55 protein-coding genes (1 of these 55 only partly in view) are annotated in these 54,672 nt (G+C 72.6%); 29 read left to right on the forward strand and 26 right to left on the reverse strand.

All coding sequences use genetic code 11. From position 1 onward, the window contains the following. Nucleotides 1–81: 81 nt before the first annotated feature. From ACFV9J_RS09705 to ACFV9J_RS09725, 5 genes are all read right to left on the reverse strand, one after another. On the reverse strand, nucleotides 82–549 hold the full coding sequence (locus tag ACFV9J_RS09705) for an ester cyclase (protein ID WP_385352242.1): 468 nt from the start codon (nucleotides 547–549) through the stop codon (nucleotides 82–84). A 27-nt stretch (nucleotides 550–576) separates the two neighbouring features. Further along, nucleotides 577–1,122, reverse strand: a complete 546-nt coding sequence (locus ACFV9J_RS09710) for a nuclear transport factor 2 family protein (protein WP_385352244.1) — start codon at nucleotides 1,120–1,122, stop codon at nucleotides 577–579. Next, nucleotides 1,119–1,490: a dehydrogenase gene (locus ACFV9J_RS09715; protein WP_243860133.1), complete on the reverse strand. Its 372-nt coding sequence runs from the start codon at nucleotides 1,488–1,490 to the stop codon at nucleotides 1,119–1,121. The genes ACFV9J_RS09710 and ACFV9J_RS09715 overlap by 4 nt, the downstream gene beginning before the upstream one ends. Before the next feature lie 359 nt (nucleotides 1,491–1,849). Beyond that, nucleotides 1,850–2,056: a hypothetical protein gene (locus tag ACFV9J_RS09720; protein ID WP_385352247.1), complete on the reverse strand. Its 207-nt coding sequence runs from the start codon at nucleotides 2,054–2,056 to the stop codon at nucleotides 1,850–1,852. Further along, a complete protein-coding gene (locus tag ACFV9J_RS09725; protein ID WP_385352249.1) occupies nucleotides 2,053–2,688 on the reverse strand; it encodes an OvmZ protein in 636 nt (211 codons plus the stop codon). Before ACFV9J_RS09725 ends, ACFV9J_RS09720 begins: the two co-directional genes overlap by 4 nt. A 391-nt stretch (nucleotides 2,689–3,079) precedes the next feature. On the opposite strand from ACFV9J_RS09725, the gene ACFV9J_RS09730 reads away from it, so the two are divergent. Then, entirely contained in the window at nucleotides 3,080–3,667 is a 588-nt protein-coding gene (locus ACFV9J_RS09730; protein WP_385352251.1) for a TetR family transcriptional regulator, read from the forward strand. Between the two features lie 48 nt (nucleotides 3,668–3,715). Here ACFV9J_RS09730 and ACFV9J_RS09735 read toward each other — a convergent pair whose 3' ends face one another. Continuing rightward, nucleotides 3,716–4,324, reverse strand: coding sequence for a ScbR family autoregulator-binding transcription factor (locus ACFV9J_RS09735; protein ID WP_385352253.1), 609 nt, complete (start codon nucleotides 4,322–4,324; stop codon nucleotides 3,716–3,718). A gap of 58 nt (nucleotides 4,325–4,382) precedes the next feature. Then, entirely contained in the window at nucleotides 4,383–5,132 is a 750-nt protein-coding gene (locus ACFV9J_RS09740) for a response regulator transcription factor (RefSeq protein ID WP_385352254.1), read from the reverse strand. 464 nt (nucleotides 5,133–5,596) lie between these two features. On the opposite strand from ACFV9J_RS09740, the gene ACFV9J_RS09745 reads away from it, so the two are divergent. Together ACFV9J_RS09745 and ACFV9J_RS09750 are read left to right on the forward strand one after the other, a co-directional pair. Beyond that, nucleotides 5,597–6,550, forward strand: coding sequence for a ScbA/BarX family gamma-butyrolactone biosynthesis protein (locus tag ACFV9J_RS09745; protein ID WP_385352255.1), 954 nt, complete (start codon nucleotides 5,597–5,599; stop codon nucleotides 6,548–6,550). Between the two features lie 28 nt (nucleotides 6,551–6,578). Further along, nucleotides 6,579–7,511, forward strand: a complete 933-nt coding sequence (locus ACFV9J_RS09750; protein WP_385352257.1) for an NAD-dependent epimerase/dehydratase family protein — start codon at nucleotides 6,579–6,581, stop codon at nucleotides 7,509–7,511. 81 nt (nucleotides 7,512–7,592) lie between these two features. On the opposite strand, the gene ACFV9J_RS09755 is transcribed toward ACFV9J_RS09750, so the two are convergent. After that, entirely contained in the window at nucleotides 7,593–8,477 is an 885-nt protein-coding gene (locus ACFV9J_RS09755; protein ID WP_385352259.1) for a carbohydrate-binding protein, read from the reverse strand. A gap of 412 nt (nucleotides 8,478–8,889) precedes the next feature. On the opposite strand from ACFV9J_RS09755, the gene ACFV9J_RS09760 reads away from it, so the two are divergent. The 6 genes from ACFV9J_RS09760 (at nucleotide 8,890) to ACFV9J_RS09785 (ending at nucleotide 15,243) form a co-directional block, all read left to right on the forward strand. After that, nucleotides 8,890–10,428, forward strand: a complete 1,539-nt coding sequence (locus ACFV9J_RS09760) for a DUF2252 domain-containing protein (RefSeq protein WP_385352261.1) — start codon at nucleotides 8,890–8,892, stop codon at nucleotides 10,426–10,428. 91 nt (nucleotides 10,429–10,519) lie between these two features. Continuing rightward, nucleotides 10,520–11,335 carry a hypothetical protein gene (locus ACFV9J_RS09765; RefSeq protein WP_385352263.1) on the forward strand — a complete coding sequence of 272 codons (816 nt, stop codon included), beginning with the start codon at nucleotides 10,520–10,522 and terminating at the stop codon, nucleotides 11,333–11,335. Nucleotides 11,336–11,385: 50 nt separating this feature from the next. Next, nucleotides 11,386–11,715, forward strand: a complete 330-nt coding sequence (locus ACFV9J_RS09770; protein WP_385352896.1) for a rhodanese-like domain-containing protein — start codon at nucleotides 11,386–11,388, stop codon at nucleotides 11,713–11,715. A 683-nt stretch (nucleotides 11,716–12,398) separates the two neighbouring features. Next, nucleotides 12,399–13,133, forward strand: a complete 735-nt coding sequence (locus ACFV9J_RS09775; RefSeq protein ID WP_385352265.1) for a DUF5819 family protein — start codon at nucleotides 12,399–12,401, stop codon at nucleotides 13,131–13,133. Continuing rightward, nucleotides 13,130–14,449 carry an HTTM domain-containing protein gene (locus ACFV9J_RS09780; RefSeq protein WP_385352267.1) on the forward strand — a complete coding sequence of 440 codons (1,320 nt, stop codon included), beginning with the start codon at nucleotides 13,130–13,132 and terminating at the stop codon, nucleotides 14,447–14,449. Before ACFV9J_RS09775 ends, ACFV9J_RS09780 begins: the two co-directional genes overlap by 4 nt. Then, entirely contained in the window at nucleotides 14,446–15,243 is a 798-nt protein-coding gene (locus tag ACFV9J_RS09785) for a TrmH family RNA methyltransferase (protein WP_385352269.1), read from the forward strand. The genes ACFV9J_RS09780 and ACFV9J_RS09785 overlap by 4 nt, the downstream gene beginning before the upstream one ends. Nucleotides 15,244–15,255: 12 nt before the next feature. Here ACFV9J_RS09785 and paaN read toward each other — a convergent pair whose 3' ends face one another. After that, nucleotides 15,256–16,947, reverse strand: a complete 1,692-nt coding sequence (gene paaN / locus ACFV9J_RS09790) for a phenylacetic acid degradation protein PaaN (protein WP_385352271.1) — start codon at nucleotides 16,945–16,947, stop codon at nucleotides 15,256–15,258. 159 nt (nucleotides 16,948–17,106) lie between these two features. Between paaN and ACFV9J_RS09795 the strand changes: the two genes are divergently transcribed. Both ACFV9J_RS09795 and ACFV9J_RS09800 read left to right on the forward strand, forming a co-directional pair. Then, nucleotides 17,107–18,621, forward strand: coding sequence for a 3-hydroxyacyl-CoA dehydrogenase (locus ACFV9J_RS09795; RefSeq protein WP_385352273.1), 1,515 nt, complete (start codon nucleotides 17,107–17,109; stop codon nucleotides 18,619–18,621). Further along, complete coding sequence (locus ACFV9J_RS09800; RefSeq protein ID WP_385352275.1) at nucleotides 18,618–19,238, forward strand: TetR/AcrR family transcriptional regulator; 621 nt, start codon at nucleotides 18,618–18,620, stop codon at nucleotides 19,236–19,238. Before ACFV9J_RS09795 ends, ACFV9J_RS09800 begins: the two co-directional genes overlap by 4 nt. 23 nt (nucleotides 19,239–19,261) lie before the next feature. Here the strand turns inward: ACFV9J_RS09800 and ACFV9J_RS09805 are convergent, their stop codons facing one another. Continuing rightward, complete coding sequence (locus ACFV9J_RS09805) at nucleotides 19,262–19,774, reverse strand: Lrp/AsnC family transcriptional regulator (RefSeq protein ID WP_385352898.1); 513 nt, start codon at nucleotides 19,772–19,774, stop codon at nucleotides 19,262–19,264. 190 nt (nucleotides 19,775–19,964) lie between these two features. Between ACFV9J_RS09805 and pdhA (ACFV9J_RS09810) the strand changes: the two genes are divergently transcribed. From pdhA (ACFV9J_RS09810) to ACFV9J_RS09835, 6 genes are all read left to right on the forward strand, one after another. Then, a complete protein-coding gene (pdhA, locus tag ACFV9J_RS09810; protein ID WP_385352277.1) occupies nucleotides 19,965–21,134 on the forward strand; it encodes a pyruvate dehydrogenase (acetyl-transferring) E1 component subunit alpha in 1,170 nt (389 codons plus the stop codon). Next, nucleotides 21,131–22,135, forward strand: coding sequence for an alpha-ketoacid dehydrogenase subunit beta (locus ACFV9J_RS09815; protein ID WP_385352279.1), 1,005 nt, complete (start codon nucleotides 21,131–21,133; stop codon nucleotides 22,133–22,135). Before pdhA (ACFV9J_RS09810) ends, ACFV9J_RS09815 begins: the two co-directional genes overlap by 4 nt. Beyond that, nucleotides 22,135–23,568 (forward strand): dihydrolipoamide acetyltransferase family protein, encoded by a 1,434-nt coding sequence (locus ACFV9J_RS09820; RefSeq protein WP_385352281.1) that lies wholly within the window; start codon nucleotides 22,135–22,137, stop codon nucleotides 23,566–23,568. The genes ACFV9J_RS09815 and ACFV9J_RS09820 overlap by 1 nt, the downstream gene beginning before the upstream one ends. Nucleotides 23,569–23,672: 104 nt before the next feature. Beyond that, a complete protein-coding gene (locus ACFV9J_RS09825; protein ID WP_385352283.1) occupies nucleotides 23,673–24,647 on the forward strand; it encodes an NTP transferase domain-containing protein in 975 nt (324 codons plus the stop codon). Beyond that, on the forward strand, nucleotides 24,647–26,056 hold the full coding sequence (locus tag ACFV9J_RS09830) for a molybdopterin molybdotransferase MoeA (RefSeq protein ID WP_385352285.1): 1,410 nt from the start codon (nucleotides 24,647–24,649) through the stop codon (nucleotides 26,054–26,056). Before ACFV9J_RS09825 ends, ACFV9J_RS09830 begins: the two co-directional genes overlap by 1 nt. After that, nucleotides 26,053–27,150, forward strand: a complete 1,098-nt coding sequence (locus ACFV9J_RS09835) for a potassium channel family protein (RefSeq protein ID WP_385352287.1) — start codon at nucleotides 26,053–26,055, stop codon at nucleotides 27,148–27,150. Before ACFV9J_RS09830 ends, ACFV9J_RS09835 begins: the two co-directional genes overlap by 4 nt. A gap of 46 nt (nucleotides 27,151–27,196) precedes the next feature. On the opposite strand, the gene ACFV9J_RS09840 is transcribed toward ACFV9J_RS09835, so the two are convergent. Further along, complete coding sequence (locus ACFV9J_RS09840) at nucleotides 27,197–28,045, reverse strand: ABC transporter permease (RefSeq protein ID WP_385352289.1); 849 nt, start codon at nucleotides 28,043–28,045, stop codon at nucleotides 27,197–27,199. Further along, nucleotides 28,042–29,064 carry an ATP-binding cassette domain-containing protein gene (locus ACFV9J_RS09845; protein WP_385352291.1) on the reverse strand — a complete coding sequence of 341 codons (1,023 nt, stop codon included), beginning with the start codon at nucleotides 29,062–29,064 and terminating at the stop codon, nucleotides 28,042–28,044. The genes ACFV9J_RS09840 and ACFV9J_RS09845 overlap by 4 nt, the downstream gene beginning before the upstream one ends. 142 nt (nucleotides 29,065–29,206) lie before the next feature. On the opposite strand from ACFV9J_RS09845, the gene ACFV9J_RS09850 reads away from it, so the two are divergent. Then, nucleotides 29,207–30,187 (forward strand): NAD(P)H-quinone oxidoreductase, encoded by a 981-nt coding sequence (locus tag ACFV9J_RS09850; protein WP_385352293.1) that lies wholly within the window; start codon nucleotides 29,207–29,209, stop codon nucleotides 30,185–30,187. 35 nt (nucleotides 30,188–30,222) lie between these two features. Here the strand turns inward: ACFV9J_RS09850 and ACFV9J_RS09855 are convergent, their stop codons facing one another. Next, a complete protein-coding gene (locus tag ACFV9J_RS09855) occupies nucleotides 30,223–30,969 on the reverse strand; it encodes a hypothetical protein (protein ID WP_385352295.1) in 747 nt (248 codons plus the stop codon). Nucleotides 30,970–31,144: 175 nt separating this feature from the next. Here ACFV9J_RS09855 and ACFV9J_RS09860 point away from each other — a divergent pair, with 175 nt between their 5' ends. Beyond that, complete coding sequence (locus ACFV9J_RS09860) at nucleotides 31,145–31,684, forward strand: bacterial proteasome activator family protein (RefSeq protein ID WP_003975113.1); 540 nt, start codon at nucleotides 31,145–31,147, stop codon at nucleotides 31,682–31,684. A gap of 97 nt (nucleotides 31,685–31,781) precedes the next feature. On the opposite strand, the gene ACFV9J_RS09865 is transcribed toward ACFV9J_RS09860, so the two are convergent. Further along, nucleotides 31,782–33,452 (reverse strand): protein kinase, encoded by a 1,671-nt coding sequence (locus ACFV9J_RS09865; protein WP_385352298.1) that lies wholly within the window; start codon nucleotides 33,450–33,452, stop codon nucleotides 31,782–31,784. A gap of 346 nt (nucleotides 33,453–33,798) precedes the next feature. Here ACFV9J_RS09865 and ACFV9J_RS09870 point away from each other — a divergent pair, with 346 nt between their 5' ends. Further along, nucleotides 33,799–35,424: a protein kinase gene (locus tag ACFV9J_RS09870; protein ID WP_385352300.1), complete on the forward strand. Its 1,626-nt coding sequence runs from the start codon at nucleotides 33,799–33,801 to the stop codon at nucleotides 35,422–35,424. An 86-nt stretch (nucleotides 35,425–35,510) separates the two neighbouring features. Here ACFV9J_RS09870 and ACFV9J_RS09875 read toward each other — a convergent pair whose 3' ends face one another. Beyond that, on the reverse strand, nucleotides 35,511–35,918 hold the full coding sequence (locus ACFV9J_RS09875; RefSeq protein WP_106518357.1) for a hypothetical protein: 408 nt from the start codon (nucleotides 35,916–35,918) through the stop codon (nucleotides 35,511–35,513). Nucleotides 35,919–36,000: 82 nt separating this feature from the next. Then, complete coding sequence (locus ACFV9J_RS09880; RefSeq protein WP_385352303.1) at nucleotides 36,001–36,657, reverse strand: response regulator; 657 nt, start codon at nucleotides 36,655–36,657, stop codon at nucleotides 36,001–36,003. A 323-nt stretch (nucleotides 36,658–36,980) separates the two neighbouring features. Between ACFV9J_RS09880 and pdhA (ACFV9J_RS09885) the strand changes: the two genes are divergently transcribed. The 3 genes from pdhA (ACFV9J_RS09885) to ACFV9J_RS09895 are packed head-to-tail and all read left to right on the forward strand — an operon-like array spanning nucleotide 36,981 to nucleotide 40,654. Beyond that, complete coding sequence (gene pdhA, locus ACFV9J_RS09885) at nucleotides 36,981–38,234, forward strand: pyruvate dehydrogenase (acetyl-transferring) E1 component subunit alpha (RefSeq protein ID WP_385352305.1); 1,254 nt, start codon at nucleotides 36,981–36,983, stop codon at nucleotides 38,232–38,234. Between the two features lie 16 nt (nucleotides 38,235–38,250). After that, nucleotides 38,251–39,216 carry an alpha-ketoacid dehydrogenase subunit beta gene (locus tag ACFV9J_RS09890; protein WP_385352900.1) on the forward strand — a complete coding sequence of 322 codons (966 nt, stop codon included), beginning with the start codon at nucleotides 38,251–38,253 and terminating at the stop codon, nucleotides 39,214–39,216. Between the two features lie 10 nt (nucleotides 39,217–39,226). Continuing rightward, complete coding sequence (locus tag ACFV9J_RS09895; protein WP_385352307.1) at nucleotides 39,227–40,654, forward strand: dihydrolipoamide acetyltransferase family protein; 1,428 nt, start codon at nucleotides 39,227–39,229, stop codon at nucleotides 40,652–40,654. Between the two features lie 77 nt (nucleotides 40,655–40,731). Here the strand turns inward: ACFV9J_RS09895 and ACFV9J_RS09900 are convergent, their stop codons facing one another. From ACFV9J_RS09900 to ACFV9J_RS09915, 4 genes are all read right to left on the reverse strand, one after another. Next, nucleotides 40,732–41,709 (reverse strand): BRO family protein, encoded by a 978-nt coding sequence (locus ACFV9J_RS09900; RefSeq protein ID WP_385352309.1) that lies wholly within the window; start codon nucleotides 41,707–41,709, stop codon nucleotides 40,732–40,734. A gap of 147 nt (nucleotides 41,710–41,856) precedes the next feature. After that, the gene (locus ACFV9J_RS09905; RefSeq protein WP_385352311.1) at nucleotides 41,857–42,843 is read right to left on the reverse strand and encodes a DUF1648 domain-containing protein; all 987 of its coding nucleotides are present in this window, start codon (nucleotides 42,841–42,843) and stop codon (nucleotides 41,857–41,859) included. After that, nucleotides 42,840–43,187 (reverse strand): GntR family transcriptional regulator, encoded by a 348-nt coding sequence (locus ACFV9J_RS09910; RefSeq protein ID WP_385352313.1) that lies wholly within the window; start codon nucleotides 43,185–43,187, stop codon nucleotides 42,840–42,842. The genes ACFV9J_RS09905 and ACFV9J_RS09910 overlap by 4 nt, the downstream gene beginning before the upstream one ends. A 126-nt stretch (nucleotides 43,188–43,313) precedes the next feature. After that, nucleotides 43,314–44,258: a D-alanyl-D-alanine carboxypeptidase family protein gene (locus ACFV9J_RS09915; RefSeq protein ID WP_385352315.1), complete on the reverse strand. Its 945-nt coding sequence runs from the start codon at nucleotides 44,256–44,258 to the stop codon at nucleotides 43,314–43,316. Between the two features lie 220 nt (nucleotides 44,259–44,478). Here ACFV9J_RS09915 and ACFV9J_RS09920 point away from each other — a divergent pair, with 220 nt between their 5' ends. Next, nucleotides 44,479–45,129 (forward strand): GntR family transcriptional regulator, encoded by a 651-nt coding sequence (locus ACFV9J_RS09920; RefSeq protein WP_164276784.1) that lies wholly within the window; start codon nucleotides 44,479–44,481, stop codon nucleotides 45,127–45,129. Beyond that, entirely contained in the window at nucleotides 45,126–46,436 is a 1,311-nt protein-coding gene (locus ACFV9J_RS09925) for a nitrate/nitrite transporter (protein WP_385352318.1), read from the forward strand. Before ACFV9J_RS09920 ends, ACFV9J_RS09925 begins: the two co-directional genes overlap by 4 nt. A 99-nt stretch (nucleotides 46,437–46,535) precedes the next feature. Here ACFV9J_RS09925 and ACFV9J_RS09930 read toward each other — a convergent pair whose 3' ends face one another. After that, nucleotides 46,536–47,360: a maleylpyruvate isomerase family mycothiol-dependent enzyme gene (locus ACFV9J_RS09930; protein WP_385352320.1), complete on the reverse strand. Its 825-nt coding sequence runs from the start codon at nucleotides 47,358–47,360 to the stop codon at nucleotides 46,536–46,538. 181 nt (nucleotides 47,361–47,541) lie between these two features. On the opposite strand from ACFV9J_RS09930, the gene ACFV9J_RS09935 reads away from it, so the two are divergent. Next, entirely contained in the window at nucleotides 47,542–48,339 is a 798-nt protein-coding gene (locus ACFV9J_RS09935) for a carbon-nitrogen family hydrolase (RefSeq protein WP_385352323.1), read from the forward strand. Nucleotides 48,340–48,405: 66 nt separating this feature from the next. Then, nucleotides 48,406–48,870: a DUF2867 domain-containing protein gene (locus ACFV9J_RS09940; RefSeq protein WP_385352325.1), complete on the forward strand. Its 465-nt coding sequence runs from the start codon at nucleotides 48,406–48,408 to the stop codon at nucleotides 48,868–48,870. 22 nt (nucleotides 48,871–48,892) lie between these two features. Here the strand turns inward: ACFV9J_RS09940 and ACFV9J_RS09945 are convergent, their stop codons facing one another. Both ACFV9J_RS09945 and ACFV9J_RS09950 read right to left on the reverse strand, forming a co-directional pair. Next, nucleotides 48,893–49,387 carry an LURP-one-related/scramblase family protein gene (locus tag ACFV9J_RS09945; protein WP_356862095.1) on the reverse strand — a complete coding sequence of 165 codons (495 nt, stop codon included), beginning with the start codon at nucleotides 49,385–49,387 and terminating at the stop codon, nucleotides 48,893–48,895. Continuing rightward, entirely contained in the window at nucleotides 49,384–50,388 is a 1,005-nt protein-coding gene (locus ACFV9J_RS09950; RefSeq protein ID WP_385352328.1) for a helix-turn-helix domain-containing protein, read from the reverse strand. The genes ACFV9J_RS09945 and ACFV9J_RS09950 overlap by 4 nt, the downstream gene beginning before the upstream one ends. A gap of 51 nt (nucleotides 50,389–50,439) precedes the next feature. On the opposite strand from ACFV9J_RS09950, the gene ACFV9J_RS09955 reads away from it, so the two are divergent. After that, nucleotides 50,440–50,832 (forward strand): cupin domain-containing protein, encoded by a 393-nt coding sequence (locus ACFV9J_RS09955; protein ID WP_385352330.1) that lies wholly within the window; start codon nucleotides 50,440–50,442, stop codon nucleotides 50,830–50,832. A gap of 51 nt (nucleotides 50,833–50,883) precedes the next feature. On the opposite strand, the gene ACFV9J_RS09960 is transcribed toward ACFV9J_RS09955, so the two are convergent. From ACFV9J_RS09960 to ACFV9J_RS09970, 3 genes are all read right to left on the reverse strand, one after another. After that, nucleotides 50,884–51,135, reverse strand: a complete 252-nt coding sequence (locus tag ACFV9J_RS09960) for a DUF6458 family protein (RefSeq protein ID WP_385352332.1) — start codon at nucleotides 51,133–51,135, stop codon at nucleotides 50,884–50,886. Between the two features lie 113 nt (nucleotides 51,136–51,248). Then, complete coding sequence (locus tag ACFV9J_RS09965; protein WP_385352334.1) at nucleotides 51,249–52,547, reverse strand: M18 family aminopeptidase; 1,299 nt, start codon at nucleotides 52,545–52,547, stop codon at nucleotides 51,249–51,251. Nucleotides 52,548–52,645: 98 nt separating this feature from the next. After that, complete coding sequence (locus ACFV9J_RS09970; protein WP_385352336.1) at nucleotides 52,646–54,472, reverse strand: acyl-CoA dehydrogenase; 1,827 nt, start codon at nucleotides 54,470–54,472, stop codon at nucleotides 52,646–52,648. 148 nt (nucleotides 54,473–54,620) lie between these two features. Here ACFV9J_RS09970 and ACFV9J_RS09975 point away from each other — a divergent pair, with 148 nt between their 5' ends. Beyond that, nucleotides 54,621–54,672 carry the 5' portion of an SseB family protein gene (locus tag ACFV9J_RS09975; protein ID WP_003975142.1) on the forward strand. It continues 419 nt past the right edge of the window, so only the first 52 of its 471 coding nucleotides appear in the window; it begins with the start codon at nucleotides 54,621–54,623; its stop codon lies beyond the right edge, outside the window.

The following is a 54,672-nucleotide window of genomic DNA, read 5'->3' on the forward strand; positions in this document are numbered from 1 at the left end:
TGTGTGTCTTCGGGGGCGGGCGGGCGCCGGCCGCGGCAGCGCCCGTGCGGCGCGCGCGGCCGGCGCCGGAGCCGGGCCGGGTCAGGCGCCGGGGCGGCCGGACGGGGTGAGGGGGCCGGCCGGCTTGCCGCCCGACTGCAGGAAGCGCTGCAGGGCGAAGTTGTCGACGATGCCCCAGCGTTCGGCGATCCGGTCGCCCTCGAAGCGGAACCAGATGATCGCCTGGTGCTGGACCTGGAGACCGGTCGGCTGGATCCCGATGAAGGGGCCCGTGTGCCGGCCGTGCATCACCCAGCGGATGGCGGCCTTGTCGCCCATGGCGATGAAGTCGAGGATCTCGTACTTGATGTCGCTGAAGGCGGACTGCTGGATCCGGATGGTGTGCTTGAACGCCTCCGGTCCGCGCATGGAGTCGTCGTGGCTGCCGTGGTTGCGGAAGTCCGCGGTGAGGTAGCGGTCGGCGGCCGAGAGGTCGCCGAGGTCGAGGCCCTCGTGGAAGACCTTCTCGATGAGTTCCTTCTGCTGGTCCGGCGTGAGCGTGGTGGGCATGGCGGGTTCTCCTTCGCTGGGATCGGGCTACTGGGCGGGGGTGCCGCGGCCGCCGCGGGTGTCGAGCGTCCGCGCGTCGACCCGGGTGACACCGGCGGGTACGGCTCCGGTGGTCCACACGATGCGCAGCCGCAGCCGGTCGAAGCGCCAGCCGTCCGGCGTGCGCCGGGCCGTACCGGCGAAACGGCCGCCGAGCTGGAAGTACTCGGAGGCGTCCGGCGGCAGCGGCGAGCCGTGGTGCACATGGGAGGCGATCAGGCTCCAGCCCACTTCGGCGCGGTCGCCGTCGACCTCGACCGTGCTCTCGGAGCCGTGGTGGTGCGTACGGCCCCAGCGCGCCATGATCCGCGCGGTGAAGCCGTCGACACCCGCGCTGCCGCGGTGGCTGCCGACCGGGAACGTCATCTCCACGTCGTCCGTGAACAGCGCGCCGGCCCACGCCGCGTCGAAGGTGCCCGCGTCGAGGCTGGCCAGATAACGGTCGGCGAGGTCCTTGAGTGCCGTGACGTCGGACAGCCGGGCCACCTCGGCGGCCAGGTCGGCGGGGACCGCGGCCTGCACCGGGGCGGTCATGACACCCTGCGCGCTTCGGTCCGGGCGCCCGTCGCGTAGATCACGGCGTCGTCGGGGCCGTGCACGACGGCCTTGCCCTCGCCGGTGAGCGTGTCCCCGGTGAGGCGCGCCGTAATGTCGATCTGTATGTACGCGGCGTGGTGGCCGTTCGGGCTGATCTGGGTGACGTCGACGTTGAAGTCCTCGCGCAGGGAGAACTCCAGGGTCTCGTCGCCGACGGCGGTCCACGCGCCGTAGCCGGTGCTCTTCTGCGTCGTGACCGAGAGCGAACCGTCCGCGGCGAAGGCGACCGTGTACTCGTCCACCTCGTCGTCGTGCGTGACCGTACCCGTCCATCGTCCGACGGGGGTCCAGGTAGAAACAGGCATCGACCACACTTCCTCGAATGGGGGCGGCAGAAAAAAGGAGATCCGCGGCGGGTCGGTGCTGCCGACTCGCCGCGGATCTCCTGGAACGTGCGGAACGCGGGGCTGCGAAGAGCCTGCCGCGGGGCGCGCCGCCCGTGGAGAGTGCCGCCGAAGAAGTGGCGGCGTCCGGGCATGGGGGCGCCGCAGAAAGTGTGACAGTCGTCGCCCGCGTAGTCAACTGCCGTTATGCATAAGGGAGTTGACGAAAACGGCCTGCCCCCGCGGCCGGTGGGCCGCGGGGGCAGCTGTGGACCCGATCCCCGCACGGATCGGTCCTTGAGGAAACGGTCGGTCAGCAGGAGGGCCGTTGCGGGCCCGCGTCATGCGCGGGGGTCGCGACGGGTCAGGGCCAGCAGTTCCTCCAGGTCGTACTCCGCGCGCTGGGGGCCGCCGTGCCGGGTGATCTTTCCGCGGCTGGCCCATTTGCGGATGGTGGCCTGGGAGACGCCCATCGCCAGAGCGGCCAGTTCCGTGGGCACCGTACGGCGTCGGGCCGTCCCGCCGGTGCGCTCCGCGAAGCCGCTCACGCGGCCCGCTCCTTGTCCGTACGGCCGGCCAGCAGCAGCCACTGGCGGGGCGGCACCGGGTGGCCGGCGTCGCAGGAGACATGGCTGGGAACGCGGTCGCGGTCCGCCGGCCGGACGCCGAAGAGGGCGCCCTCGCACTCCGGCCGCGGACACGGCCCGAGCGGGAACCTGCTCACCGGCCCGGGACCGAACAACTCGTCCAGATCCGTGAGCAGTTCGGTGATCTCCTCGGTGAACTCGACACCGGCGGGGTGGTCGGCGAACCACGGCAGTTGCTGCCCCAGGAACCGCACCAGCCGGCCGATCCCCCGCTCCGTCGTGCCGAAGGCGGCGTCGCCGCGCTCGTCCAGGACGAGCCGGGCCCACAGGCTCAGGGTCTCGGCCACCCGGCTCCGCAGGGACACGACCCGCTCGTCCAGCACGATGCCGACGCTGCCCCGACTGCCGCTCACCCGCTGCCGCAGCGCCGTCGCGGGGGTGGCGGCCAGGGTTTCGTCGCTCTCCTTGTACAGGGCGAGCAGCGTCCGCAGTTCACGGCCGGTCCGGTCCAGGCAGCGGGTGCAGATCCGGCCGCACCGCCGGGCGCAGTCCCTGCTCGTGTGCTCCTCGGTGGCTCTCTCACGCTCATCCATCGAAATCCCCCGATCCGTGGCAGTTTCGCAAGACGGCATTCAGTCTCACCGGGCTCCCGGGGCTACTTCTACCGACGGCGATGCAGGGTTCCATCAAGCATTCGAGGTTGGGTCAGCCCCATGTCAACGCCGTGCCAAGTGCCCAGATCGGGGCGCCCCGGCGAGCGGCCGATCCAGGAAAACATACAGGCAAGTCTACTCGGTTCTGCGGTGATTGGTCGTTTCGGAAGGGAAGGTTCAGGCCATTTGACGTATGTATGTGGGGGATCTGTGAATGAACGAAGATCATAAGAGGGTGTCGCATGCGGATGTGGGTCCGGTAAAACAGACCTCCTTGTATGCTTCCTTGGGTTGAGAGGTCGGCAAGGACGAAGAAGGCAGGTGGGGTCCGATGCAGACGCGGTCCGAGCGGACTCGTGAGGCTCTGATCAGGGCCACGGCGGAGCTGATCGCGGACGGCCGGCCGGCCGACGCGGGCCTGGTCAACATCTGCCGCCGGGCCGGCGTGAGCCGCGGCGCGCTCTACCACCACTTCTCCTCGACCGCCGCCCTCGCGGCCGCCGTCCACGAACAGGCGCGCGGCCGGCTGGAGGAGATCGTCGACGTGGCGTTCTCCGGTGCGGCCGTGGACGCGCCGGAGCGCTTCTGTCTGGCGCTCACCGAGGCGCTGGGCAGCGACAAGATCGTCCGGGCGGGCATGGAACTGGCCCCGGACGGCTCAGCGGGGCCGCCGAGGCTGCGCGACCACCTGATGTCGCTGCTCCGCGACCGGGTGGCCGCCGCGCACGAGGCGGCCGGCGGGCGGCACGGCGTGCCGCCCGGGGACCTGGCCGATCTGGCCGTGGTCGTGGCGGCCGGCATCGAGACACTGGGCCGGTCGGACCCCGCGTGGTGGGACGGCGACACCTCCCGGCGCCTGTGGGGACTGATACGCCCGTCGTTCAGCCAGGCGGACGGCGGCCACCGCCGCCTGCCGTGACAACGTTCGCCCGTAGTGACAACGTTCGCCCGTCGTCCGTGAACGGGGTCAGGACGCGGGGGCCGCGGTGCGGAGCCGGCCGATCAGGCCGGGGGTGGCGAGTCCGGGCAGGAAGAAGCGCCAGAAGGAGGCGACCCGGTCGCCCAGGTCCTGTCGGCCGGTGTACGCCTGGGACATGACCTGCAGGCCGGTGAAGCAGCCGACGATCGTGGACGCCGCCTCGTCCACATCGATGCCCGGCAGGAGCTCGTCCCGTTCCTTCGCTTCCCGCAGCAGCTTCTCGATCGCCTCCAGGGACTGCTCGTAGGCAGTCTGCGGAGGGCGGTGGAAGGAGGTCTGCTCAGTGGTCAGACGCACGCTGGCGCGCAGTACCGGGTCCTGCTGGAGACGGCGGGCGAACTCCAGGGTCAGGTCGATCACCGACTGCAGCCGCACCGGCCCCTCCGGTACGTCCAGGGCCTCGCCGTGGGCCTGGATCAGGGCCACCGCGATGGCCTCCTTGGACGGGAAGTGGTGGTAGAGGGACCCACGGGTGAGCCCGGTGCGGGCCAGTATGTCGTTGGTGCTGGCGGCGTCGTAGCCGCGTTCGTCGAAAACGTGGGCGGCGGCCTCGAGAATCGACCGTCGCGACTGCCTGCCGCGTTCCTGTTGAGCCATGCCTCATCCTTACCGTGCCGCTGTTAGCCCAACAGACTAGTCTGTATTGTTGCCGCGGTCACGGATGGCCGAGCCGGAAACCCACCCCGCGCACGGTGATGATCCAGGCGCTGGAGCCGAGTTTGCCGCGCAGGGTGCCGACGTGGGTGTCCACGGTCCGGCCCCGCGGTGACCAGGCGTCGTCCCACACGTGGGCCATGATCTGACGCCGGGTGAGCACCGTGCCGGCCTGCAGGGCCAGTAGGTGGAGCAGGTCGAACTCCTTGCGGGTCAGGTCCAGGGGCTCCCCGTGGAGGGTGGCCGCCCGGGCGGCCACGTCGATGCGCAGCCCGGCGTGGGTGATGACCCGGCCGGTGTCCGCGGTGACCGTCCGGCCGTGCGAGCGGCGCATCACCGCCTCCATGCGGGCCAGCAGCTCGCGGAAGCCGTACGGCTTGACCAGGTAGTCGTCCGAGCCCGCCTGGAGGCCGAGCACGCAGTCGAGTTCCGAGCGCCGGGCGGTCACCGTGATGATCGGTGTGTCGCTGATCGCCCGGATGGCCCGGCACACCTCGAGGCCGTCCAGGTCGGGCAGGTCGAGGTCGAGCAGGATCAGGTCGGCGTCGCGGTGGCCGCGCAGCGCCTGGGCGCCGGTGTCCACGCCCCGCGCGGCGTACCCCTGCCGGGTCAGCCCCCGCAGGAGCGTTTCGGCGGACCGTTCGTCGTTCTCGACGACCAGTACGTTCCGGGCCGCCCGGCGGACCGGGGCGGCGGGTCGGAGAGGGTGCTGCGGCGACGGTCCGACGAGCTCCGCGTACTGCCGGTTCATCTGTCCCCCTGGAGGCACCTGAAAACACACCACGTCATCACGGGCTGAGGTTCACGGGGGAGACAATACCAAACAGACTTGTCTGATTGTCAAAGGCCGTCTCATGTCTCTGGGTGACCCTTCGATTACGGGGGTCCGTGCCTGGTGAGCTGTGTGTTTCCCGCGCACGGGTGGAGGAGGTGTCGCCTTCGCGTGCGTGTGAGCAGTGGAAATACTTGGCCAAGAGCGGGTCAATCCGCTCGGAACCGTGCGCGTCGGCATGTTTCATCGACCGGCCCGGTCGGGGGCCGCGGGAGAGTCGCGCGTACAGCACCTGACGCACGTGTGGCCGAGGAATCCTTCCTGCCTCTTGAAAAACTGGACCGACCTGTCTGTATCTTTAGCCGCAGCTAGTCGGCCACGGGGGTGAGCAGCCGACTTACGGCCGTGCCGCCCCCTGTCTGCACCTGATGGGAGCCCCGCACATGCCGAACCTCGCCCCGACGGCACCCGGCGTCACGGCACAGCCCCGGAAGCTGACCTCCACGGTTCCACGTGAGTACGTGCACCGCGCAGCCGTCTCCGAAGTCCTGCTCACCGGCTGGGAGCACGACGGTTCCGCCGCCGGCGACCGCAGCGGTTTCGTGGTCGGGGCCCAGTGGCCCCGCTGCCACTCCCTGTTCGCCTCCGACCGCGGCTACCAGGATCCGATGCTGCTGGTCGAGTCCGTGCGGCAGATCGGTTCCCTGCTCGCGCACGCCGAGTTCGACGTGCCGTTCGGCTATCAGTTCCTCATGTCCGACCTCAGCGTGAGCGCCGACCCGGAGCTCTTCAGGGCCGGCGCGGTCCCCACCGACGTCGAGATGCACACCCTGTGCCGGGATGTCGTGCGCCGCGGCCGCAGCCTGCGCGAGATGCGCTACGACGTCACCGTCCGGCGGGGCGAGGAGGTGCGGGCGACCGCCTCGGCCGCCTTCCGGTGCATGAGCCCGGACGTGTACAGACGGCTGCGGGGAGAGCGCCCCACGGACTGCCACCGCACACCCCCGCCGGCGCTCGACCCCGCGGCCGTGCGCCACGGCAACCCCTGGCACGTCCTGCTGGGCGAACCCTCACCGGCGATGCCGGGCCGCTGGGAACTGCGGGTCGACACGGCCCACCCGACCTACTTCGACCACCCGACCGACCACATACCCGGCATGGTCCTGCTGGAGGCCGCCCGGCAGGCCGCCCACGCCATCACCGGACTCCCCTGCGCCCTGCTCTCGGGCGTGCGGGCCGACTTCGCGCGCTACGCCGAGTTCGACGCTCCGTGCTGGGTCACGGCCACCGTCGAGGGGCACGGCACCCGGGGCGAACTGCCGGTGCGGGTGTGCGGTAGCCAGGAGGACGAGACCGTCTTCACCGCCGACCTCGTCCTGCGTCCCCGCGTCAGCTGACCCGGCCCGACTCCTGGGAGAGTGCTCCGTGCTCACCGTACTGATCACCGGCGCGTCCGGCTTCGTGGGAGGACACGTGGTCCGCGAGGCGGAACGGCGGCGGGCCGGCGTCAGGCTGCTGGCGCACCGTCGTCCCGTCCCCCGCTCCGGGGCGCGGTGCGTGCGGGGCGACCTGACCGACCCCGAGAGCCTGCGCGGCGTCTGCGACGGCGTCGACGTGCTGATCCACTGCGCGGCGCAGATAGGCGGCACGGAGGCGGCCAACGAGGCCGTGAACGCCGGCGGCACGGCGGCACTGGTCGCGGAGGCCCGCCGGGCCGGGGTCCGCCGTGTCGTGCACCTGAGCACCGCCTCGGTCTACGGCCGCGGCACCTACCGGGGCCAGCGGCCCGAGGAGCTCGTCCGCAACCCGAGGTCCTGGACCTCGCGCACCCGCGCCGCCGCCGAGGACGCCGTGCTCGCGGCCGGCGGGGTCGTCCTGCGGCCCCACCTGGTGTACGGGGAGGGCGACGCCTGGGTCGGGCCCGGCATGGCCCGGGTGCTGCGCGAACTGCCGGGCACGGTGGCGGGCTGGTCCGCGCGGATGTCGATGATCGCCGTACCGGATCTGGCCCGGGCCCTGGTGGGTGTCGCGTTCGCGCCCGACTCGGCGCTGTCCGCGTCCGTCTACCACGCGGCGCACCCGGACCCGGTCGGCGTCGGCGGCGCCCTGCGCGCCGTCGCCGCCTGCGCCCGGATCCCCTGGCCGCGGCGTGACCTCACGGTACGGCGGGCACGGGACCTGCTGGCCGGCGACGACGTCCTGCCAGGCGTGGTCGACCTGCTGACCACCGATCACCTCTTCGAGTCCGACACCCTCTGGTCGGACCTCCGGGAGGCGCCGGGCGACCCCTTCGGTACCGGGTTCCGGCGTGCCGAGCCCTGGTACCGGTCCACGCTGTCGTCCGCCGGGCGCCGGTGAACGGCGAGGCCCCCCGCCGGTCGCGCGCCCGGCGGGGGGCCTCGGAATCGGGGAGCGGGCACTCGCCCGTGCTCCGCACCGTCAGGACTCGCGCCGCCACAGCGCCGGCACGTTCGGCGGTTCCCAGCCCGCCATGGAGGTGTGCGCCTGGAGGCAGCGGTAGGAGCTGCCCCCGTACGTCACCCGGTCACCGGAGGTGTAGGCGTGGCCGCTCGCCCAGGTGCCGCCCGGCGGGTCGGTGGGCGGGTCGGTGGGCGGATCCGTGGGGCCGGTGTCGCCGTCGACGTTCAGGACGAAGTCGAAGGTGCCCTCCTTGCCGCCGCCGGCGCCGCGGACGTTCATCAGCAGGGCCGGGTCGAAGATCATGTCCGTGCTGTTGCGGGGCTCGCCGGGGAAGTAGAGCTGCGTGGTGAGCACGGGCTCGCCGGGGGCCTGCACCTTGACGTGGATGTGCCGGGTGCGGCCGGGATAGAGGCCGGGCACGATCGTCTGCAGGGCGAAGGCGCCGGTGGCGTCGGTGAACTGGTGGCCGCGGAAGGTGTACCCGGCCATGTCGTAGTCGCCTGCGTTGTCGGCCTGCCAGAAGTCGAGGAGCACACCGGACAGCGGCACGCAGTTCCGGCCGAAGACGTAGCCGCTGACGGTCAGCGGGGTGCCCGGGGTGCCGGGGGTGACCAGGTTGGTCCGCAGCGGGGAGTTCGGCTTGAAGTACGGGCCCTCCATCTGGTCGGGCGTCAGGTCGTCGCCGTCGTCGCAGTACGGGGTCGGCGTCAGCCTCTGCCCGCCGTCGGAGCGGGCGGCGTCCCGGGCCAGCGCGATGCCGCCGGTGGCGAGCAGCGGGACGGCGGCACCGGCGGCGACGGCCGCCCTGAGCAGCGTCTTGCGGCTGATCCCGCGGTCGGCGCCGGAGCCCGGGCCGGGTTTGGGCCCGGGCTCGTCAGGGGTGGTGGGGGTGTCGGAGGTCATGGCGGTTCCTCGGTCTCCTCGGTGAGTGGTCCCTGGGGAAGCTGGACGGGACGTGCGACATCCGGGACGTCGGGGACAGGGAGCGCGCCCGCCGGCGCGGGGCAGGCTGCTGTTGCTACGACGGGCGCGCTCCGTGGTGATCGCTGGCCACCGTAGGCGCGCCGCGGGGGTCGGGGGCACCTCCTGTTTCACCCCCTGCCCGGCGTTATGAGGGCGGCGGGCCCGGCCCGTGTACGGGCGGTGCGGCCGGCGGTACGGTCGTGGCGCGCCGGAGCCCGGGGCGGCCGGGTGGCCGGTCGGGCGCGACGTGGTACGACGCGGTACGGCACGGTACGGCGCTGTATGGCACACGCGTGACGCACAGGTGCGGACGAGCACGACGAGCACGACGAGCACGGAGAGGGCGGCCGGGATGACCGGGGCGACGGTGGGGACGGGCACGGAGGCGGCGACCGGGGAGGCGGCGTCCCGGGCGGTGTCGGCGGCGCGTGCGGACGGCGACGGGGACAGGGACAGGGACGGGGGCGGGGACAGGGACGCGGAATCGACGGCCGGTGCGGCGCGGGGCGGTCGGGTGCCGTACGTCCCGGGGTTCGCGCGGTGGCCCGTGGCCGGTTCGCCGAAGGCCGAGGGCAAGGCGCTGCGCACCCGCGTCCCCCGGTCCGCGCACGCCGCGCTCGACCTGGACGCCGCCCGGCCGGACGCGGTGAGCGCGGTCGAGGAGTCCAGCCGCGGCCGGATACCGGGGCTCGCCCCGATCCGCGCCGGGCGGATGGCGGCCACGCCGTTCGCGTTCCTGCGCGGGTCGGCGGGCCTGATGGCGTACGACCTGGCGCGTACGCCCGTGACCGGGATCGGCGCCCAGATCTGCGGTGACGCGCACGCCGCCAACTTCGGTCTCTACGGGGACGCCCGCGGCGGCCTGGTCATCGACCTGAACGACTTCGACGAGACGGTCCACGGCCCCTGGGAGTGGGACCTCAAGCGGCTCGCCGCCTCCCTCGTGCTCGCGGGCCGGGAGGCGGGCGCCGACGAGGACACCTGCCGCGAGGCCGCCCACGACGCGGCGGGCGCCTACCGGCGCACCATGCGGCTGCTGGCGAGGCTCCCCGCGCTGGACGCCTGGAACGCCATCGCCGACGAGGAACTGGTCTCCCACACCGACGCCACCGACCTGCTCGGCACCCTTGAGCGGGTGGCCGAGAAGGCGCGGGCCAACACGAGCGGGCGCTTCGCCGCGAAGTCCACCGAGTCCACCGGGGACGGCGGGCGGCGCTTCGTGGACGCCGCGCCGGTGCTGCGCCGGGTGACGGACGCCGAGGCGGCGGCGGTCGCGGGCGCCCTGGAGGCGTACCTAACCACCGTCTCCGAGGACCGGCTGCCGCTGCTGGCCCGGTACGCCGTGCACGACGTCGCCTTCCGGGTCGTCGGCACCGGCAGCGTGGGCACCCGGTCGTACGTCGTGCTGCTCCTCGACCACCGGGGTGAACCGCTCGTGCTCCAGGTCAAGGAGGCCCGGCCCTCCGCGCTGCTGCCGCACCTCGCCGCCGCCGGGTTCGAGGCGCCCGGGGCCGCGCACGAGGGCCGCCGGGTCGTCATGGGGCAGAAGCGGATGCAGGTCGTCAGCGACATCCTGCTGGGCTGGACCTCGGTCGACGGCCGGCCCTTCCAGGTACGGCAGTTCCGCAACCGCAAGGGCAGCGTCGACCCCGCGGCCCTGGCCGCCGACCAGCTGGACGACTACGGCCGGATGACCGGCGCCCTGCTGGCCCGGGCCCACGCGCACAGCGCCGACCCGCGGACGATCGCGGGCTACTGCGGCAAGAACGGCGAGCTGGACGAGGCGGTGGCCGCCTTCGCCGTCGCCTACGCCGACCGCACCGAGGCGGACCACGCGGAGCTGGTGGGCGCGGTGCGTACGGGGCGGATCGCGGCGGAGCTGGGGGTGTGAGCGGAGCCGGGGGTGTGAGCGGAGCCGGGCTGTGAGGGGGGCGGGGGCCGCGCGGGCGGCCCCCCGGGTCCGCAGGCCCTAGGCTGGTCGGGTGACGACGCCCGAAGCTGAGCCCGAGCAGGGGGGTGCGCCGCGTCCCGAGGAACGGCTGGAACAGGCCGTACGGGCCGCCGAGCAGGCACTCATCGAGTACGAGATCGCCCTGGAGACCTTCCGCGTGGAGGTCGAGAACTTCTCGCGGCTGCACGAGCAGCGGCTCGGCCCGGTGTACGCCCGGCTGGAGGAGCTGGAGGCGCAGATCCTGGAGGCGAGGGCGGCCCGCACGGGCGACGCCGACGACCGGCACCGGGCGGACGAGGCGCGGGCCCGGCTGATGCCGATCCCCGGGGTCGAGGAGCTGCTGAACGGCTGGATGGACGGGGACGGGCTGTTCCCGGAGGCCACCGCGATGCTCACGGACCAGGCGGTACGGCCCCCGCAGCGGGTCCGGCCGAGCGAGGAGGCCCGCAAGCTCTACCGCGAGCTGGCCCGCAAGGCCCACCCCGACCTGGCCCAGGAGGAGGCCGAGCGGGTCCGGCGCGAGGAGTTCATCACCCGTGTCAACGCCGCCTACGCCCGCGGTGACGTGGCGGAGCTGCGCGAGCTGTCCGAGGAGTGGGCCGCCGGGCCGGTGCCCGAGCGGCGCCCGAGCCGCGGCGAGGAGCTGTACGTCCGCCTCGAATGGCTCGACCGGCGCAAGGAGCTGCTCACGCTGCTCGCCAAGGAGCTGGAGGAGAGCGCGATCGGCGCCATGCTCAGGCTGGCCCCGGACGACCCCGACCGGCTCCTCGACGAGATCGCCGAGCAGCTGGCGACCCAGGTGCGCGAGCGGGAGGCCGAGCTGGCGGCCGCGCTCGCACAGGACTGAGCCGGGCGGCCGGCTCGGGTAGCGTCTGGGGCATGAGTTTCGGAGCGGGTGTGCCCACGGTCGGCATCGAGGACCTCGAGGACGGCGACTTCCTGCTGGACGTCCGGGAGGACGACGAGTGGCAGGCGGGCCATGCCGCCGGGGCGCTGCACATTCCCCTGAGCGAGTTCGTGGCCCGCTACGGTGAGCTGGCCGAGGCCGCGCCGCAGGACGCCCGGGTGCACGTGCTCTGCCGGGTCGGGGGCCGCTCGGCGCAGGTCACCATGTACCTGGTCCAGCAGGGCGTCGACGCGGTGAACGTCGACGGGGGCATGCAGGAGTGGGCCGCGGCCGGGCGTCCCGTGGTGGACGACAAGGGCGGTCCGGGGCACGTTCTCTAGGCTGTCCCCCGCCGGATGTGGCGACGGCCACGATGCGGTCGGCCCATCGGGGGCTGTGCGGGTGGCCGGTCCTGAGTACCGTTCGCGTGCGAACGTCGCCGAGCAGCCGCGAGGGTGGCGCGTGGGCGCCCCCGGCGGGGCGGGCGGATGGACGGATCGGGACCGAACGGGGCGGAATGGACGCGTACGACAAGGGCTCGGACGCCCGGCATGGCCAGGGCCAGGGGCAGAGGCTGGGGCTGGGCGGGCCGGGTGGCACAGCGGGTCCGGAGGAGGCCGCCGGGCCGACCGGGACCGCCGGGCCCCCGGAACCCTCCGGGCCCTCGGAACTCTCCGGGCCCCCGGAATCTGTCGGGCCCCCGGAATCTGTCGGGCCCCCGGAATCTGTCGGGCCCCCGGAATCTGTCGGGCCTCCCGAATCTGTCGGGCCTCCCGAATCGGCCGGGCCCACCGAGCCCGCTGAGCCCACCGAGCCCGCTGAGCCCACCGAGCCCGCTGAGCCCGGCGAACCCGCCGAGCCGGGCCCGCCCGCCGAGCGTGCCGCAGCTGTCGAACAGGCCGCTGCCGCCGAGGCAGCCGCGGCCACCACCGGCGAGGATGCCGGAGCCGCCGGTGCCCCGCGCCCTGCCGTGACCGCCGCGCCTGCCGTGACCGCCGCGCCTGCCGTGACCACCGCGCCTGCCGTGACCACCGCGACCGCCGCGCCCGCCGGGCTCAGTACCGGGGTCGCCGCGCTCTCCCCGCGCTACCAGGTCGGTGCCGTGGTCGCGCTCGCGGTGGTCGCGGTCGCCGTCTGTGCCCACATAGGCCTGGTGTTCCTGCACGTGGCCCCGTCCAACACCCTGACCAAGCAGCACGGTTCCGTGGTGGACGAGTGGGTCTTCCCCGAGTTCGAGCAGAACTGGAAGCTCTTCGCTCCCAACCCCCTCCAGCAGAACGTGGCCGTCCAGCTCCGCGCGGAGGTCAGCACCGCGGACGGCGAGATACGGACGACCCGCTGGTACGACCTGTCGGCCGAGGACGGCCGGGCCATCGACGGAAATCCGCTGCCCAGCCACACGCAGCAGAACGAACTGCGCCGGGCCTGGGACTTCTTCGTCGCCAGCCACGACTCCGAGGACCGCCCGGTGGGACTGCGGGGCACCCTCTCCGAGACGTATCTGCGGCGCATCGCGCTGCTGCGGCTGGACCGTGACGGCGCCGCCGGACCCGGGGACGTCGTCGAGCGCGTCCAGTACCGTTCCCGCACGACCAACGTGGAGCCGCCCCCGTGGAGCGGTGAGAAGGTCTCCGACCGTCCGACCGTCCGCGAGCTGCCCTGGTGGTCCGTGTCCGCGGAGAACCGGGACGGCAGGGCCGGGAAGCCCGGGCGGGCTGCCCAGTCCGGGCAGGCCGGGCAGGAAGGGGGCGCCGCGTGAACGCCGCCGTCCTCTCCGTCTCCCGCGGCATCGCCCGCGTCACGGGTGCCGCGCTCGGCCCGTACCAGACGGCCGTGATCCGCATCGGTTTCAGCGCCACCTGGCTGCTCTTCCTGCTGCGCGAACTGCCCCACCGGAACGAGCTGTACGGCCCCGACGGGCCCTGGAGCCACGACCTCGCCGAGCAGTTGATCTCGGACAACGGCGCCTTCACGGCGTTGATGTGGTCGGACGGGCGGGCCTGGTTCGAGATCGTCTACGCGGTGGCCGTGCTGAGCAGCCTGCTGCTCCTGCTGGGCTGGCGCACCCGGACCATGTCCGTGCTGTTCATGGTCGGCGTGCTCTCGCTGCAGAACCGCAGCGTCTTCATGGGGGACGGCGGCGACAACGTCGTACACCTGATGAGCATCTACCTGGTCCTCACCCGGTGCGGCCGGGTGTGGTCGCTGGACGCCCGCCGTGCCCGGCGCGCGGCGGCGGCACGCGCGCGTGGCGAGCGGGTCGAGGACCGGGTCGGGCCGGCGCTGTGGTGCGCCCTGGGGTTCCTGCTGCTCACGGTGACGCTGGCGGGCGGTCTCGGCGGCGACTGGTTCGTCCCGGCGCTGCTGTGGGCGGTGTGGGTCGCGCTGGGCCTGTGGTGGGTCGTGGGGCGGGGCGGGGAGGGCAGTCAGCCGCGGATCCTGCTGGACGTGGTCACCAACATCGTGCACAACGGCGCACTGGTCGTGATCATGGCCGAGGCCTGTCTGATCTACGCCACGGCCGGCTGGTACAAGATCCAGGGTTCCCGCTGGCAGGACGGCACGGCCGTCTACTACCCGCTGCACCTGGACTACTTCTCGCCGTGGCCCGCGCTCTCCGACGCGCTGGCCGCCAACGGCACGATGGTCATGCTCATCACGTACGGCACGGTCGCGGTCCAGGTCGCCTTCCCGTTCACGCTGTTCAACCGGCGGGTCAAGAACGTGCTGCTCGCCGCGATGATGATCGAGCACGCGGTGATCGCCGTGACGCTCGGGCTGCCGTTCTTCTCGCTGGCGATGATCGCCGCCGACGCGGTCTTCCTGCCCACCTCGTTCCTGCGCCGGCTGGGCGGCTGGGCGGCACGCGCGCGTGGCAGGCTGTTCGGCCGCGGGCCCTCGGGGGTCCTGGCCAAGGCGTCGCAGGGGTACGGGGGCGGGTCCCGAGGCGGGCGTACGGCGACCGTGCCCGGGCCCCGGGCAAGGGAGGCCGCGGAGGCCGAGCGGGCGGCGGCCGGAGCGGGCGCGGTGGACGGGAAGGACCCCGACCCCACGCACGTAGGCTTCCGGGCATGACCGACCCCGGACCAGACCCCGGACCAGACCCTGGCCCCGACCCCGGCCCGCCGGCCGTCTGGCACCGGAACGCCGGCCGGTGCGTGCTGCTGGACGGCTTCCACGCCCTCAAGCACGCGCTGCGCTTCGGCGCCGAGGTGCCGGTGGCGGTCACGAGCGACCGCGCGGGCGCCCTGGCCCTCGCCGACGAGCTGGCGCCGGACGTGCGCGAGGTGCTGGCGGGGCTGCTGACCGAGGTGTCGCGGGAGGCGTACGCGTCGCTCGTCGCGCGGCCGCACCCCACGGCGGTGGCCGCCCTGGCCGCACGGCCCTCGCGGGCGGCCGGGCTGGAGGCGCTGGCGCGCACACCCCGCCGCGCCCCCGTCGTGGTCCTCGACCAGCCGCGCAACCTCGGCAACGCGGGGGCGGTGATCCGGCTGGCCGCCGGTTTCGGCGCGACCGGCGTGGTCACCACAGGCACGCTCGACCCCTGGCACCCCACGGTGGTGCGCGGCGGGGCGGGGCTGCACTTCGCGACCGCGGTGGAGCGGCTGGAGGTCGCCGGGCTGCCGCCGGGGCCGCTGTTCGCGCTGGACCCGGAGGGCGAGGACATCCGGGGACAGGAGCTGCCGGACGACGCGCTGCTCGCGTTCGGCTCCGAGCGCAGCGGGCTCACGCCCGAGCTGCGCGCGCGGGCCGACCGTCTGGTGGCGCTGCCGATGCGCCCCCAGGTCTCCAGCTACAACCTCGCGACCAGTGTGGCCATGACGCTGTACCACTGGAGCGCGGGCGGGGGCGCACCGCGGGTGCCCTGAAGCTCCCCTGTCTCAGGCCGGGCGGCGGACCTCCACCACACGGAAGCGGTTGGCCACGAACGCGCCGTCGCACAGGGCCGCGTTGGCCGCCGGGTTGCCGCCGGAGCCGTGGAAGTCGGAGAAGGCGGCCGTCTGGTTGACGTACACCCCGCCGGTCAGGTTCAGCGAGAGCTGGGCCGCCTCGTCCAGGCAGGCCTCCTGCACGGCCTCCTCGACCTCCGGGTCACTCGTGTACGCGCCCACCGTCATCGCGCCCTTCTCCCGGACGCTGCGGCGCAGCAGCCGCACGGCGTGGTCGGCGGAGTCGACGGCGACCGCGAAGGAGACGGGGCCGAAGCACTCGCTGGTGTAGGCGGCCTCGTCCTCGGGCTTGGCGCCGTCCAGCTTGACGATCACCGGGGTGCGCACGACCGCGCCCGGGAACTCCGGGTGGGTCACCTCGCGGGAGGCCAGGGCCACCTCGCCGAGACCCGCGGCGGCCTCCAGGCGGGCCTTGACGTCCGGGTTGACGATCGCGCCGAGCAGGGCGTTCGCGCGGGCGTCGTCGCCGAGGAGGCCGTCGACGGCGCGGGCCAGGTCGGCGGTGACCTCGTCGTAGGACTTGGCGCCCTGGTCGGTGCGGATGCCGTCGCGGGGGATCAGCAGGTTCTGCGGGGTGGTGCACATCTGGCCGCTGTAGAGGGAGAGCGAGAAGGCCAGGTTGGCGAGCATGCCCTGGTAGTCGTCGGTCGACTCCACGATCACCGTGTTGACGCCGGCCTTCTCCGTGTACACCTGGGCCTGGCGGGCGTTGGCCTCCAGCCAGTCGCCGAAGGCGGTGGAGCCGGTGTAGTCGATGACGCGGATCTCCGGGCGGGTGGCCAGGGTCTTGGCGATGCCCTCGCCGGGGCGCTCGGCGGCCAGCGCGACCAGGTTCGGGTCGAAGCCGGCCTCGGTGAGGACGTCCCGGGCGACCTGGACGGTGAGTGCGAGCGGCAGCACCGCGCGGGGGTGGGGCTTGACCAGGACCGCGTTGCCGGTGGCGAGGGAGGCGAACAGGCCCGGGTAGCCGTTCCACGTCGGGAAGGTGTTGCAGCCGATGACCAGGCCGATGCCGCGCGGGACGGGCGTGAAGCGCTTGGTGAGCGCGAGCGGGTCGCGCTTGCCCTGCGGCTTGGTCCACTCCGCCGTCTCGGGGGTGCGGGACTGCTCCACGTACGCGTAGGCCACGGCCTCCATGCCGCGGTCCTGGGCGTGCGGGCCGCCCGCCTGGAAGGCCATCATGAAGGCCTGTCCCGAGGTGTGCATGACGGCCTGGGCGAACTCCATGGTCCGGGCGGCGATCCGCCCGAGGATCTCCAGGCAGACCATCGCGCGCAGCTCCGCGCCCGCGTCCCGCCACGCCTTCTGTCCCGCCCGCATGGCGGGCAGCAGCACGTCGAGGTCCGCGTGCGGATACTCCACGCCCAGCTCGACGCCGTAGGGGGAGACCTCGCCGCCCACCCAGCCGTCGGTGCCGGGCTGGCCCAGGTCGAGGCGGGTGCCGTGCAGGGCGTCGAAGGCGGCCTTGCCCGCGGCCGTGTCCAGGCTGCCGTTCTCCCCGTAGGCCTTGGGGTGCTCGGGGTGGGGGGACCAGTACGCGCGCGTGCGGATCGTCTCCAGCGCCAGGTCCAGGGTCGGCCGGTGCCGGGCGATCAGCTGGTGTGCGGTGAGTTCGGCGGCCATGCGGGACCAACTCCTCGTCTCACGAGCTCTCCGTCGAGTCGTGACCTGGGGGGAAACCTGGGCAGAAACAGGCGGACACGGCTAGAGTAACCGAACGATCGGTCGGGACAAGGGGGACCGCCGCATCTGTGGAAAACCCCGTGCGGGAGGATCGCGCACATGACAGCACTCGACCTCAGCAGCCCCGTGGCCGTCGTCGGCACCGGCACCATGGGCCAGGGCATCGCCCAGGTGGCACTGGTCGCGGGCCATCCCGTGCGGCTGTACGACTCCGTCGACGGGCGCGCCCGGGAGGCGGCCGACGCGATCGGCGCCCGGCTCGACCGGCTCGTCGAGAAGGACCGCCTCACCGGCGCCGGACGGGACGCCGCCCGCGCCCGGCTCGTGCCCGCCGGGACCCTCGGCGAACTGGCCGACTGCGCCCTCGTCGTCGAGGCCGTCGTGGAGCGTCTTGACGTCAAGCAGGAGCTGTTCCGCGCGCTGGAGGACGTCGTCGGCGACGACTGCCTGCTCGCCACCAACACCTCCTCCCTGTCCGTCACCGCGGTCGGCGGCGCGTTGCGCGTCCCCGGCCGCTTCGTGGGCCTGCACTTCTTCAACCCCGCGCCGCTGCTCCCGCTGGTGGAGGTGGTCTCCGGGTTCGCCACCGACCCCGCGTCGGCCACGCGCGCGTACGAGACGGCCCGCGCCTGGGGCAAAACCCCGGTCGCCTGCGCCGACACCCCCGGCTTCGTCGTCAACCGCGTCGCCCGGCCCTTCTACGCCGAGGCCTTCGCGGCGTACGAGGCGCGGGCGGCCGACCCGGCCACCGTCGACGCCGTGCTGCGCGAGTCGGGCGGCTTCAGGATGGGCGCCTTCGAGCTGACCGACCTCATCGGGCAGGACGTCAACGAGTCCGTCACGCACTCCGTGTGGCAGTCGTTCTTCCAGGACGTGCGCTTCACCCCGTCCCTGGCCCAGCGCCGCCTGGTCGAGTCCGGCCGGCTCGGCCGCAAGAGCGGACGGGGCTGGTACGACTACGGGGACGGCGCCGAACGTCCCGAACCGCACTCCGCCGCACCGGCCGGGGCACCCGCGTACGTCGTCGTCGAGGGGGACCTGGGACCGGCCGCCGAGCTGGTCGCGCTGATCCGCGAGGCGGGCGTCGAGGTGCGTCCGGAGGACGGGTACGGCGCGGGACGGCTCGTCCTGCCCGGCGGCGGCACGCTGTGCCTCACCGACGGTGAGCTGCCCGTGTCGAAGGACCTCGTCCACTTCGACCTCGCCCTCGACTACCGCGCGGCCACCCGGATCGCCCTGTCCGCGTCCCGGGGTGTCCGCCCGGGCCTCCTCGCCGAGGCCACCGGCCTCTTCCAGGCGCTCGGCAAGAAGGTCAGCGTCATCGGCGACGTCCCCGGCATGATCGTGGCCCGGACCGTGGCCCGGATCATCGACTTGGCGTTCGACGCCGTGGCCACGGGCGTGGCCACCCCGGAGGACGTCGACACGGCGATGCGGCTGGGTGTGAACTATCCCCTCGGCCCCTTCGCATGGAGCCGTCGGCTCGGTGCCACCTGGGCCCGCGACCTGCTGTCCCACGTCCACGAGTGGGAACCGTCCGGGCGCTGCGCGCCGTCCCTCGCGCTCCACCGCCACGCCGACGCCGCCGAGGCCCGGGAGGACACCGACTCATGACCACCGCCAAGCGCGACACGTACACGCCCGAGACGCTGCTGTCGGTCGCCGTGCAGGTCTTCATCGAGCGCGGCTACGACGGCACCTCCATGGAGCACCTGTCCAAGGCGGCGGGGATCTCCAAGTCGTCGATATACCACCACGTCACGGGCAAGGAGGAGCTGCTGCGCCGGGCCGTGAGCCGGGCCCTGGACGAGCTCTTCGGGATCCTCGACGAGGAGCACGCGCGCGTGGGGACGGCCGCCGAGCGCCTCGAATACGTCGTGCGGCGCATGGTCGAGGTGCTCATGGCCGAGCTGCCCTATGTGACGCTGCTGCTGAGGGTGCGCGGCAACACCGGCACCGAGCGGTGGGCGCTGGAGCGCCGCCGCGAGTTCGACCACCGGGTCGCCGGCCTGCTGAAGGACGCGGCCGCCGAGGGGGACGTGCGCGCGGACGTGGAGGTGCGGCTCGCGACCCGCCTCGTCTTCGGCATGATCAACTCGATCGTCGAGTGGTACCGCCCCGACGGTCCCGACGGCCGGAGTGGCGTGAGCGACGCGAGTGGCGCCGGCGAGCGCGAGGTGGTCGACGCGGTGGCGCGGCTGGTGTTCGGCGGACTGCGCAAGGCGTCCTGAGCAGCCCGGGAGGGACGGGCCGCTCAGCCCTGCGGTTCGAGGTCCTCCGTCTCGAACACCAGCAGCGTGCGGGTGCTGAGCACCTCGGGGATGGCCTGGAGGCGGCTGAGCACCAGTTCCCGCAGGGCCCGGTTGTCCGGGGTGTGCACCAGCAGCAGGACGTCGAAGTCGCCGCCCACCAGGGCGATGTGCGAGGCCCCGGGCAGCTGCCGCAGCTGGGCGCGGACCGTCCGCCAGGAGTTCTGGACGATCTTCAGGGTGATGTACGCCGAGGTGCCGTGCCCGGCGCGCTCGTGGTCGACGCGGGCGCCGAAGCCGCGGATCACGCCGTCCTCGACCAGTCGGTTGATGCGGGCGTAGGCGTTCGCGCGCGAGACGTGCACCCGCTCCGCGACCGACCGTATCGAAGCCCGGCCGTCCGCCTGGAGCATGCGCAGGATGTCCTGGTCGATGGCGTCCAGCGGGCGCGGGGGAGGCGGGGCGCCGGGCTCGTCCGGGCCGCCGCTCTCTCCGGTGCGATCGGCCCGGTCGGCCATTTGTTCAGATGCCACGCGCCCCCGCCTTCCCCTCATGGACGTACTGCGTCCATCACAGGCTGTGGAGAACCGTTTGTCCACAGCCTGGGGCTGCATGTAGCCAAAATGTGCCGACGACCGAACAATCGGTAGGTGAGGCCCGTCACACCCGTGGCGAGCCCGGAGCCGTCTCCCACGAGGAGGTGCCGTCATGACGGTCATGGAGCAGCGGGGCGCGTACCGGCCCACACCGCCGCCCGCCTGGCAGCCCCGAACCGACCCCGCGCCGCTGCTGCCCGACACGGAGCCCTACCGCGTCCTCGGCACGAAGGCCGCGGACCGCGCCGACACCGAGCTGCTGCGCACGCTGTACGCCCGGCTGGTGCGCGGCCGGCGCTACAACGCGCAGGCCACGGCGCTCACCAAGCAGGGCCGGCTGGCCGTCTACCCCTCCAGCACCGGCCAGGAGGCGTGCGAGATCGCCGCCGCGCTGGCCCTCGAGGAGCGGGACTGGCTCTTCCCCAGCTACCGCGACACCCTCGCGGTCATCGCGCGCGGCGTCGACCCCGTCGAGGCCCTCACCCTGCTGCGCGGCGACCGGCACACCGGCTACGACCCCTACGAGCACCGGGTCGCCCCGCTGTCCACGCCGCTGGCCACCCAGCTGCCGCACGCCGTGGGTCTCGCCCACGCCGCGCGCCTCAAGGGCGACGACGTGGTCGCGCTGGCCATGGTCGGCGACGGCGGCACCAGCGAGGGCGACTTCCACGAGGCGCTGAACTTCGCCGCCGTCTGGCGGGCCCCGGTCGTCTTCCTCGTGCAGAACAACGGCTTCGCGATCTCCGTCCCGCTCGACAAGCAGACCGCCGCCCCGTCGCTGGCCCACAAGGCCGTCGGCTACGGGATGCCCGGCCGCCTGGTCGACGGCAACGACGCCGCCGCGGTGCACGAGGTCCTGTCCGACGCCGTGCGCCACGCGCGCGCGGGCGGCGGTCCCACCCTGGTGGAGGCGGTGACGTACCGCGTCGAGGCGCACACCAACGCCGACGACGCCACCCGCTACCGGGGCGACGCCGAGGTGGAGACCTGGCGCCGGCACGACCCGGTCGAGCTGCTGGAGCGGGAGCTGACCGAGCGCGGCCTGCTCGACGAGGACGGCATCCGCGCCGCCCGCGAGGACGCCGAGACCATGGCCGCCGACCTGCGCGCCCGCATGAACCAGGACCCGGAGCTGGACCCGCTGGACCTGTTCGACCACGTCTACGCCGAGCCGACACCGCAACTGCGCGAGCAGCAGGCTCAGCTGCGCGCGGAGCTGGCGGCGGAGGCCGGGTCCGAGGCGGGTTCCGCGTCCGGCACGCAGGAAGGCGGACACCGATGACCACCGTCGCCGTCAAGCCGGCCACCATGGCGCAGGCCCTCACCCGCGCACTGCGCGACGCCATGGCCGCCGACCCGGGCGTGCACGTCCTCGGCGAGGACGTCGGCACCCTCGGCGGCGTCTTCCGGGTCACCGACGGGCTCGCCGCCGAGTTCGGCGAGGACCGCTGCACGGACACGCCGCTCGCCGAGGCCGGCATCCTCGGCACGGCCGTCGGCATGGCGATGTACGGGCTGCGCCCGGTCGTCGAGATGCAGTTCGACGCCTTCGCCTACCCGGCGTTCGAGCAGGTCGTCAGCCATGTCACCAAGATGCGCAACCGCACGCGCGGGAAGATGCCCCTGCCGCTGACCATCCGCATCCCCTACGGCGGCGGCATCGGCGGCGTCGAGCACCACAGCGACTCGTCCGAGGCGTACTACATGGCGACTCCGGGGCTCCATGTCGTCACGCCCGCGACCGTCGCCGACGCCTACGGGCTGCTGCGCGCGTCCATCGCCTCCGACGACCCGGTGGTCTTCCTGGAACCGAAGCGGCTGTACTGGTCGAAGGACACCTGGAACCCCGAGGAGCCGGCGTCCGTTGAGCCGATGGGCCGCGCGGTGGTGCGGCGCTCCGGCCGGAGTGCCACGCTCATCACGTACGGGCCGTCGCTGGCCGTCTGCATGGAGGCGGCCGAGGCGGCCCGGGCCGAGGGGTGGGACCTCGAAGTCGTCGATCTGCGCTCCCTGGTGCCGTTCGACGACGAGACGGTGTGCGCTTCGGTGCGGCGGACGGGACGCGCGGTCGTCGTCCACGAGTCGGGTTCCTTCGGGGGCCCGGGCGGGGAGATCGCGGCCCGGGTCACGGAGCGCTGCTTCCACCACCTGGAGGCACCGGTGCTGCGTGTGGCCGGGTTCGACATCCCGTACCCCCCGCCGATGCTGGAGCGTCACCACCTGCCCGGTGTGGACCGGATCCTGGACGCCGTGGGGCGCCTGCAGTGGGAGGCCGAAAGCTGATGGCACACGCTTCTGACGGGCAAGTTCTGGAGTTCAAGCTGCCCGACCTCGGCGAGGGGCTCACCGAGGCGGAGATCGTGCGCTGGCTGGTCGAAGTCGGCGACGTGGTCGCCGTGGACCAGCCGGTCGTCGAGGTCGAGACGGCCAAGGCGATGGTCGAGGTGCCCTGCCCCTACGGCGGTGTGGTCACCGCCCGCTTCGGCGAGGAGGGCGCCGAGCTGCCCGTGGGGGCGCCGCTGGTGACCGTGGCGGTGGGCGGGGGCCCAGCGCCCGCCACCGGCCCGGCGCGGGACTCCGAGACACCCGCGGAGGACGCGGAGGAGAGGAAGGCGGAGGGCTCCGGCAACGTCCTGGTCGGCTACGGCACCTCCGAGGCGCCCGCGAGGCGGCGCAGGGTGCGGCCCGAGCCCCGGGTCACCACCGGTGCGTCCGGGCGGGCGAACGGCCGGGCGAACGGCCGGGACCTCGGCACCGAGGCGGCGGGCGGACCGGTGCGTACGGCCGAGCCGGTGGACGGACCGGTCCCGGTCATCTCCCCGCTGGTGCGCAGGCTGGCCCGGCAGCACGACCTGGACCTGCGTGAGCTGACCGGTTCGGGACCGGACGGGCTGATCCTGCGCGCGGACGTCGAGTACGCGCTGCGTGCCGCCGCCGTGCAGGGCGGTCGTACGGCGGACCTGGAGGCCGGGACGAGCCGGGTGCCGGATGCCGCGTCCGCCGCCGGGTCCTCCGCCTCGGGCTCCGAAGGCACCCGCGTCCCCCTCAAGGGCGTGCGCGGAGCCGTCGCCGACAAGCTCTCCCGCAGCCGGCGCGAGATTCCGGACGCGACCTGCTGGGTGGACGCCGACGCGACCGAGCTGATGCGGGCGCGCACCGCGATGAACGCGTCCGGCGGCCCGAAGATCTCCCTGGTCGCCCTGCTGGCCCGGATCTGCACGGCCGCCCTGGCCCGCTTCCCGGAGCTGAACTCGACGGTCGACACCGAGGCCCGGGAGATCGTCCGGCTGGGCGGGGTCCACCTCGGCTTCGCCGCCCAGACGGACCGGGGCCTGGTCGTGCCCGTCGTCCGGGACGCGCACACTCGGGACGCCGAGTCGCTCACCGCGGAGTTCGCCCGGCTGACCGAGGCCGCCCGCACCGGCCGGCTGACGCCGGGCGAGCTGACCGGCGGCACCTTCACGCTGAACAACTACGGCGTGTTCGGCGTCGACGGCTCCACGCCGATCATCAACCACCCCGAGGCGGCCATGCTCGGCGTCGGCCGCATCGTCCCCAAGCCGTGGGTGCACGAGGGCGAGTTGGCGGTGCGTCAGGTGGTGCAGCTCTCGCTCACCTTCGACCACCGGGTGTGCGACGGCGGTACGGCGGGCGGTTTCCTGCGGTACGTGGCGGACTGCGTGGAACAGCCGGCGGTGCTGCTGCGGACCCTGTGACCGGGGTGACGACGCCCCCGAGGTGACGGTGGTGTCCGCACCCGCTCCGATCACACGGGCTCCCCCGCGTTCCCTGTGATCGCGCGGGGCCCCATACTCGGGGGGTGACCGCGTACGAGCCCCCCGGCGACCCAGGCACCGGCACCGATTCCGGCCCCGCCGGGTACGACGCCGTCGTGCTCGCCGGCGGGGCCGCCCGGCGGCTCGGGGGTGCGGACAAACCCGGTCTGCGGGTGGGCGGCCGCCCCCTCCTCGACCGGGTGCTCGCCGCCTGCGCCGGGGCCCGGACCACCGTCGTCGTCGCCGACGTCCGGCCCACCGCGCGCCCGGTGACCTGGGCGCGCGAGGACCCGCCCGGTGGCGGACCGCTCGCCGCCCTCGCCGCCGGACTGCGGCACACCACCGCGGAGGACGTCGTGGTGCTCTCCGCCGACCTGCCGTTCCTGGCCGGACCGACCGTGGGGCGCCTGCTGTCCGCCCTCGCCGCGGGCAATGCCGACGGGGTGCTGCTCACCGACGCCGACGGCCGCGACCAGCCTCTCGTCGCCGCCTACCGCGCGTCGGCGCTGCGTCGCGGACTGGCCGCGCTCGCCCGGGACCGTGAAGAGCCGACGGGCCGACCGGACTTCACCGGGCTGCCGCTGCGCCGCCTGACCGGCGCGCTGCGCCTCACTCGCGTCCCGGACGCCGTCGCCTCCTTCGACTGCGACACCTGGGACGACCTCGCCACCGCAAGGGCACGCATCAGGGAGCATGGTCACGTGTTGGATGAATGGATTTCCGCAGCCAAGGACGAGTTGGGCATCGACCTGGACGTCGACACCGGGATCCTGCTCGATCTCGCGCGCGACGCCGCCCACGGGGTGGCGCGGCCGGCCGCCCCGCTGACCACCTTCCTCGTCGGCTACGCGGCCGGGCGGGCCGGCGGAGGGCCCGAGGCCGTCGCCGAGGCCGCCCGCAAGGCCGCGGCCCTCGCCCAGCGCTGGGCGGAGGAGGCCGCCGACACCGGGTCCGCCCCCCTGCGGGGCAAGCCCGACGTGGCACCCGACGCCACCCCCGACACCCGCCCGGACGCGTGATGACCTCCCCCGGCACGCGGGCCGACGCGGACGCCGAGGACCTCGACGTCGAGGAGGCGCTCGCCCTCGTGAGGGAGAACCCCGGCCACGGCAGCCACGGCAGCCACGGCGGCCACGGACGACGCGACGGACACGGCGGCCACGGCGGCCACGGCGGTCAAGGCGCGCCCACCCCGCACCACCCGGCGGACGCCCACCACCAGGCCACCCCCTGGCCCGAGGCCAGGGCGACCGCCGGGCGTGCCGCCCGCACCGCCGCCCGTGCCGCCCGCCGCACCCCCGTCGCCGTGCCCCTCGACGCGGCCCTCGGCCTCACCCTGGCCGCACCCCTGGCCGCCCTCACCGACCTGCCCTCCTTCGACACCTCGGCGATGGACGGCTGGGCGGTCGCCGGACCGGGCCCCTGGGCGGTGCGCGACGAGGGGGTCCTGGCCGGCCACGCGGCGCCCGCGCCCCTCATCGACGGCGAGGCCGTCCGTATCGCCACCGGCGCACGGATCCCCCCGGACACCACCGCCGTCCTGCGCACCGAGCACGGCCGCTCCGACGAACGCGGACGCCTGCACCCCACCCGCGAGGTCGTCCACGGCCAGGACATCCGCCCCCGCGGTCAGGAGTGCCGCAGCGGCGACCAGCTGCTGCCCGTCGGCACCCTCGCGACCCCGGCGGTCCTGGGGCTGGCGGCGGCCGCCGGATACGACACGCTCACCGCGGTCCCCCGCCCCCGCGTCGACGTCCTCGTCCTCGGCGACGAGCTGCTCACCCAGGGCCTCCCGCACGACGGCCTCATCCGTGACGCGCTCGGCCCGATGCTGCCGCCGTGGCTGCGCGCCCTCGGTGCCGAGGTCCGCACCGTCCGCCGGATCGGCGACGACGCCAAGGCCCTGCACCGCGCCGTCACGACCTCCGAGGCCGACCTGATCGTCACGACCGGCGGCACCGCCGCGGGCCCGGTGGACCACGTCCACCCGACCCTGCGCCGCATCGGCGCCGAACTCCTCGTGGACGGCGTCAAGGCCCGCCCCGGCCACCCCATGCTGCTGGCCCGCCTCAAGGACGACCAGCACCTCGTCGGGCTGCCCGGCAATCCCCTCGCCGCCGTCTCCGGACTGCTCACCCTCGCCGAGCCGCTGCTGCGCACGCTCGCCGCCCGCCCGGCGCCCGAGCCGTACACGCTGCCGCTGCGGGACGCGGTGCACGGGCACCCGTACGACACCCGGCTCGTGCCCGTCGTGCTGCGCGGCGAGGGGGCCGTGCCGCTGCACTACAACGGTCCGGCGATGCTGCGCGGCATCGCGGCCGCCGACGCGCTGGCCGTCGTCCCTCCGGGCGGCGCGAGGTCGGGTCAGGAGGCCGAGCTGCTCGACCTGCCCTGGGCCACCGGCGGAATCGGGGTGTGTTTCACGTGAAACTTCCGGGCCAGGACGCGATCGCCCGCCAGGCGGACGAACACCTGGTGACCCACAAGGTGAAACTCCCCAGGAAACTGGTGGAGCACCCGTTCCGCCAGGTCGCCAAACGGCTGTCCGTGGCCCTGGTGGTCCTCGTGGTGACGGCCTTCGTCGTGTACGTCGACCGCGACGGCTACACCGACAACTCCGACGGTTCCGTCGACCTCCTCGACGCCTTCTACTACGCCACCGTCACCCTCTCCACCACCGGGTACGGCGACATCACACCGGTCAGCGACTCCGCCCGGCTGACCAACATCTTCGTCATCACGCCCCTGCGCGTGCTGTTCCTGATCATCCTGGTCGGCACCACGCTGGAAGCCCTCACCGAGCGCACTCGGGAGGAGTGGCGCCTGAACCGCTGGAGGTCCGCCTTGCGAGATCACACCGTCGTCGTCGGCTTCGGAACCAAGGGGCGGTCGGCGATCCAGACCGTCTGCGCGACCGGGCTGCGCAAGGACCAGGTGGTCGTGGTCGACCCGAGCGGCAAGGCCATCGAGGCCGCGACGGCCCACGGCTACGCGGGCGTGGTGGGGGACGCGACCCGCAGCGACGTACTCAACCGGGCCGAGGCGTACCGGGCGAAGCAGATCATCATCGCCACGCAGCGCGACGACACGGCCGTGCTGGTCACGCTGACGGCCCGGCAGCTCAACCGCGGGGCGAAGATCGTGGTCGCGGTCCGCGAGGAGGAGAACGCACCGCTGCTGAAGCAGTCCGGCGCCGACGCCGTGATCACCAGCGCCAGTGCCGCGGGGCGGCTGCTCGGGCTCTCCGTGCTCAGCCCCGCCGCCGGCATGGTCATGGAGGACCTGATCAGCCAGGGCAGCGGACTGGACCTCGTCGAACGGCCGGTCATAAAGGCCGAGGTGGGCAAGAACCCCCGGGAGATGGACGACCTGGTGGTGAGCGTGCTGCGCGGGCACCGGGTGCTGGGCTACGACGACCCGGCCGTGGGCGGGCTGGAGCTGACGGACCGCCTGATCACGATCGTACGGGCGACGCCGGCCACCCATGTGGCGCCGGACGCCCGCCCGCTCCCCCGCGACTGAGCCGCTCCGCACGACCCGGTCGCGGGGCACGCTCCCGCGGGGCGCACTACTTGCGGTTGTAGAGCCGCATCGTGACCGGTCCGAAGACCAGCAGGAACAGGGCCGCCCAGCCCAGCGTCCAGGCGATCTCGGCGCCGGGCCAGTCGCCCGCCATCAGGCCGCGCACCGCGGACGCCAGGTGGGTGATCGGGCTGTTGTTGACGAAGGCCTGCAGCCAGCCCGGCATGGTCTTCGGGTCGACGAAGACGTTGGACAGGAAGGTGAGCGGGAAGATCACCATCATGCTGACGCTCATCACCGACTTCTCGGTGCGCAGCATCAGCCCGAACATCGTCCAGATCCACGAGAAGGCGAACGAGAAGATCAGCAGCAGCGCGATCCCGGCGACCACGCCGACGAACCCGCCGTCGGGCCGGTAACCGAGCAGCAGTCCGACGGCGAGCATGACGATGGACGCGATGGTGTAGCGCAGGGCGTCGCCGAGGAGGTAGCCGACCATCGCCGAGGGCCGCCAGATCGGCAGCGAGCGGATGCGGTCGAAGACGCCCTTCTCGATGTCGATGTTCACCGAGACCCCGGTGTACATCGTGATCATCACGACCGACATCACGAGGATGCCCGGCAGTACGAACTGGATGTAGTCACCGGGCGAACCCGCCAGCGCACCGCCGAAGAGGTACGTGAACATCAGCAGGTTCATGATCGGGAAGGCGGTGACGTCGAAGAGCTGCTCCGGCACGTGCTTGATCTTGAGGATCGCGCGCCAGCCGAAGGTCAGGGACGTGGACCAGGCGCTGGGCCGCGGCGGCCGCTCCCTGGTCACCAGCAGGGCCGCCAGCGACTCGGTGCTGACCGGGGAGAGACCCTTGTCCTCGGTGCTCGTGGCCGTGCTCATGCCGCCACCTCGCCCTTCGTGTCGGTGCCGGAGTCGCCGTCGGTGCTCTGGCCGGTGTCGTGCCCGGTCAGCGCCAGGAAGACCTCGTCGAGGCTGGGCTGTCCCAGGGAGAAGCTGTCGACGGTGATGCCGGCCCGGGCCAGCTCACCGAGCGCCTTGGCCGCCTGGTCGGCGGCGGTGTCACTGGCCGCCGCCCCGAGGCGCGCGGTCAGCGCCACCGGGTCGGGCTCCGGCTGCACCTCGGCCACCAGCAGGTTCCGCAGGAGGCGCTCGGCCTCGGGCCGCTCCTCCGCGTCCCGCAGCCGCAGGTGGACGGAGCCGGCGCCGACGGAGGACTTCAGCTCGCCCTTGGTGCCCTCGGCGATCACCCGCCCCTTGTCGATGACGGCGATCCGGGACGCCAGCTGATCGGCCTCGTCCAGGTACTGCGTGGTCAGCAGCACGGTCGTGCCCTGGGCGACGACCGCCCGCACGATGTCCCACACCTGGTTGCGGCTGCGCGGGTCGAGTCCGGTGGTGGGCTCGTCGAGGAAGAGCAGGTCGGGGGTGTTGAGGATGGAGGCGGCGATGTCGATGCGCCGCCGCATGCCGCCGGAGTAGTGCTTGACCTGCTTCGCCGCGGCGTCCGTCAGGCCGAAGGCCGCCAGCAGCTGGTCGCCCCGCTCCCGTGCGGCCGCCTTGCCGTGGCCGAGGAGCCGGCCCAGCAGGACGAGGTTCTCGGTGCCGGTGAGGTCCTCGTCCACGGACGCGTACTGCCCGGTGAGGCTCACCCGGCCGCGTACCTCGTCCGCCTCGTGCACCACGTCGTGACCGAAGACGCGGGCGTGGCCGCCGTCCGGCCGCAGCAGGGTGGCGAGCATCTTCACCGTGGTGGTCTTTCCGGCGCCGTTCGGGCCGAGGACGCCGTAGACCGTGCCGGCGGGCACGGCCAGGTCGACCCCGTCCACGGCCCGGGTCTCACCGAACGTCTTCACCAGCCCCGCGGTCTCGATGGCGAGTCCGGACGTGTGCGTGCTCATGCTGTGGGTCCTTCCGCGTTCATGGTGTACGCGTTCTTGGGCTACGCATGGGAAGACCTTTACCGTCGCGCAAACTCATCGCCGACGCACGGGGATTTTCCGGCGGGGGAGGACGGAGGGCATCAGGAGTAGCGTCGCCCTCATGCATGCGATCACGATTCCCGAACCCGGAGGCCCCGAGGCGCTGGTGTGGGCCGAGGTCCCCGACCCGCAGCCCGGCGAGGGCGAGGTCCTGGTCGAGGTGGCGGCCAGCGCCGTCAACCGCGCCGACATCATGCAGCGCCAGGGCTTCTACGACCCCCCGCCCGGCGCCTCCCCGTACCCCGGCCTGGAGTGCTCCGGCCGCGTGGCCGAGGTCGGCCCCGGTGTGTCCGGCTGGGCCGTCGGCGACGAGGTGTGCGCGCTGCTCGCGGGCGGCGGCTACGCCGAGAAGGCCGTCGTCCCGGCCGGCCAGCTGCTGCCGGTGCCGCAGGGCCTCGACGTGAGGCGGGCGGCGGCGCTGCCCGAGGTGGTCTGCACCGTCTGGTCGAACGTCTTCATGGTCGCCCACCTGCGCCCCGGCGAGACGCTGCTCGTGCACGGCGGCTCCAGCGGCATCGGCACCATGGCGATCCAGCTCGCCAAGGCCGTCGGCGCGAAGGTCGCGGTGACGGCCGGCACCAAGGAGAAGCTGGAGCGCTGCGCCGAGCTGGGCGCGGACATCCTGATCAACTACCGGGAGCAGGACTTCGTCGCCGAGGTGAAGGACGCCACCGGCGGCGCGGGCGCCGACGTGATCCTGGACAACATGGGCGCGAAGTACCTGGACCGCAACGTCCAGGCCCTCGCCGTGAACGGCCGGCTCGCGATCATCGGCATGCAGGGCGGCCGGAAGGGCGAGCTGGACATCGGCACGCTGCTCGCCAAGCGCGCCGCCGTCAGCGCCACCTCGCTGCGGGCCCGCCCCCTGGAGGAGAAGGCGGCGATCGTGGCGGCCGTCAAGGAGCACGTCTGGCCGCTGTTCACCGGGGGACACGTCCGCCCGGTCGTCGACCGCGAGATGCCGCTGAGCGAGGCCGCCGAGGGCCACCGCGTGGTGGAGGAGAGCGGGCACATCGGCAAGGTGCTGCTGGTCACCTCGTAGGCGACGCACGGCCGGGTCGCGGTGCCGGGCGGTCCCTACCCCCGGCGCAGGCGCAGTCCCACGAGGCCGAGCGCCAGGCCGAGCCCGATGAGCACCAGCCCGCTGCCCAGCGGCAGCACCCGCAGTACGGGCTCGGCGGCGGCCCGGGTAGGCGTGCCGCTCTGCGACGGGGACCGGGACGGGGTGGCCGGGAGCACCTCCGCCGCCTCGGTCCGGTCGGGCGACAGAACGGTGGCCGGGTCGTCCTCGGGGACACCGTCGCCGCCGTCCCCGTACCGGCCGGCGTCCTCGTCCGCGCCGTCCCGCTCCGGCGCCCGCTCCTCGGCGCGACCGGGCCGCTGCCTTCCCTCACCCGGCCGGCTCCCGGCCCGGGACGGCTCGGGCCCGCCCTCGGTACCGGACGCCGACGGCGAACGGGACGGGGACAGGGAAGGGGAAGGCCGGGAGGGCTTGGCCGAACCGCGCCCCGCGCTGCCGGCCGGACCGGAGTCCTCGGCCGGCCGGGAGACGGACCCGGCGTCCGGGCGCTCCGTACGGTCGTGGCCGTCGGGGCGCCCGGGACGTGCGAGACCGCCCCGCCCGTCATGGGTGCCGGAGCCGTCCGGGACGGGGGCCGCCCCCGGCGCGGAGGGCTCCGGTGACGGCGCCGCCGTGAACGGCGCCACCACCGCCGGGAGCCCGGCACCGTGGGCCGGCTCCGCCCCGAACGGCGCCACCACAGCCCCGGCCCCCAGGGCGCCCACCAGCCCCGTCGCCCGCAGTGTGCGCAGCCATGGAGTCACGTCCGTGACCCCCTCCCGATGATGAGCAGCCGTGGAAACCGACGCAGCGAAATCGACGGAACAAGCCTCACACCGGCCGGCGAGACCGGCATTCCGGGCGCCGCCGAACGCGTCGGGGCGGCTTCCGCGGGGGGCACCGCCCGCCCGGGGCCCGGGGGTACGAGACAATGGCGGCATGGAGATGCCGAGGAACGACAGGTCGCCGGAGAACCCCCAGATCCTGGTCGTCGGCCAGGACGGAATGGCGCTCAGCGGCGGCGGGGACGACGACTCCCGCGAGATTCCGGTGACCGAGCAGGTGGAGCAGCCCGCCAAGGTCATGCGGATCGGCAGCATGATCAAGCAGCTGCTGGAAGAGGTGCGGGTCGCCCCCCTGGACGAGGCGAGCCGGGTCCGGCTCAAGGAGATCCACGCCAGTTCGGTGAAGGAGCTGGAGGACGGTCTGGCCCCGGAGCTGGTGGAGGAGCTGGAGCGGCTCTCCCTGCCCTTCACGGACGACGGCACCCCGACCGACGCGGAGCTGCGGATCGCGCAGGCCCAGCTGGTCGGCTGGCTGGAGGGCCTCTTCCACGGCATCCAGACCACGCTGTTCGCCCAGCAGATGGCCGCGCGGGCCCAGCTGGAGCAGATGCGCCGCGCGCTTCCGCCGGGCGCCGTCCCGGAGGGGGAGGAGCCCCCGCACCCGGGCGGCCGTTCCGGCGGCCCCTACCTGTAGGACCCGTAGGAACGACGACCACCGACACGGCGAAGGGCCCGGCAGCACGCGCTGCCGGGCCCTTCGCGGTGCCGGTGGCCGTCACCTCACGGGCGGCTCATGCGGACGGCGGGTTGCCCGTCGAGACCTTGAGCTGGATCTCCGGCATGTTCTCCGGGTCGACGTCCGTGCCGGCGGTGGGGAACTGGTCCCGGACGGAGCCCTCGCCGTAGGTGTTCTCGTCGACCTCGACGACCTTCATCTGCCAGCCCGCGGCGTTGAAGCACTCCTTGACCGAGCCGATGTACTTGAACGTGAAGTTCGGCACCTTGATCTTCTCGGGGTCGTTGTACGACTCCTCCGGCTCGGTGCACTCGTCCTTCTCGATCGTCTTCTCCTTGTCGGGCCCGCGGTAGCCCGCCGCCTTCGACGGCGACGCGGAGACCGACGCGGTCGAGGAGCCGCCGCCACCGGCTTCCGGGTCCTCGTCCCCGCCGCCGTTCATCAGCAGCGCGCCGATCAGCCCGCCGACGGCCACGACGGCGACCACGATCGAGCCGATGATCACCGGCTTGTTGCTCTTGCCGCCCGGGGAACCGGAGCCGGAGCCCTGGGCCGACGGCGTCAGGTTGTACGGCGGCGGCGTGGCCGCGCCCTGCTGCTGCCCGTACGGCGAAGGGGTCGGCGTCTGGTAGCCCGCCTGCTGCGGATAGCCGTACGCCGGCGAGTGCGCCGCGGGGGCCGGGGTGCCGTACGGGTTCGGGCCGGGGGACGGCGTCGGCTGGTAAGGCGTCTGGACGGGGCCGGTGGGCCCCGGGGTGCCCTGGCCGACCGGCGGGAACACGGCGGAGCCGACGCCCGCGCCGCTCGACGTCCGGGCGCCGGGCACGATGCTCGGCGGGGCCGCCTGGAAGGAGGCCGCCACCCGCAGGCACTCGTCGCGCATCGCCTCGGCGCTGGGGAAGCGTTCGTTGGGGTTCTTCTTCAGCGCCCGGGCCACCAGCGCGTCCACCGCCGGGGGCAGGGCGCGGTTGACGGTGGACGGGGCCACCGGCTCCTCCTGCACGTGCGCGTACGCGATCGCCAGCGGCGAGTCGGCGTCGAACGGCAGGCGCCCGGTGACCAGTTGGAACAGCATGATGCCGACCGAGTACAGGTCGGAGCGGGCGTCGACGCCGCGGCCGAGGGCCTGCTCCGGCGAGAGGTACTGCGGGGTGCCGACGACCATGCCGGTCTGCGTCATCGAGGTCACGCCGGACTGCATGGCGCGGGCGATGCCGAAGTCCATCACCTTGACCACGGCGCGCTTGGTCATCATCACGTTGCCCGGCTTGATGTCGCGGTGGACCAGGCCCATCTCGTGGCTGATCTCCAGCGCGGCCAGCACGTCAGCGGTGATCTTCAGCGCCTTGTCGGCGGGCATCGCGCCCTGCTGCCGCACGTCCTCGTCGAGCACGGAGCCCAGCGGCCGGCCCTCGACGTACTCCATGACGATGTACGGCGTCGTCATGGAGTCCAGCTCGTCCTCGCCGGTGTCGAAGACCGAGACGATGTTGGTGTGCGTGAGCTTGGCCACGGCCTGGGCCTCGCGGCGGAAGCGCTCGCGGAAGGCCTGTTCGCGACCCAGCTCGGTGTGCAGTGTCTTGATCGCGACCTGGCGGTCGAGCACCGAGTCGTACGCCAGGTGCACGGAGGCCATACCGCCCTCGCCGAGCAAGTCGCGCAGCTGGTAACGGCCGCCGGCGAGAGCCCGCCCCGCATACCGTCCCTGTCCGGCGTCCTGGCTCATGTCTCTGCGTCCCCCATAGGCGGCGGGCGCCGGTGGCAGCGGCACGCGCGCTCGTGATCGAAAGTGCTATTCCCGGCCAAGTCTGCCCCAGGGCACCGACACGTCAAGCGCGGTGCCCGTTCCGTGACCGTACGCGAAAGAAGCGTCGCGGAAGCGTTACAGCCGGCGTACTGCCGCTACACGGAATTTGCACGAGAGTACGGAACCAGGGTTTCATGACCGGTCCGTCTCATGTCCGGTCCCCGCGCCCATCTCGGACCGGAGGCCCCCGCGAAGGCTGTAGCGTGGCCGACGGAGACCGTAACAACACCGCGCGTACCGCGGGCAGAAACGACGGCGAGGACTGATGGCACAGCAGCAGCGCGCCCAGGGCCCGTCCGAACCCGAGGCATCTGGCGGCGGTATGTCTGACGCGCCGGAGAACTGGGGCAACGGCGGCCTGGTCGGCGACGGCCGGTACCGGCTGACCCGCAGGCTCGGGCGGGGCGGCATGGCCGAGGTGTTCGCCGCCGAGGACGTCCGCCTCGGGCGCACCGTGGCGGTCAAGCTGCTGCGCGCCGACCTCGCCGAGGACCCCGTCTCCAAGGCCCGCTTCACGCGCGAGGCCCAGTCGGTGGCCGGCCTCAACCACCACGCCATCGTGGCCGTGTACGACTCGGGCGAGGACGTCGTCGGCGGCCAGTCCGTGCCGTACATCGTGATGGAGATCGTCGAGGGGCGCACCATCCGCGACCTCCTCCTCAACGCCGAGGCTCCCGGCCCCGAGCAGGCGCTGATCATCGTCTCCGGCGTCCTGGAAGCGCTGGCCTACTCGCACCAGCACGGCATCGTGCACCGCGACATCAAGCCCGCCAACGTCATCATCACCAACGCCGGCGCGGTCAAGGTGATGGACTTCGGCATCGCGCGCGCCCTGCACGGCGCCCAGTCGACGATGACGCAGACCGGCATGGTCATGGGTACCCCGCAGTACCTCTCCCCCGAGCAGGCCCTCGGCAAGGCCGTCGACCACCGCTCCGACCTGTACGCGACGGGCTGCCTGCTCTACGAACTCCTCGCGCTGCGGCCCCCGTTCACCGGGGAGACCCCGCTGTCGGTGGTCTACCAGCACGTGCAGGACATCCCCACGCCCCCGTCCGAGGTCTCCGACGCCACCCCGCCGGAGCTGGACGGCCTGGTGATGCGCTCGCTGGCCAAGGAGCCCGACGACCGCTTCCAGACCGCCGAGGAGATGCGCGGCCTGGTCCAGTACGGGCTGCAGATGCTGTACGAGCAGGGCGGCCACACCGGCACCTGGAACACCGGCCCGGTCGCCGCGCACGACGGCCGGCACACCCCGTCGGCCGGGCTCGCGGGTACGACGGTGATGCCGCACCCCGCCGACCACGGGGCGTCGGGCACCCAGCAGATCCCGCAGCCGATCCTGCCGGGCCGCTACGACCGGGACGACGGCGGCTTCGAGGGCGGCGGCAACAAGGGCGGCGGCCGCGGCAGGCTGTGGATACTGGCCGTCTTCGCGGTGATCGCCATCGCGGCGGGCGTCGCGCTCGCCCTGAACAACGGCGACGACGGCAAGGGCGGCAAGGAGACGGACACGACCCCGTCGGCGACCACCTCCCAGAGCACCGGCGAGGAATCGCCCAGCTCCTCGCCCAGCGACGAGGCGACGCAGGAGACCACCGACCCGGGCACCGAGCAGGGCTCGGGCGGGGGCGGCACCGGCGACGGGGACTGGGACAAGCCGTACACCCCGACGTGGTCGCCTTCGCAGACCGCGACGGACGATCCGACGGGGGAGCCGACCGACGGCCAGACGGACCCGTCCACGCCGACGGACGGTGGTGAGACCCCCGGCGGCGGTGAGTCTCCTGGTGGTGGCGAGTCTCCCGGCGGTGGGGAGTCTCCCGGCGGTGGCGAGCCGACGGGCGGCGCGACCGGTGCCCCGGGCGGTTCCGAGGGCGGCGAGGGCTGACCCGTACCGCGATCCCTACGCGCGTGTGCGGCCCGGAGACGGGCTTCACGCGCGCGTTGCGTTGCGGGTACGCCGCCCCGGGGAGGTCACAGCGGCCCCGCCGACCCGTCCGTGAAGTGCACCGTGCCGAACTGCGGGTCCACGCGCAGGTAGGCGGGCTCGAAGGGCTCGCCGTCCACCCGGTCCGGCGTCGGACCGAACCGCTCCAGCTCGGCGGTGCTCGGCTCGTGGGTCTCGCACCGGCCCACGACCTGCACGGTCCACAGGCTCTCGCCGGGCCGCGCGGAGGTCAGGTTGTCCGCTCCGTACGCGACGACGCTCCCGGCGCACACCCGGTGGTAGCCCCAGCTCCTGGGCATGCGCAGCAGGACCCGGCCGTCGGCCACGATGTGCCGCGCGTGGGCGAGGAAGGGCAGGGCGCGCAGGGTGGTGGCCGCCCGGCCGTAGGCGGTGCGGCCGAGCAGGCCGACGGCGAGCTGTTCGTCGGAGGGCATGGTCTCACTGTGCGGGAGCCCGGGGCCCGGGAACAGGGCCGCCCGCCCCGGCAGGAGGGGACGTAAGTCCCGAGTAAGTCCGTCAGCGGTTCTCGGCCTCCAGGCGGGCCACGAAGGCGGCCGCCTGGGAACGCCGCTGCATGCCGAGCTTGCCCAGCAGGCTCGACACGTAGTTCTTGATCGTCTTCTCGGCCAGGTGCAGCCGCTCGCCGATGGCGCGGTTGGTCAGTCCCTCGCCGATCAGGTCCAGGATGCGGCGCTCCTGCTCGGTGAGGTGGGCCAGCCGGCCGTCCGGCTTCGCTCCGCCGTCGCGCAGCCGCTCCAGCACGCGCGCGGTGGCCGCCGGGTCGAGCAGCGACTTCCCGGCCGCCACCTCCCGCACGGCGCCGAGCAGCTCGGCGCCGCGGATGTCCTTGAGGACGTACCCGGAGGCGCCCGCCATGATCGCGTCGAAGAGGGCCTCGTCGTCGGCGAAGGAGGTCAGCATCAGGCAGCGGACGGACTCGTCCCGGGAGCGGATGTCCCGGCAGACCTCGACGCCGCTGCCGTCGGGCAGCCGCACGTCCAGCACCGCGACGTCCGGGCGGGTGGCCGTGACCCGGGCCTGCGCCTCGGCGGCCGTACCGGCCTCGCCCACCACCTCGATGTCGGCCTCGCCGGAGAGCAGATCGTGCACCCCGCGCCGGACCACCTCATGGTCATCGAGGAGGAATACCCGGATTTTTCCGTCTTCGCGCACGCGGTCAGTCTCACACACCGACTCTTCCCGTGCCCGGGGTGGCCGGGATAACGTGCCGTTGTTCCGGCCCCCTGCAAGGCTGTGACCAGTAAAACTTCCGCCCTTCGCCGATTTACTTGGAAATCCGAGTAAAAACGCAGGTCAGGAGGGGTTTCACAGAAATGTGGAGCACTGGGTAACGTGCTGTTCGCAGGGCGCTCGCCGGGGCACCTGTCACGCCTGTTCCCGATCGGGCCGCACCCACCCTTGTGCGTCCGCCGGGCCGCAGGTGAGCCGCACTGGCTTCCGGCGAACCCGGGGGCCGGACCGACGGAGGAGCACACGTGACCGAGAGCACTGCCGCGCGCAAGCCGCGACGCAGCGCCGGAAGCAAGGCGGCCGGCACCACCGGCACCAAGGCGGCCGGGACCACCGGCAGCAAGGCCGGCACCGGCAAGCGCACGACTCGCACCACCAGCACCACCCGTACCGCTGCCAAGAAGGGCTCCGAGACGGAGCTGGTGCAGCTGCTGACGCCCGAGGGCGAGCGCGTCGAGGACGCCGCTCACGCCGAGTACGCCTCGTACGTCGCCGACATCACCCCGGACGAGCTGCGCGGCCTGTACCGCGACATGGTGCTCACCCGGCGCTTCGACGCCGAGGCCACCGCTCTGCAGCGCCAGGGCGAGCTGGGCCTGTGGGCCTCCCTGCTGGGCCAGGAGGCCGCCCAGATCGGTTCCGGCCGGGCCACCCGCGAGGACGACTACGTCTTCCCGACCTACCGCGAGCACGGCGTCGCCTGGTGCCGCGGGGTGGACCCGACCAACCTGCTCGGCATGTTCCGCGGCGTGAACAACGGCGGCTGGGACCCCAACAGCAACAACTTCCACCTGTACACCATCGTCATCGGCTCGCAGGCGCTGCACGCCACGGGCTACGCGATGGGCGTGGCCAAGGACGGCGCCGACTCCGGCGTGATCGCGTACTTCGGCGACGGCGCCTCCAGCCAGGGCGACGTCAGCGAGGCGTTCAACTTCGCCGCCGTCTACAACGCGCCCGTGGTGTTCTTCTGCCAGAACAACCAGTGGGCGATCTCCGAGTCCAACGAGAAGCAGACCCGGGTGCCGCTCTACCAGCGCGCCCAGGGCTTCGGCTTCCCCGGCGTCCGCGTCGACGGCAACGACGTGCTGGCCTCCCTCGCGGTCACCCGCTGGGCCCTGGACCGCGCCCGGCGCGGCGAGGGACCGGCGCTGATCGAGGCGTACACGTACCGCATGGGTGCCCACACCACCTCGGACGACCCCTCCCGCTACCGGCACGACGACGAGCGCGTCGCCTGGGAGGCGAAGGACCCGATCCTGCGCCTTCGCCGCTTCCTGGAGTCCGCAAACCACGCGGACGAGGGATTCTTCGCGGAACTGGAGGCCGAGAGCGAGACGTTGGGCAAACGAGTGCGCGAAGTGGTCCGTGCCATGCCGGACCCGGACCGGTTCGCCATCTTCGAGCACGCGTACGCGGACGGACACGCGCTCGTGGACGAGGAGCGGGCCCAGTTCGCCGCCTATCAGGCATCGTTCGCAGACGCAGAGGGGGTCTGACATGGCCAAGGAAAAGATGGCGCTGGCGAAGGCGATCAACGAGTCGCTGCGCCGCGCGCTGGAGTCGGACCCCAAGGTCCTGATCATGGGCGAGGACGTCGGCAAGCTCGGCGGCGTCTTCCGGGTCACCGACGGCCTGCAGAAGGACTTCGGCGAGGACCGGGTCATCGACACCCCGCTGGCCGAGTCCGGCATCGTCGGCACCGCCATCGGCCTGGCCCTGCGCGGGTACCGCCCGGTGGTGGAGATCCAGTTCGACGGCTTCGTCTTCCCGGCCTACGACCAGATCGTCACCCAGCTGGCGAAGATGCACGCCCGTTCGCTGGGCAAGGTCAAGATGCCGGTCGTCATCCGCATCCCCTACGGCGGCGGCATCGGCGCGGTCGAGCACCACTCCGAGTCCCCCGAGGCGCTCTTCGCGCACGTGGCGGGCCTGAAGGTGGTCAGCCCGTCGAACTCGGCGGACGCGTACTGGATGATGCAGCAGGCCATCCAGAGCGACGACCCGGTGATCTACTTCGAGCCCAAGCGCCGGTACTGGGACAAGGCCGAGGTCGACGCCGAGGCGATCCCGGGCCCGCTGCACACCGCGCGCGTGGTGCGCGAGGGCACCGACCTCACGCTGGCCGCGTACGGTCCGATGGTGAAGCTCTGCCAGGAGGTCGCCGACGCGGCCGCCGAGGAGGGCCGCTCCCTGGAGGTCGTCGACCTGCGCTCGATCTCGCCGGTCGACTTCGACACGGTCCAGGCGTCGGTGGAGAAGACCCGCCGCCTGGTCGTGGTCCACGAGGCGCCGGTGTTCCTGGGCTCGGGCGCGGAGATCGCGGCCCGGATCACGGAGCGCTGCTTCTACCACCTGGAGGCTCCGGTGCTGAGGGTCGGCGGCTACCACGCCCCGTACCCGCCGGCCCGCCTGGAGGAGGAGTACCTGCCCGACCTGGACCGGGTACTGGATGCCGTCGACCGCTCGCTGGCGTACTGAGGAGGGGAGCGTGACGACGATGACGGACAGCTCCGTGCGTGAGTTCAAGATGCCCGACGTGGGCGAGGGACTGACCGAGGCCGAGATCCTCAAGTGGTACGTCCAGCCCGGTGACACCGTCACCGACGGGCAGGTGGTGTGCGAGGTCGAGACGGCCAAGGCCGCCGTCGAACTGCCCATCCCCTACGACGGCGTGGTCCGCGAGCTGCACTTCCCCGAGGGCACCACGGTCGACGTGGGTACGTCGATCATCGCGGTGGCCGTCGGCGACGGCGCGGCGGCGGCAGCGGAGCCGGTGCAGGAGGCCGTGGCGGAGGAGGCCGTGGAGCCCAAGCCGGAGGGCCGCCAGCCGGTCCTGGTCGGGTACGGGGTCTCCACCTCCTCGACCAAGCGCCGCCCCCGCAAGGGCGCGGAGGCCCCGGCCGCCGCGCAGACGCCGGCGGCGGCGATCCAGGCCGAGCTGAACGGCCACGGACCCGCAGCACCGGCCGCCCCGGCAGCACCGGCCGCCCCGGTCACCGGTGACCGCCCGCTGGCCAAGCCCCCGGTGCGCAAGCTCGCCAAGGACCTCGGCGTCGACCTGGCGACCGTGGTCCCGTCCGGCCCGGACGGCATCATCACCCGCGAGGACGTGCACGCGGCGGTGTCGGCGCCCGAGCCGGCCCAGGCGGCCCCGCGTTCCGAGCCGACCGCGCCCGCCCCGTCCCCGACGGCGGCACCGGCGTCGTACGACACCACGCGCGAGACCCGCATCCCGGTCAAGGGCGTGCGCAAGGCGACGGCGGCGGCGATGGTCGGCTCGGCGTTCACCGCGCCGCACGTCACCGAGTTCGTGACGGTCGACGTGACGCGCACGATGAAGCTGGTCGAGGAGCTGAAGCAGGACAAGGAGTACACGGGCCTGCGCGTGAACCCGCTCCTCCTGATCGCCAAGGCCCTCCTCGTCGCGATCAAGCGCAACCCGGACATCAACGCGTCCTGGGACGAGACGGCCCAGGAGATCGTGGTCAAGCACTACGTCAACCTGGGCATCGCCGCCGCCACCCCGCGCGGCCTGATCGTCCCGAACATCAAGGACGCCCACGCCCGGACCCTGCCGCAGCTGGCGGGGTCGCTGGGCGAGCTGGTGTCGACGGCCAGGGAGGGCAAGACCTCCCCGGCCGCCATGCAGGGCGGCACGGTGACCATCACCAACGTCGGCGTCTTCGGCGTCGACACCGGCACGCCGATCCTCAACCCGGGCGAGTCCGCGATCCTCGCGGTCGGCGCGATCAAGCTCCAGCCTTGGGTCCACAAGGGCAAGGTGAAGCCCCGCCAGGTCACCACCCTCGCCCTGAGCTTCGACCACCGCCTGGTCGACGGCGAGCTGGGCTCCAAGGTCCTCGCCGACGTGGCGGCGGTCCTGGAGCAGCCGAAGCGGTTGATCAGCTGGGCCTGAGAGCCTCGAACCGGGTAACTTCATGAGGGAGGGGCGCCGCAAGTTGGAGTTGCGACGCCCCTCTTGTCGTACCGGGCTCAGCCCCGGTGCAGCACGTACACCGGAGCCCCGTCCTCGGCCCCGCCCCGCGAGCGGATGCAGGCATGGGTGCGCAGCAGCCGCAGGCATGCGTTGACCCGCCGCACGGAGAGCCCCGTACGGGCGGCGATCGACTCCAGCGGCTCCCGCAGCTCACCCCTTTCCACGAGCACCGGTGCGATGGCCCGGGCGACCGTCCACACGTCCTCCGTCACGGACAACCGCTGCCTCCAGTCGGCCAGTACGGTCTCCGTGGTCGGTAGCGGGGCGAGGTGGCCGCGGAGTGCCCCTTGGTGGAGAACCAGGGTGTCGAACCGGTCCGCGATGCGCTCCAGGGCGTGCACCATGGCCTGTTGCACGGCAAGGGTGGCCTGTTGCACGGCGAGGGTGGCCTGCTGCGTGGACAGCATCTCCTTCTGCAACGCGATCGACGTACGTTGCCCTTCCGCCAACTCCTCGTCCAGCTTCAGGTTGTGCGCCTCCAGCCGGACGATGGCATCGGCCACCTGGTCCGGCATGGCGTAGGCGATGGGGGCACCAGGCTCGATGGGCTGCACCTCGGCCTCGTCCAGAGAGTACGAACCTTCGCGCTGCACGGTCTCGACGACTTCCGCGACCCACTGCTTGAAGGGGGCGCAGGCCGGTTTGGTGCAGGCGTTGACGAGCAGGATGAGACCTTGCAGATCAATGAGTTGCAAGTCTCGTCGCCACTTCCTACCTGCGGGAATGCTGAGACTGTGACTTCCAGTCACAGTCTCGAGACTGTCTCGGTGTTCCTCCGGTACGTGGTCGAGAAGGGCCTTTCGGGTCGTGGTGTATCCCAACTCCTTGCACACGTCCGCCGCCGGAAACCAGTGGCTTCCACCCGGCATGGTCAGCCTGCGCACCCGGGCGCCGGTCGCCGCGTAGACGAAGTCGCTGACGTCGATCGCGTCGTTCTGCTTGGCGAAGTTCTTTCGTTCGCTCGGTTCGTTCATGCGAACCACCTCCGTCGCGGAACGTAGGGCGGAGTCAGGGGCATATGCCAGCCAGATCCGCGAATGTTCACGACTGCGAGCGAAGATGATCGAAAGAGCTGCGGCGGCCGCCGAGGGGCGTGTAACAGGCCCCCGGGGCCGCCGTGTTCAGCCCCGGGTTCGGTTCGTGCGGAGGGTGTTGAGGAGGGCTGCGCCGCGTTCGGCGTCGTCGATGCTGATGGCGAAGTCGCTTCGGCGGCCCCGGGGGCGTATGACCAGGCACTCGCCGGTGCGCAGCATGACCGTGGTGCCGCGGCCGCTGAGACGGTAGCCCCAGCCGCCGACCTCGGCGGGGCGGCGGACCTCCATCCGGGCCGTGTCGATGTCGCCGGGTGCCCAGCGGCGTCCGGGCCAGCCGAGCGGGCCGAAGGAGACCTCCAGGCCGCGTTCCGAGACGCGGGCCTGGACCGAGGAGAAGACCGCGCAGGCCAGGGACCCGGCGGCGCAGCCGGCGAACAGTGCCCACAGGGTGCCCGGGGCGGCCACGCCGCCGGCCAGCGCGACGAGTGCGCCCACGGCCACCAGGCCGATCGCGGCCGCGAGCAGTTGGAGCCAGGGATTGGCGGTGCGGGAGAACCAGACCAGGCGGCGGCCCTTCGGGATGTCCAGCGCGGGGGTGCCCTCGTCGGGTGTGGTGGCGTCGTCGGTGCCGCGCCGCCGGGTGACGAGCAGCCATGCGGCCACGCCCGCGAGTACGGCCGCGGCCAGGATCGCGACGACCCAGGCGGTGGGCTGACGGGCCTCGTGCCAGTCCGCGCGGTCCAGGTTGGCCCGGATGACCGCGGCCTGCGCGCCGGTGAGGACGATGCCCATGGGGAGCAGGGTCACGGTGGTCCAGGGACGGGCCGGGGGGCCCGCCCGCATCAGGGGGACGGTGACCGCGGCCGCCGTCACCAGCCAGATCAGCGCGGGGACGAGGGACGCCGCCCACAGGGGCATCGAGCCGTTGGGCGCTTCGCCGTCCAGGCCCCAGTGGGTCGCCAGCCGGTCCGGCAGCCGGTCCCGCGCCAGCAGCGGCATCGCGGCGAGCACCGCCGTGACCCCGGCCGTCCAGACCGCCGCCGTCGTACGCCGCACCGCTGTCGTGTCCTTCATGGCATCCCCCTGATCATGTCGACGAGATCGGTCCTGCTGTAGCCCAGCCGAGCCGCCTCGGCGAGCAGTTCCCGTACCCGGATCTGCAGTTCGGAGTGGGGCCGGGCGCCCTCGGCCACCGTCACCCCCCGGCCCCGGCGGAATTCCAGCAGGCCCTCGTCCCGCAGGCCGCGCAGGGCGCGCAGCACGGTGTTGACGTTGACGTCCAGGGCCTCGGAGAGGTCGCGGGCCGAGGGCAGGCGGTCCCCGGGGGCGCACTCCCCCTCGGCGATGGCGCGCCGGAGGGCGCCGGCCACCTGTTCGTGCAGGGGGCGGGTGTCGGTCTTGTCCAGACTCAGCAGCATGGTGCTAATGAAACTATCACCATGTGCTTCATCGGTACAGGGAGAGCGGCGCGGCGAGAAGGGCCCGCCGCGTCGGCGGCGGGCCCTTCGTGGAGGTGCGGTGGCGGTGGCGGTGGTGGGGGGGGGCTACTTCGTGAACGCGTGGTTCATGAGCCTCGTGGCGTCCTTGGCGCGCTGCGCCGACGACGAGGACGCCAGGACCGTGCCGATCACCGTCTTCCCCTTCCGGGTCGCGGCGAAGACCAGGCAGTACTTGGCCTCGGGCCCCGACCCGGTCTTCACGCCGATCGCTCCGCGGTAACTGCCGAGCAGCGTGTTGGTGTTGGTCCAGGGCGCCATCGTGCGGGTGCCGCCCTTCTTCGTCCTCGTCTTCGCCGTGTACTTCCTGGTCTTGACGATGGTGCGGAAGGTGGAGTTCTTCATCGCGCTGCTCGCGATTTTCGTGAGGTCGCGCGGCGTGGAGTAGTTCTTGCCGTTGCCGATGCCGTCGAACGAGTCGAAGTGCGTGTTCTTCAGGCCGAGGCTCTTGGCGGTCGCGTTCATCTTGCCGATGAAGGACTTCACCCGCGCCGCCCGCGTCCTGCCCGAGCCGAACTTGTCGGCCAGCGCGTACGCGGCGTCGCAGCCGGAGGGCAGCATCAGCCCGTACAGCAGCTGGCGGACCGTCACCTTGTCGCCGACGATCAGGCGGGCGGACGAGGCGTTCTTCGACACGATGTAGTCGCTGTACGCCATCTGAATCGTGACCTTCGCGTCCAGGTTCAGCTTCGGCTGGGAGAGGACGACCTTGGCGGTCATGATCTTGGTCGTGGAGCCGGTGGAGCGCCTGGTGTCGGCGGCCTTGGTATAGAGCGACCGGCCGGTCGCGTTGTTCATCACGTAGCCGCCCTTGGCGGCGATCGAGGGCACGGCGGCGGCCCGTACGGGGGCCGCGGGCGCGCGGTCGGGTGCTGCGGCCTGCGCGGGAGCGGCGGCGAGGACGCCGGTGGCGAGGACGGCGGCGCCGGTCAGGGCGGCGGCGAGGGCCCTGCGCGGACGGACGGCTGCGGTGGCGCCCGGAATGTCATTCATTGAGTCGATTACCCCGATTGCGGTGAATTCCCCTGGAACGCGGCCGAGTCGTGGTCGGTGGAGCGGCGGCCGCGACAGTCCGACAGCCGAGGGAGGCGAATGGTTGCGCGGCGGGCCGGGGGGAGGCCCGCGGTTCCCCCTGAGGGGTGAGCGGGGCGGATCGGCGTCCGGATGCTGGACCGGATCCCTCTTGTGTCCCTGTTGTATCTATCCTGTCGGCATGACCACGGCAGTGAAGCAACCCCCCGCGGCGGACCGCGTCTACACCCACGTCAAGCAGGGCGTCCTGGAGCGCCGGTACGAGGGCGGGACGCTGCTCACCGAGGGCGAGCTGGCCGAGGCCGTGGGCGTCTCCCGCACCCCGGTGCGCGAGGCACTGCTGCGGCTGGAGGTCGAGGGGCTGATCCGGCTCTACCCCAAGAAGGGCGCCCTGGTCCTGCCCGTCTCCGCGCAGGAGATCGCCGACGTGGTGGAGACCCGGCTGCTGGTCGAGGAGCACGCGGCCAGGAAGGCCGTACCCGCCCCGCCGGGGCTGGTGGAACGGCTGGAGGAGCTGCTCGCCCGGCAGCAGGAGCAGGCCGCCGCCGGTGACTTCGCCGCCGCCTCCGTCACCGACCGCTGCTTCCACGCCGAGATCGTCCGCAGTGGCGGCAACGAGATCCTCTCCCGCCTCTACGACCAGCTCCGCGACCGCCAGTTGCGCATGGGCGTCGCCGTGATGCACTCCCACCCCGACCGGATCGCCCACACCCTCGCCGAGCACGAGGAGATCCTCGACGCGCTGCGCGCCGGGGACGCGGAGGCGGCCGTCGCCGTGGTGGGCCGGCACGTGGGCTGGTTCTCGAACCTGGCGCGGGGGGAGGTCCGATGAGTACGGCCACCTCGGCCGGCCGCGTCCTGCCCGGTGATCCGCCCGGCGGCCGGCGTGCGATCGCGGTGTGGGGCATCGGCGTCTCCGTCTACTTCGTCGCCGTCATCTTCCGTACGTCCCTCGGGGTCGCCGGTCTCGACGCCGCCGACCGCTTCCACGTCAACGCCTCCGCGCTGTCCACCTTCTCCATCCTCCAGCTGCTGGTCTACGCCGGCATGCAGATACCCGTCGGCCTGCTGGTCGACCGGCTCGGCACGAAGAGGGTGCTGGGCCTCGGCGTCGTGCTCTTCACGGCGGGGCAGCTGGGCTTCGCCTTCTCCCCGTCGTACGGCATGGCGCTGGCCTCGCGGGCGCTGCTGGGCTGCGGGGACGCGATGACGTTCATCAGCGTGCTGCGGCTGGGCACCCGCTGGTTCCCCGCCCGGCGCGGGCCGATGGTGGCCCAGCTCGCCGGTCTCGTCGGCATGGCGGGCAACCTGGTCTCCACGCTCGTCCTCGCCCGGCTGCTGCACGGCATCGGCTGGACCGCGGCGTTCGCGGGCAGCGCGCTGGCGGGTGCCGTCGTCTTCGTCCTGCTGCTGCTCTTCCTCAAGGACCACCCCGAGGGCCACGAGCCGGAGCCGCTGCCGCACCAGGGGGCCGCGTACGTACGGCGGCAGATCGCGACGTCCTGGCGGGAGCCGGGGACGCGGCTCGGGCTGTGGGTGCACTTCACCACCCAGTTCCCGGCGATGGTGTTCCTGCTGCTGTGGGGGATGCCGTTCCTGGTCGAGGCGCAGGGGCTGTCCCGGGCCACGGCAGGCACGCTGCTCACCCTCGTCGTGCTGTCCAACATGGCCGTCGGCCTGGTCTACGGCCAGGTCATCGCCCGGCACCACGCGGCGCGGCTGCCGCTGGCGCTCGGCACGGTGGGGGCCACGGCGCTGCTCTGGGCGGCGACGCTGGCCTACCCGGCCGAGCACGCGCCGATGTGGCTGCTGGTGGTGCTGTGCACGGTGCTGGGGGCGTGCGGGCCGGCGTCGATGATCGGCTTCGACTTCGCGCGGCCGGCGAATCCGGCGGAGCGGCAGGGGACGGCGTCCGGGATCACGAACATGGGGGGCTTCGTGGCGTCGATGACCACGTTGTTCGCGGTGGGGGTGTTGTTGGACGCGACGGGGGACGACTACACCGTCGCGTTCTCCTCGGTGTTCGTGTTGCAGGCGCTCGGTGTCACGCAGATTCTGCGGTTGCGTAAGCGGGCCGCGCTGCGGGAGCGGGAGCGGTTGGTCGCGAGCCGGGTGGAGACGGTGCACGTGCCGGTGTAGGCACCCGGCGTGGGTGCGGGCCGGGCTGGGGGCTGCCGCCCCCAGACCCCCGCTTCGGCCTGAACGGCCTCGTCCTCAATCGCCGGACGGGCTGGAAAGTCACTGCGTGACTGTGAAGTTCCGCAGGATCGCCGCCGTCAGGTCCGGGTCGCCCTCTGTCTTGACGCGGTCCGCCGCCGCCTGGAGGGTCACCCGGCCGCAGGCCAGGCGGAAGTACGTCTCCCAGTCGAGGGTGAGGGTGGCGGCGGGGCCGAGGGCCGGGGACGATTCGAGGGTGCCGCGGCCCTGGATGTCGACGCGGATGGTGCGCAGGAACTCGACCGGGCCGTGCACGTCGAAGACGACGGCCGAGCTGCGCGGCGCGTCCGCCCGCTCGGCGACGACGGCGGGCAGTTCGCCGAGCAGCACGTCACGGGCGACGTGCGCGCCGGGGGAGTCGAGGTTGCCGGGGCGGCCGAGGGCCGTGCGCAGGTCCTGCTCGTGCGCCCACACGTCGAAGGCGTGCCGGCGCATCGCCTCTTGAAGGGTCAGCTCGGTGCCGAGCGGGCCGCGCACCTTCGTGCCGGGGTCCCGCGACTCGTTGCGCAGCTGGCGGTTGCGCCGGATGATCATGTATTCCAGCTCGGACGTCATCTCCGGCGCCGTGTGGTGGCGGCGGACGTCGACCTGCATCTCCATGTAGCGCTGGTGGTCGTTGGTGACGTGGTAGAGGTCGCGCGGGAGGGTGTGGATGGGGCGGGGGTCGCCGAGCATCTCGGAGTCCAGGCCCAGCACGTGCGAGACGATGTCGCGCACCGACCAGCCCGGGCAGGGGGTCCGCCGGTTCCACTCTGCCTCCACAAGCGGCTGGACCAGCTCGGATATCGCCTCGATGGAGTGAGTCCAGGCGTCGGCGTAGGGCTGGAGGGCGGGATGCAGACTCACGGAACGGGACCCCTCGGCGGTCGGTACACGGGCGGTTGGTGGCGGCGGTGCCAGTGGCGGTGGCGGCAGTCGGCGGGTGTCTTGAAACGCTAAGTTACGCTGCTGTGCGGCACCCCGGCAGTGCTTTCGTGTGACGATCGTAGGCCCGTGTGGACGGCTCGAATGCCAGGACGGTGGTAGTGTGCGCGCCTCTTTGATTCAAATCGCCGTGAACGAGGACGAAACGGTCGAAGCGCGTCGCGCGCGGGCGGCGGCTCTGGTAAGGGAGCAGGCCGGCGCCGACCTCGTCGTGCTGCCGGAGCTGTGGACCACGGGCGCGTTCGCCTTCGAGGAGTTCGACGCGGCGGCCGAGCCGCTGCGCGGACCGACGTACGAGGCGATGGCCAAGGCGGCGAGCGACGCGGGCGTGTGGCTGCACGCGGGGTCGGTCCCCGAACGCGGCCCGGACGGACGGCTCTACAACACCTCTCTCGTCTTCTCCCCCGCCGGTGATCTCACCGCCTCCTACCGCAAGATCCACCGCTTCGGTTTCGACAAGGGCGAGGCCGTGCTGATGGGCGCGGGGCGCGAACCGGTGACGGTCCCCCTGGCGGACACCACCACCCTCGGCGTGGCGACCTGCTACGACCTGCGCTTCCCGGAGCTCTTCCGCGCCCTCGTCGACGCCGGTGCCGAGATCCTCGTCGTCCCGGCGGGCTGGCCGGAGCGCCGCCGGTCGCACTGGACGCTGCTCGCCCGGGCGCGGGCCGTGGAGAACCAGGCCTTCGTGCTCGCCTGCGGAACGGCCGGGACGCACGCCGGGGTTCCGCAGGCCGGTCACTCGATCGTGGTGGACCCCTGGGGCGAGGTGCTCGCGGAGGCCGGTGCGGACGAGGAGGTCCTCACGGTGGAGTTCGACCCGGCGAAGGTGGCGCGGACCCGGGAGCAGTTCCCGGCACTGAAGGACCGGGTGCTGGGGCTGGAGCCGCCGCGCGGCTGAGTGCGGAGTGTGAGGACGAGTGACACCGCGTGTTTGATGTGGTGTCACGGTGCCCAGTATGCCGGTATGACACGGACACCTACCGGTACCTCCGCCATTCGCCGGGTGCGGGTGGACCCCCTCGGCGCCGCTTTCGCGTCGGCCTTCGAGCTTCCCACCGCGGGACTTCCCCGGCTGACGCCCGAGGAATGGGTGCGCGCCAGTTTCGAGGACACCCCGGTGATACTGCGTGAGCTGTTCCGGACGGGGTGGGCGGGCGTGCTGGGGCTGCGACTGGGGCCGCGCACCTCGCGACGGCACGTGGTGGGCTGGCGCGTGCTGGAGACCGGGCCGGGCCGGATCGCCCTGGAGGCCCGCGCCCCGTCGCTGACCGTCCGCAACGTCGTGACCGTGGACGGCGCGCGGCTGCTCTGGGCGACGTACGCGTTCTACGAGCGCCGGGCCGGCCGGGTGCTGTGGGCCTTGGCGGCACCCGTGCACCACCTGGCCGTGCCGCTGCTCCTCGGCCGCGCCGTCCGCCGCACGGCGTGAGGAGCCGCGGGTCCGCCGGTCCTCAGTCGTCCTCCCGCTCCTTCTCCGCCAGGTGGATCACGCACACCGTCAGGGCGATCAGCAGCGCCGGGTCCGCGTCGTCCCGTACGACGTCCACGCCGTAGGTGTCCCGGAGGGTCAGCCAGCGCCGGGAGGCGACGGCCAGCAGTTCGCCGTCGTACTCGATGGCGAACTCCCGGTCGAGGATCTTGCCGCTGACGTCCAGTTCGGTGCCGTCGGCCAGGACCACCCGGTAGTGGTTGCGCAGCAGGGAGAGACGCTTGCGCTTGATGCGGGCCAGAGGCTCGCCGGCCCGTTCGATCACCATCGTGTCGCGCAGGGCGAACATCTTCTGGTGGATGTCGATGAGCACGCGCCCCTGGGCGTCCTTCAGCTCCCAGGTGTCCCGCAGCCGCATCGCCTTGCCGTCGACGAGGAAGACCTTGTTGCCCCGGTCGTCCTCGATCCAGTAGTCGTCACCGATACCGAGGAGCCGGTCGTACACGAGGAATCTCATGGCGTGATCGCTTCCCCGGCGCCCGCTCCGAAACGCCGCCGATAGGCCGACGGGCTGAGCCCGGTCTCGCGCCGCAGCCGCAGCCGGAGGTTGGCCGCGGTGCCCAGTCCGCTGCGGGCCGCCACCACGTCCAGACGCTTCTCGCCGCGCTCGATGAGTCTTCGCGCGAGCACCACACGCTCGGCCGTCAGCCAGGCGAGCGGAGTCGTTCCCAGCTGAGCCCGGAAACGCCGGTGCAGGGTCGCCGGTGACAGCGCGGCGCGGTCGGCGAGATCCGGCACGGTCAGCGGCTCGTGCAGGCGCTCCCGCGCCCACTCCAGCAGGGGCGCCAGCGACGTGTCGGGCACGTGGGGCACCGGCCGTTCCACGAACTGGCGTTGCCCGCCGTCCCGGTGGGTGGCGAACACCAGCCGTCGGGAGACGGCGTTCGCGATCTCGGCGCCGTGGTCCTTGCGCCAGATGTGCAGACCCAGGTCGAGTGCCGCCGCGCTGCCCGCGGCGGTGAGCACGTCGCCCTCGTCCACGAACAGCACGTCCGGTTCCAGCAGCACGCGCGGATGCAGCCGGCGGAAGGCGTCCGCCCACAACCAGTGGGTGGCGGCCCGCCGTCCGTCCAGCAGCCCCGCCTCGGCGAGTGCGAAGCTCCCGGTGCACAGGCTGACGATGCGCGCGCCGCGCGCGTGTGCGCGCCGGATGGCGTCCAGGACGGCCGGGCCGCGCGGTACGACGTTGTCCGGCCGCCCGGGGACGACGAGTGTGCCGGCCCCGTCCGCGGCCTCCAGCCCGGGCACGTCCGCGAGCGTGAGGAACCCGTGGTTCATCCGTATGCCGGGGGTCGGCCCGCACACCACCACCTCGTACAGCGGCCCGGACAGCCCCAGCTCGGGCCGCGGCAACCCGAACAGCTCGGTGGCGCAGCCGACCTCGAACGGGTTGGTGCCCTCGTCGACGATCACGGCGACACGGTGGGTCCGGGTTCGGTGAGAGGTTTCTTGCGGCATGTGCGATTTCTAGCACTCGTCCGGCGCAAGCGTCAGCCGCAGGATGGCGTCATGGCACACGAACCCGTCTCTCTTGCCTCCGCCCTCGCGTCCTTCTCCGAGCTGTGGAGCCCCCGCATCGTCACCGCCGTCAACGACTACGACGTCCGTATCGCCAAGGTGGAGGGCGAGCACGTCTGGCACGTGCACGACCACACCGACGAGTTCTTCCTCGTCCTCGACGGGGAACTGCACATCGACCTGCGGGAACCCGCCGGGGAACGCACCGTCGTCCTGCCCAAGGGCTCGGCCTTCACGGTCCCGCGCGGCACGGAGCACCGGCCGGCCTCCCCCGTCCGCACCGCGATCCTGCTCCTCGAACCGACGGGGACGTCGACCGTGGGCGACCGGCACGACGAGGTGCCCGCCCACGTGGACGCCACTACGGGGCACGCCCTGACGTGACGGCCGCCCGGCCCCGACGGCAGAACACGGCACCCCGCACCACCAGCCGATTCAGGCGCCGTAGCCGTTGTGGTAGCCGTCCTGCGTGTGGTGGTGGGGCCGTTCCTCGACGACCGGGGTCGTCGGCGGCATCACGACGCGGCGGCGCCGGGCGATGCTGCTGAACGTGGCGACGCCGATCAGGCCGACGACCATGAAGATCACACCGACCAGGTCGAGGTTGACGCCCTGCATGTCCCAGTCGGTCGCGAACGTGAGGACGGCTCCCACGGCGATGAGGATGATGCACCCGCCGAGGCCCATGAGTGTTGCCTCCCTGTCAGATCCGGTCGGTTCCGGGTTTCCGGCCGATCCGGTTCCGTGCGGGTACCCCCGGCTTCAACCCTCATGCCGTGGGGCGGTGTTGTGTCCCGCGGCTACGGCTGGAGGAAGGCCACCAGCGCGTTGGCCAGCAGGTGCGGGTCGTCGGCGCCGCACAACTCCCGGGCGCTGTGCATCGACAGGATGGCCACGCCGATGTCGACGGTGCTGATGCCGTGCCGGGCCGCGGTGATGGGACCGATGGTGGTGCCGCACGGCATGGAGTTGTTGGAGACGAAGGTCTGGAAGGGGATGTCCGCCTTCTCGCAGGCGGCGGCGAACACGGCGCGGCCCGAACCGTCGGTGGCGTAGCGGTTGTTGACGTTGACCTTGAGGAGGGGGCCGCCGTTGATCCGCGGGTGGTGCGTCGGGTCGTGCCGTTCCGCGTAGTTGGGGTGGACGGCGTGGCCCGTGTCGGAGGACAGGCAGACGGTGCCGGCGAAGGCGCGCGCCCGGTCCTCGTAGGAGCCGCCGCGGGCGAACACCGAGCGTTCCAGCACGCCGCCGAGCAGCGGTCCGTCGGCGCCCGTGTCCGACTGGGAGCCGGTCTCCTCGTGGTCGAAGGCGGCCAGTACGGGGATGTGGGAGAGGTCGGCGCCGGAGGCCGCGACCGCGGCCAGGGCGGCCGTCCCGGCGTGCACGGACAGCAGGTTGTCCATCCGCGGGCCCGCCACCAGCTCCCGGTCGCGGCCCAGGTACGCCGGGGGCTCCACGGAGTGCGTCATCAGGTCCCAGCCGGTGACCTCGCCGCGGGCGAGGCCCGCCTCGTCCTCCAGGAAGGCGATCAGGTCGCCGTCGCGCACCGTGTCGCCCAGGCCCCAGACGGGCTGGAGGTGGCGCTGCTTGTCGAGCTTGAGGCCCTCCGTGGAGACGTTGCGGTCCATGTGGATGGCGAGCTGCGGGACGCGCAGCAGCGGGCGGTCGACGTCGACCAGGCGGGTGGAGCCGTCGCGCAGCGAGAGGCGGCCGGCCAGGCCCAGGTCGCGGTCGAGCCAGGAGTTCATCAGCGGGCCGCCGTAGACCTCCACGGCGACCTGGCGCCAGCCGTGCGCCCCGGTGTCCGGGCGGGGCTTGACGCGCAGGTTGGGGGAGTCGGTGTGGGCGCCGACGATGCGGAAGGGGGTGTGCGCCGCGGCGCCCTCCGGGACGTACCAGGCGACGATCGCACCGCCGCGCAGCACGTACTTGCCGCCGCTCGTGGCCTCCCAGGCGTCGGTCTCCGCCACCTGGCGGAAACCGGCCTTCTCCAGCCGCGCGGCGGCGCTCGCCACGGCGTGGTACGGGGTCGGGCTCGCCGACAGGAAGGTCATCAGGTCGTCGGTGTGGCCGCGGTCGAAGCGGGAGGGTGCGCTCATGGGGTTCACCTTAACGACGTACGAGGGCCCGCTTCCCGTCTGGCGGGAGCGGGCCCTCGTGGGGGTGTGCGGAACGGGCTCTTGGTGTGGGGCCCGTCCTAGAAGGCGGCTTCGTCCAGCTCCATCAGGTCCAGCTCGACGCCCTGGGCGACGTTGCGGGCCAGGGTGAGGCCGGGCAGGACGTTCGCGGCGAAGAACTTCGCGGCGGCGATCTTGCCGGTGTAGAAGGACTTGTCCTTGGCGGAGGCGGTCGGCAGCTTCTCGGCGGCGATCGCCGCGCCCTTGAGGAGCAGGTAGCCGACGATCACGTCGCCGGAGGCCTGCAGCAGGCGGGTGGTGTTGAGGCCCACCTTGTAGATGTTCTTGACGTCCTGCTCGGTGGCCGCGAGGTCGGTGAGCATCAGGCCGACGATGGCCTCCAGCTCGACGGCGGCCTTGGCCAGGTGCTCGCGGGCGCCGGACAGCTCCTCGCCGCCGGTGGCGAGCGCCAGGAACTTCTTGATGTCCTCGGCGAGCGAGTTCAGCGCGGCGCCCTGGTTGCGGACGATCTTCCGGAAGAAGAAGTCCTGGCCCTGGATCGCCGTGGTGCCCTCGTACAGGGTGTCGATCTTGGCGTCGCGGATGTACTGCTCGATCGGGTACTCCTGGAGGAACCCGGAGCCGCCGAAGGTCTGCAGGGACTGCGCGAGCTGCTCGTAGGCCTTCTCCGAGCCGTAGCCCTTGACGATCGGCAGGAGCAGGTCGTTGAGGGCGTGCTCGGCCGAGGCGTCCTCGCCGTTCGCCTCCTTGACCTGGATCTCGTCCTGGACGGAGGCGGTGTACATCACGAGCGCGCGCATGCCCTCGGCGTACGCCTTCTGCGTCATCAGGGAGCGGCGCACGTCCGGGTGGTGCGTGATGGTGACCTTGGGGGCCGCCTTGTCCATGAAGTTGGCCAGGTCGGGGCCCTGGACGCGCTCCTTGGCGTACTCCAGGGCGTTGAGGTAGCCCGTGGAGAGGGTGGAGATCGCCTTCGTGCCGACCATCATGCGGGCGAACTCGATGATGCGGAACATCTGGCGGATGCCGTCGTGCCTGTCGCCGATCAGCCAGCCCTTGGCGGGGTGGCGGTCGCCGAAGGTCATCTCGCAGGTGTTGGAGGCCTTCAGGCCCATCTTGTGCTCGACGTTGGTGGCGTAGGCGCCGTTGCGCTCGCCCAGCTCGCCGGTCTCGAAGTCGAACTCGTACTTGGGGACCAGGAAGAGGGACAGGCCCTTGGTGCCGGGTCCGGCGCCCTCGGGGCGGGCGAGGACGTAGTGGAGGATGTTCTCCGACATGTCGTGCTCGCCGGACGTGATGAAGCGCTTCACGCCCTCGATGTGCCAGGAGCCGTCGGCCTGCTCGACGGCCTTGGTGCGGCCGGCGCCGACGTCCGAACCGGCGTCCGGCTCGGTGAGGACCATGGTGGAGCCCCACTGCTTCTCGACCGCGATCGAGGCGATGTGCTTCTGGACCTCGTTGCCCTCCTCGAAGAGGATGCCGGCGAACGCCGGGCCCGAGGAGTACATCCACACGGCCGGGTTGGCGCCCAGGATCAGCTCCGCGTACGCCCAGATCAGGGAGCGCGGGGAGGTGGTGCCGCCGATCTCCTCGGGCAGGCCGAGGCGCCAGTACTCGGAGTCCATGAAGGCCTGGTAGCTCTTCTTGAAGGAGGCCGGGACCGGGGCCGTGCTGGTCTCCGGGTCGAAGACCGGCGGGTTGCGGTCGGCGTCGGCGAAGGACTCGGCCAGCTCGTTCTCGGAGAGCCGGGTCAGCTCCTCCAGGACGCTCTTGGCGGTGTCGGTGTCCATCTCCGCGAACGGGCCCGTGCCGTAGACCTTGTCGCGGCCGAGCACCTCGAAGAGGTTGAACTCGATGTCCCGGAGATTCGGCTTGTAGTGCCCCATGGCGACGCTCCCTTGAGAGATCGGCGAGGCACTCGCTCCTCGCATCCGTACACGTACCAACTAGTAGCTACGATGATGCTACCCGTCGGTAATAAGAAGCAACCCCGGACCGCCCATCTGTGACTCGTTACTCGTTACTCTGTGCTGCATGTACGGCTACGACCAGACCGCGGGCCAACAGCAGCAGCAGTACGCCCCGC

The organism is Streptomyces sp. NPDC059906, from assembly GCF_042730645.1.
Classification (GTDB): domain Bacteria; phylum Actinomycetota; class Actinomycetes; order Streptomycetales; family Streptomycetaceae; genus Streptomyces; species Streptomyces rubrogriseus.

Bases quoted from the DNA above. Each gene is read 5' to 3' on its own strand.
- ACFV9J_RS09705 (WP_385352242.1), bottom strand. From the start codon at position 549: ATGCCCACCACGCTCACGCCGGACCAGCAGAAGGAACTCATCGAGAAG.
- ACFV9J_RS09710 (WP_385352244.1), bottom strand. From the start codon at position 1,122: ATGACCGCCCCGGTGCAGGCCGCGGTCCCCGCCGACCTGGCCGCCGAG.
- ACFV9J_RS09715 (WP_243860133.1), bottom strand. From the start codon at position 1,490: ATGCCTGTTTCTACCTGGACCCCCGTCGGACGATGGACGGGTACGGTC.
- ACFV9J_RS09725 (WP_385352249.1), bottom strand. From the start codon at position 2,688: ATGGATGAGCGTGAGAGAGCCACCGAGGAGCACACGAGCAGGGACTGC.
- ACFV9J_RS09730 (WP_385352251.1), top strand. From the start codon at position 3,080: ATGCAGACGCGGTCCGAGCGGACTCGTGAGGCTCTGATCAGGGCCACG.
- ACFV9J_RS09735 (WP_385352253.1), bottom strand. From the start codon at position 4,324: ATGGCTCAACAGGAACGCGGCAGGCAGTCGCGACGGTCGATTCTCGAG.
- ACFV9J_RS09740 (WP_385352254.1), bottom strand. From the start codon at position 5,132: ATGAACCGGCAGTACGCGGAGCTCGTCGGACCGTCGCCGCAGCACCCT.
- ACFV9J_RS09745 (WP_385352255.1), top strand. From the start codon at position 5,597: ATGCCGAACCTCGCCCCGACGGCACCCGGCGTCACGGCACAGCCCCGG.
- ACFV9J_RS09755 (WP_385352259.1), bottom strand. From the start codon at position 8,477: ATGACCTCCGACACCCCCACCACCCCTGACGAGCCCGGGCCCAAACCC.
- ACFV9J_RS09760 (WP_385352261.1), top strand. From the start codon at position 8,890: ATGACCGGGGCGACGGTGGGGACGGGCACGGAGGCGGCGACCGGGGAG.
- ACFV9J_RS09785 (WP_385352269.1), top strand. From the start codon at position 14,446: ATGACCGACCCCGGACCAGACCCCGGACCAGACCCTGGCCCCGACCCC.
- paaN (WP_385352271.1), bottom strand. From the start codon at position 16,947: ATGGCCGCCGAACTCACCGCACACCAGCTGATCGCCCGGCACCGGCCG.
- ACFV9J_RS09795 (WP_385352273.1), top strand. From the start codon at position 17,107: ATGACAGCACTCGACCTCAGCAGCCCCGTGGCCGTCGTCGGCACCGGC.
- ACFV9J_RS09800 (WP_385352275.1), top strand. From the start codon at position 18,618: ATGACCACCGCCAAGCGCGACACGTACACGCCCGAGACGCTGCTGTCG.
- ACFV9J_RS09805 (WP_385352898.1), bottom strand. From the start codon at position 19,774: ATGGCCGACCGGGCCGATCGCACCGGAGAGAGCGGCGGCCCGGACGAG.
- pdhA (WP_385352277.1), top strand. From the start codon at position 19,965: ATGACGGTCATGGAGCAGCGGGGCGCGTACCGGCCCACACCGCCGCCC.
- ACFV9J_RS09815 (WP_385352279.1), top strand. From the start codon at position 21,131: ATGACCACCGTCGCCGTCAAGCCGGCCACCATGGCGCAGGCCCTCACC.
- ACFV9J_RS09820 (WP_385352281.1), top strand. From the start codon at position 22,135: ATGGCACACGCTTCTGACGGGCAAGTTCTGGAGTTCAAGCTGCCCGAC.
- ACFV9J_RS09830 (WP_385352285.1), top strand. From the start codon at position 24,647: ATGACCTCCCCCGGCACGCGGGCCGACGCGGACGCCGAGGACCTCGAC.
- ACFV9J_RS09840 (WP_385352289.1), bottom strand. From the start codon at position 28,045: ATGAGCACGGCCACGAGCACCGAGGACAAGGGTCTCTCCCCGGTCAGC.
- ACFV9J_RS09845 (WP_385352291.1), bottom strand. From the start codon at position 29,064: ATGAGCACGCACACGTCCGGACTCGCCATCGAGACCGCGGGGCTGGTG.
- ACFV9J_RS09850 (WP_385352293.1), top strand. From the start codon at position 29,207: ATGCATGCGATCACGATTCCCGAACCCGGAGGCCCCGAGGCGCTGGTG.
- ACFV9J_RS09860 (WP_003975113.1), top strand. From the start codon at position 31,145: ATGGAGATGCCGAGGAACGACAGGTCGCCGGAGAACCCCCAGATCCTG.
- ACFV9J_RS09865 (WP_385352298.1), bottom strand. From the start codon at position 33,452: ATGAGCCAGGACGCCGGACAGGGACGGTATGCGGGGCGGGCTCTCGCC.
- ACFV9J_RS09870 (WP_385352300.1), top strand. From the start codon at position 33,799: ATGGCACAGCAGCAGCGCGCCCAGGGCCCGTCCGAACCCGAGGCATCT.
- ACFV9J_RS09875 (WP_106518357.1), bottom strand. From the start codon at position 35,918: ATGCCCTCCGACGAACAGCTCGCCGTCGGCCTGCTCGGCCGCACCGCC.
- ACFV9J_RS09890 (WP_385352900.1), top strand. From the start codon at position 38,251: ATGGCGCTGGCGAAGGCGATCAACGAGTCGCTGCGCCGCGCGCTGGAG.
- ACFV9J_RS09900 (WP_385352309.1), bottom strand. From the start codon at position 41,709: ATGAACGAACCGAGCGAACGAAAGAACTTCGCCAAGCAGAACGACGCG.
- ACFV9J_RS09905 (WP_385352311.1), bottom strand. From the start codon at position 42,843: ATGAAGGACACGACAGCGGTGCGGCGTACGACGGCGGCGGTCTGGACG.
- ACFV9J_RS09910 (WP_385352313.1), bottom strand. From the start codon at position 43,187: ATGCTGCTGAGTCTGGACAAGACCGACACCCGCCCCCTGCACGAACAG.
- ACFV9J_RS09915 (WP_385352315.1), bottom strand. From the start codon at position 44,258: ATGAATGACATTCCGGGCGCCACCGCAGCCGTCCGTCCGCGCAGGGCC.
- ACFV9J_RS09920 (WP_164276784.1), top strand. From the start codon at position 44,479: ATGACCACGGCAGTGAAGCAACCCCCCGCGGCGGACCGCGTCTACACC.
- ACFV9J_RS09925 (WP_385352318.1), top strand. From the start codon at position 45,126: ATGAGTACGGCCACCTCGGCCGGCCGCGTCCTGCCCGGTGATCCGCCC.
- ACFV9J_RS09940 (WP_385352325.1), top strand. From the start codon at position 48,406: ATGACACGGACACCTACCGGTACCTCCGCCATTCGCCGGGTGCGGGTG.
- ACFV9J_RS09945 (WP_356862095.1), bottom strand. From the start codon at position 49,387: ATGAGATTCCTCGTGTACGACCGGCTCCTCGGTATCGGTGACGACTAC.
- ACFV9J_RS09950 (WP_385352328.1), bottom strand. From the start codon at position 50,388: ATGCCGCAAGAAACCTCTCACCGAACCCGGACCCACCGTGTCGCCGTG.
- ACFV9J_RS09955 (WP_385352330.1), top strand. From the start codon at position 50,440: ATGGCACACGAACCCGTCTCTCTTGCCTCCGCCCTCGCGTCCTTCTCC.
- ACFV9J_RS09960 (WP_385352332.1), bottom strand. From the start codon at position 51,135: ATGGGCCTCGGCGGGTGCATCATCCTCATCGCCGTGGGAGCCGTCCTC.
- ACFV9J_RS09965 (WP_385352334.1), bottom strand. From the start codon at position 52,547: ATGAGCGCACCCTCCCGCTTCGACCGCGGCCACACCGACGACCTGATG.
- ACFV9J_RS09970 (WP_385352336.1), bottom strand. From the start codon at position 54,472: ATGGGGCACTACAAGCCGAATCTCCGGGACATCGAGTTCAACCTCTTC.